The sequence below is a fragment of the Pseudomonas artemisiae genome (assembly GCF_057128685.1).
In genome coordinates, this window is record NZ_JBSKHS010000008.1 from 92,843 (window position 1) to 148,188 (window position 55,346).

Annotated in this window: 53 protein-coding genes and 7 tRNA genes (1 of these 60 cut by a window edge); 16 read left to right on the forward strand and 44 right to left on the reverse strand. The window is 60.5% G+C overall.

Translation table 11 applies throughout. The annotated features are described in order from the left end of the window. From nirB to leuC, 19 genes are all read right to left on the reverse strand, one after another. Positions 1-698, reverse strand: partial view of a nitrite reductase large subunit NirB gene (gene nirB / locus ACWKV4_RS11475; protein WP_483832203.1) — the beginning only. Its footprint begins 1,861 nt before the window's first position; 698 of the gene's 2,559 nt are visible here — the first part of the coding sequence; the start codon lies at positions 696-698; its stop codon lies off the left edge, out of view. A 293-nt stretch (positions 699-991) separates the two neighbouring features. Further along, the gene (locus ACWKV4_RS11480) at positions 992-4,741 is read right to left on the reverse strand and encodes a bifunctional nitrate reductase/sulfite reductase flavoprotein subunit alpha (protein ID WP_483832204.1); all 3,750 of its coding nucleotides are present in this window, start codon (positions 4,739-4,741) and stop codon (positions 992-994) included. A 327-nt stretch (positions 4,742-5,068) separates the two neighbouring features. Further along, a tRNA-Asp gene (locus tag ACWKV4_RS11485) sits at positions 5,069-5,145 on the reverse strand. Between the two features lie 93 nt (positions 5,146-5,238). Beyond that, positions 5,239-5,315: transfer RNA gene (locus ACWKV4_RS11490), tRNA-Asp, on the reverse strand. 55 nt (positions 5,316-5,370) lie between these two features. Then, positions 5,371-5,446: transfer RNA gene (locus ACWKV4_RS11495), tRNA-Val, on the reverse strand. Between the two features lie 323 nt (positions 5,447-5,769). Continuing rightward, a complete protein-coding gene (locus tag ACWKV4_RS11500) occupies positions 5,770-6,984 on the reverse strand; it encodes an O-succinylhomoserine sulfhydrylase (RefSeq protein ID WP_483832205.1) in 1,215 nt (404 codons plus the stop codon). A gap of 11 nt (positions 6,985-6,995) precedes the next feature. After that, the gene (gene purF / locus ACWKV4_RS11505; protein ID WP_483832206.1) at positions 6,996-8,501 is read right to left on the reverse strand and encodes an amidophosphoribosyltransferase; all 1,506 of its coding nucleotides are present in this window, start codon (positions 8,499-8,501) and stop codon (positions 6,996-6,998) included. 16 nt (positions 8,502-8,517) lie between these two features. Next, a complete protein-coding gene (locus ACWKV4_RS11510; protein ID WP_483832207.1) occupies positions 8,518-9,099 on the reverse strand; it encodes a CvpA family protein in 582 nt (193 codons plus the stop codon). Positions 9,100-9,225: 126 nt separating this feature from the next. Beyond that, a complete protein-coding gene (locus ACWKV4_RS11515) occupies positions 9,226-9,888 on the reverse strand; it encodes an SPOR domain-containing protein (RefSeq protein ID WP_483832208.1) in 663 nt (220 codons plus the stop codon). After that, on the reverse strand, positions 9,872-11,179 hold the full coding sequence (gene folC / locus ACWKV4_RS11520) for a bifunctional tetrahydrofolate synthase/dihydrofolate synthase (RefSeq protein WP_483832209.1): 1,308 nt from the start codon (positions 11,177-11,179) through the stop codon (positions 9,872-9,874). The genes ACWKV4_RS11515 and folC overlap by 17 nt, the downstream gene beginning before the upstream one ends. Next, positions 11,176-12,102 carry an acetyl-CoA carboxylase, carboxyltransferase subunit beta gene (accD, locus tag ACWKV4_RS11525; protein WP_483832210.1) on the reverse strand — a complete coding sequence of 309 codons (927 nt, stop codon included), beginning with the start codon at positions 12,100-12,102 and terminating at the stop codon, positions 11,176-11,178. Before accD ends, folC begins: the two co-directional genes overlap by 4 nt. 210 nt (positions 12,103-12,312) lie before the next feature. Then, positions 12,313-12,936: a phosphoribosylanthranilate isomerase gene (locus ACWKV4_RS11530; protein ID WP_483832211.1), complete on the reverse strand. Its 624-nt coding sequence runs from the start codon at positions 12,934-12,936 to the stop codon at positions 12,313-12,315. Between the two features lie 61 nt (positions 12,937-12,997). After that, entirely contained in the window at positions 12,998-13,852 is an 855-nt protein-coding gene (gene truA, locus ACWKV4_RS11535; RefSeq protein ID WP_483832212.1) for a tRNA pseudouridine(38-40) synthase TruA, read from the reverse strand. A gap of 72 nt (positions 13,853-13,924) precedes the next feature. Next, positions 13,925-16,531 carry a FimV/HubP family polar landmark protein gene (locus tag ACWKV4_RS11540; RefSeq protein WP_483832213.1) on the reverse strand — a complete coding sequence of 869 codons (2,607 nt, stop codon included), beginning with the start codon at positions 16,529-16,531 and terminating at the stop codon, positions 13,925-13,927. Positions 16,532-16,606: 75 nt separating this feature from the next. Beyond that, positions 16,607-17,608 carry an aspartate-semialdehyde dehydrogenase gene (locus ACWKV4_RS11545; protein ID WP_483832214.1) on the reverse strand — a complete coding sequence of 334 codons (1,002 nt, stop codon included), beginning with the start codon at positions 17,606-17,608 and terminating at the stop codon, positions 16,607-16,609. Positions 17,609-17,733: 125 nt separating this feature from the next. Continuing rightward, positions 17,734-18,846: an aspartate-semialdehyde dehydrogenase gene (gene asd / locus ACWKV4_RS11550; RefSeq protein WP_483832215.1), complete on the reverse strand. Its 1,113-nt coding sequence runs from the start codon at positions 18,844-18,846 to the stop codon at positions 17,734-17,736. A gap of 65 nt (positions 18,847-18,911) precedes the next feature. Further along, entirely contained in the window at positions 18,912-19,994 is a 1,083-nt protein-coding gene (gene leuB / locus ACWKV4_RS11555; protein WP_483832216.1) for a 3-isopropylmalate dehydrogenase, read from the reverse strand. A gap of 66 nt (positions 19,995-20,060) precedes the next feature. Next, positions 20,061-20,699 carry a 3-isopropylmalate dehydratase small subunit gene (gene leuD / locus ACWKV4_RS11560; protein WP_483832217.1) on the reverse strand — a complete coding sequence of 213 codons (639 nt, stop codon included), beginning with the start codon at positions 20,697-20,699 and terminating at the stop codon, positions 20,061-20,063. After that, positions 20,696-22,129, reverse strand: a complete 1,434-nt coding sequence (leuC, locus tag ACWKV4_RS11565) for a 3-isopropylmalate dehydratase large subunit (RefSeq protein WP_483832218.1) — start codon at positions 22,127-22,129, stop codon at positions 20,696-20,698. The genes leuD and leuC overlap by 4 nt, the downstream gene beginning before the upstream one ends. Before the next feature lie 162 nt (positions 22,130-22,291). On the opposite strand from leuC, the gene ACWKV4_RS11570 reads away from it, so the two are divergent. Both ACWKV4_RS11570 and ACWKV4_RS11575 read left to right on the forward strand, forming a co-directional pair. Continuing rightward, positions 22,292-23,170 (forward strand): LysR family transcriptional regulator, encoded by an 879-nt coding sequence (locus tag ACWKV4_RS11570; protein ID WP_483832219.1) that lies wholly within the window; start codon positions 22,292-22,294, stop codon positions 23,168-23,170. 39 nt (positions 23,171-23,209) lie between these two features. Beyond that, complete coding sequence (locus tag ACWKV4_RS11575; protein ID WP_483832220.1) at positions 23,210-25,729, forward strand: sensor domain-containing protein; 2,520 nt, start codon at positions 23,210-23,212, stop codon at positions 25,727-25,729. A 113-nt stretch (positions 25,730-25,842) separates the two neighbouring features. On the opposite strand, the gene ACWKV4_RS11580 is transcribed toward ACWKV4_RS11575, so the two are convergent. From ACWKV4_RS11580 to uvrB, 10 genes are all read right to left on the reverse strand, one after another. Next, positions 25,843-26,292, reverse strand: coding sequence for an Hsp20 family protein (locus ACWKV4_RS11580; RefSeq protein WP_483832221.1), 450 nt, complete (start codon positions 26,290-26,292; stop codon positions 25,843-25,845). Between the two features lie 113 nt (positions 26,293-26,405). Beyond that, positions 26,406-27,368, reverse strand: coding sequence for a tRNA dihydrouridine synthase (locus tag ACWKV4_RS11585; RefSeq protein WP_483832222.1), 963 nt, complete (start codon positions 27,366-27,368; stop codon positions 26,406-26,408). Between the two features lie 3 nt (positions 27,369-27,371). Continuing rightward, entirely contained in the window at positions 27,372-27,824 is a 453-nt protein-coding gene (locus ACWKV4_RS11590) for an acyl-CoA thioesterase (protein ID WP_483832223.1), read from the reverse strand. Between the two features lie 90 nt (positions 27,825-27,914). After that, positions 27,915-27,990: transfer RNA gene (locus tag ACWKV4_RS11595), tRNA-Glu, on the reverse strand. A gap of 42 nt (positions 27,991-28,032) precedes the next feature. Further along, positions 28,033-28,108, reverse strand: a tRNA-Ala gene (locus tag ACWKV4_RS11600). A gap of 50 nt (positions 28,109-28,158) precedes the next feature. Further along, positions 28,159-28,234, reverse strand: a tRNA-Glu gene (locus ACWKV4_RS11605). A gap of 69 nt (positions 28,235-28,303) precedes the next feature. Then, positions 28,304-28,379 (reverse strand) — tRNA-Ala (locus ACWKV4_RS11610). 234 nt (positions 28,380-28,613) lie between these two features. Further along, a complete protein-coding gene (gltX, locus tag ACWKV4_RS11615) occupies positions 28,614-30,095 on the reverse strand; it encodes a glutamate--tRNA ligase (protein ID WP_483832224.1) in 1,482 nt (493 codons plus the stop codon). A gap of 83 nt (positions 30,096-30,178) precedes the next feature. After that, on the reverse strand, positions 30,179-30,502 hold the full coding sequence (locus tag ACWKV4_RS11620) for a DUF2845 domain-containing protein (RefSeq protein ID WP_483832225.1): 324 nt from the start codon (positions 30,500-30,502) through the stop codon (positions 30,179-30,181). A 39-nt stretch (positions 30,503-30,541) separates the two neighbouring features. Then, positions 30,542-32,557 (reverse strand): excinuclease ABC subunit UvrB, encoded by a 2,016-nt coding sequence (uvrB, locus tag ACWKV4_RS11625; RefSeq protein ID WP_483832226.1) that lies wholly within the window; start codon positions 32,555-32,557, stop codon positions 30,542-30,544. Between the two features lie 228 nt (positions 32,558-32,785). Here uvrB and ACWKV4_RS11630 point away from each other — a divergent pair, with 228 nt between their 5' ends. Both ACWKV4_RS11630 and ACWKV4_RS11635 read left to right on the forward strand, forming a co-directional pair. Next, positions 32,786-33,982 (forward strand): amino acid aminotransferase, encoded by a 1,197-nt coding sequence (locus tag ACWKV4_RS11630; RefSeq protein ID WP_483832227.1) that lies wholly within the window; start codon positions 32,786-32,788, stop codon positions 33,980-33,982. Positions 33,983-34,127: 145 nt separating this feature from the next. Then, the gene (locus ACWKV4_RS11635; RefSeq protein ID WP_483832228.1) at positions 34,128-34,505 is read left to right on the forward strand and encodes a COG4315 family predicted lipoprotein; all 378 of its coding nucleotides are present in this window, start codon (positions 34,128-34,130) and stop codon (positions 34,503-34,505) included. A 31-nt stretch (positions 34,506-34,536) separates the two neighbouring features. Here ACWKV4_RS11635 and ACWKV4_RS11640 read toward each other — a convergent pair whose 3' ends face one another. The 3 genes from ACWKV4_RS11640 to ACWKV4_RS11650 all read right to left on the reverse strand — a co-directional run bounded on the left by ACWKV4_RS11640 (position 34,537) and on the right by ACWKV4_RS11650 (position 36,650). Then, positions 34,537-35,097: a DUF1285 domain-containing protein gene (locus ACWKV4_RS11640; RefSeq protein WP_483832229.1), complete on the reverse strand. Its 561-nt coding sequence runs from the start codon at positions 35,095-35,097 to the stop codon at positions 34,537-34,539. Between the two features lie 12 nt (positions 35,098-35,109). Beyond that, positions 35,110-35,712, reverse strand: coding sequence for a DUF4823 domain-containing protein (locus ACWKV4_RS11645; protein ID WP_483832230.1), 603 nt, complete (start codon positions 35,710-35,712; stop codon positions 35,110-35,112). Between the two features lie 203 nt (positions 35,713-35,915). Continuing rightward, positions 35,916-36,650 (reverse strand): PA1041 family peptidoglycan-binding anchor lipoprotein, encoded by a 735-nt coding sequence (locus ACWKV4_RS11650; RefSeq protein ID WP_483832231.1) that lies wholly within the window; start codon positions 36,648-36,650, stop codon positions 35,916-35,918. A 153-nt stretch (positions 36,651-36,803) separates the two neighbouring features. Between ACWKV4_RS11650 and ACWKV4_RS11655 the strand changes: the two genes are divergently transcribed. Together ACWKV4_RS11655 and ACWKV4_RS11660 are read left to right on the forward strand one after the other, a co-directional pair. Beyond that, a complete protein-coding gene (locus tag ACWKV4_RS11655) occupies positions 36,804-37,295 on the forward strand; it encodes a DUF6231 family protein (protein WP_483832232.1) in 492 nt (163 codons plus the stop codon). A 4-nt stretch (positions 37,296-37,299) separates the two neighbouring features. Then, positions 37,300-37,782: a YchJ family protein gene (locus tag ACWKV4_RS11660; RefSeq protein WP_483832233.1), complete on the forward strand. Its 483-nt coding sequence runs from the start codon at positions 37,300-37,302 to the stop codon at positions 37,780-37,782. On the opposite strand, the gene ACWKV4_RS11665 is transcribed toward ACWKV4_RS11660, so the two are convergent. Then, positions 37,779-38,288 carry a hypothetical protein gene (locus tag ACWKV4_RS11665; RefSeq protein WP_483832234.1) on the reverse strand — a complete coding sequence of 170 codons (510 nt, stop codon included), beginning with the start codon at positions 38,286-38,288 and terminating at the stop codon, positions 37,779-37,781. The genes ACWKV4_RS11660 and ACWKV4_RS11665 overlap by 4 nt on opposite strands. 124 nt (positions 38,289-38,412) lie before the next feature. Between ACWKV4_RS11665 and ACWKV4_RS11670 the strand changes: the two genes are divergently transcribed. Together ACWKV4_RS11670 and ACWKV4_RS11675 are read left to right on the forward strand one after the other, a co-directional pair. After that, a complete protein-coding gene (locus ACWKV4_RS11670) occupies positions 38,413-38,901 on the forward strand; it encodes an LEA/WHy family protein (protein WP_483832235.1) in 489 nt (162 codons plus the stop codon). A gap of 5 nt (positions 38,902-38,906) precedes the next feature. After that, positions 38,907-39,113: an SEC-C metal-binding domain-containing protein gene (locus ACWKV4_RS11675; protein WP_483832236.1), complete on the forward strand. Its 207-nt coding sequence runs from the start codon at positions 38,907-38,909 to the stop codon at positions 39,111-39,113. Between the two features lie 107 nt (positions 39,114-39,220). Here the strand turns inward: ACWKV4_RS11675 and ACWKV4_RS11680 are convergent, their stop codons facing one another. From ACWKV4_RS11680 to ACWKV4_RS11700, 5 genes are all read right to left on the reverse strand, one after another. Beyond that, on the reverse strand, positions 39,221-41,302 hold the full coding sequence (locus tag ACWKV4_RS11680) for an LTA synthase family protein (RefSeq protein WP_483832237.1): 2,082 nt from the start codon (positions 41,300-41,302) through the stop codon (positions 39,221-39,223). A gap of 129 nt (positions 41,303-41,431) precedes the next feature. Beyond that, the gene (speE, locus tag ACWKV4_RS11685) at positions 41,432-42,292 is read right to left on the reverse strand and encodes a polyamine aminopropyltransferase (protein WP_483832238.1); all 861 of its coding nucleotides are present in this window, start codon (positions 42,290-42,292) and stop codon (positions 41,432-41,434) included. A 156-nt stretch (positions 42,293-42,448) separates the two neighbouring features. Next, complete coding sequence (locus tag ACWKV4_RS11690; protein WP_483832239.1) at positions 42,449-42,637, reverse strand: PLDc N-terminal domain-containing protein; 189 nt, start codon at positions 42,635-42,637, stop codon at positions 42,449-42,451. Between the two features lie 57 nt (positions 42,638-42,694). Beyond that, positions 42,695-43,228: a hypothetical protein gene (locus ACWKV4_RS11695; protein WP_483832240.1), complete on the reverse strand. Its 534-nt coding sequence runs from the start codon at positions 43,226-43,228 to the stop codon at positions 42,695-42,697. Between the two features lie 93 nt (positions 43,229-43,321). Beyond that, positions 43,322-43,840 (reverse strand): ankyrin repeat domain-containing protein, encoded by a 519-nt coding sequence (locus ACWKV4_RS11700; protein WP_483832241.1) that lies wholly within the window; start codon positions 43,838-43,840, stop codon positions 43,322-43,324. Positions 43,841-44,157: 317 nt separating this feature from the next. Here ACWKV4_RS11700 and ACWKV4_RS11705 point away from each other — a divergent pair, with 317 nt between their 5' ends. Beyond that, the gene (locus ACWKV4_RS11705; protein WP_483832242.1) at positions 44,158-44,436 is read left to right on the forward strand and encodes a DUF3509 domain-containing protein; all 279 of its coding nucleotides are present in this window, start codon (positions 44,158-44,160) and stop codon (positions 44,434-44,436) included. 100 nt (positions 44,437-44,536) lie between these two features. Here the strand turns inward: ACWKV4_RS11705 and mtnC are convergent, their stop codons facing one another. The 5 genes from mtnC to aroC are packed head-to-tail and all read right to left on the reverse strand — an operon-like array spanning position 44,537 to position 48,701. Further along, entirely contained in the window at positions 44,537-45,220 is a 684-nt protein-coding gene (gene mtnC / locus ACWKV4_RS11710) for an acireductone synthase (RefSeq protein ID WP_483832243.1), read from the reverse strand. Between the two features lie 13 nt (positions 45,221-45,233). Then, positions 45,234-45,779 (reverse strand): 1,2-dihydroxy-3-keto-5-methylthiopentene dioxygenase, encoded by a 546-nt coding sequence (locus tag ACWKV4_RS11715; RefSeq protein WP_483832244.1) that lies wholly within the window; start codon positions 45,777-45,779, stop codon positions 45,234-45,236. 21 nt (positions 45,780-45,800) lie between these two features. Further along, positions 45,801-46,415, reverse strand: coding sequence for a methylthioribulose 1-phosphate dehydratase (locus ACWKV4_RS11720; protein WP_483832245.1), 615 nt, complete (start codon positions 46,413-46,415; stop codon positions 45,801-45,803). After that, complete coding sequence (locus ACWKV4_RS11725) at positions 46,412-47,572, reverse strand: MFS transporter (RefSeq protein WP_483832246.1); 1,161 nt, start codon at positions 47,570-47,572, stop codon at positions 46,412-46,414. Before ACWKV4_RS11725 ends, ACWKV4_RS11720 begins: the two co-directional genes overlap by 4 nt. A 34-nt stretch (positions 47,573-47,606) precedes the next feature. Beyond that, positions 47,607-48,701, reverse strand: a complete 1,095-nt coding sequence (gene aroC, locus ACWKV4_RS11730; RefSeq protein WP_483832247.1) for a chorismate synthase — start codon at positions 48,699-48,701, stop codon at positions 47,607-47,609. A 138-nt stretch (positions 48,702-48,839) separates the two neighbouring features. Between aroC and ACWKV4_RS11735 the strand changes: the two genes are divergently transcribed. Further along, complete coding sequence (locus ACWKV4_RS11735) at positions 48,840-49,796, forward strand: alpha/beta hydrolase (RefSeq protein ID WP_483832248.1); 957 nt, start codon at positions 48,840-48,842, stop codon at positions 49,794-49,796. 53 nt (positions 49,797-49,849) lie between these two features. Beyond that, positions 49,850-50,647 carry a hypothetical protein gene (locus tag ACWKV4_RS11740; RefSeq protein WP_483832249.1) on the forward strand — a complete coding sequence of 266 codons (798 nt, stop codon included), beginning with the start codon at positions 49,850-49,852 and terminating at the stop codon, positions 50,645-50,647. A gap of 27 nt (positions 50,648-50,674) precedes the next feature. Here ACWKV4_RS11740 and prmB read toward each other — a convergent pair whose 3' ends face one another. Next, complete coding sequence (prmB, locus tag ACWKV4_RS11745; protein ID WP_483832250.1) at positions 50,675-51,583, reverse strand: 50S ribosomal protein L3 N(5)-glutamine methyltransferase; 909 nt, start codon at positions 51,581-51,583, stop codon at positions 50,675-50,677. Positions 51,584-51,718: 135 nt separating this feature from the next. Between prmB and ACWKV4_RS11750 the strand changes: the two genes are divergently transcribed. From ACWKV4_RS11750 to ACWKV4_RS11770, 5 genes are all read left to right on the forward strand, one after another. Continuing rightward, complete coding sequence (locus ACWKV4_RS11750) at positions 51,719-52,333, forward strand: cysteine hydrolase family protein (RefSeq protein ID WP_483832251.1); 615 nt, start codon at positions 51,719-51,721, stop codon at positions 52,331-52,333. Positions 52,334-52,410: 77 nt separating this feature from the next. Next, positions 52,411-52,734, forward strand: coding sequence for a hypothetical protein (locus tag ACWKV4_RS11755; RefSeq protein WP_483832252.1), 324 nt, complete (start codon positions 52,411-52,413; stop codon positions 52,732-52,734). A gap of 34 nt (positions 52,735-52,768) precedes the next feature. Next, positions 52,769-53,326 carry a Smr/MutS family protein gene (locus ACWKV4_RS11760; RefSeq protein ID WP_483832253.1) on the forward strand — a complete coding sequence of 186 codons (558 nt, stop codon included), beginning with the start codon at positions 52,769-52,771 and terminating at the stop codon, positions 53,324-53,326. A 90-nt stretch (positions 53,327-53,416) separates the two neighbouring features. Further along, complete coding sequence (gene folE / locus ACWKV4_RS11765) at positions 53,417-53,962, forward strand: GTP cyclohydrolase I FolE (RefSeq protein ID WP_483832254.1); 546 nt, start codon at positions 53,417-53,419, stop codon at positions 53,960-53,962. A 177-nt stretch (positions 53,963-54,139) separates the two neighbouring features. Continuing rightward, the gene (locus ACWKV4_RS11770; protein ID WP_483832255.1) at positions 54,140-55,345 is read left to right on the forward strand and encodes a benzoate/H(+) symporter BenE family transporter; all 1,206 of its coding nucleotides are present in this window, start codon (positions 54,140-54,142) and stop codon (positions 55,343-55,345) included. Position 55,346: the final 1 nt, after the last annotated feature.

Below are 55,346 nucleotides of genomic sequence, written 5' to 3' on the forward strand. Positions count from 1 at the left end.
CCGTCAAAATTCATGCGGTAGCGGTAATGTTCGCCGGGTACCACCGCCTGAGTGGCCCGCCCCAGGTGAACCCCTACGCCCAAGGCCTCGATGCGCGCGCGCAGGGCCGCGCCGCCTTCTGGGTCTAGCTGTACAGGCATCAGGCGTGGCGCGAACTCCACCACATGGGCTTCCAGCCCCAAAGACTTGAGTGCGTTGGCCGCTTCCAAGCCCAGTAAACCCCCGCCCACCACCACACCCCGGCGAGCGCCCTGGGCAGCCTGGCGAATGCGGTCCAGGTCATCGAGCGTACGGTAAACCAGGCGGGCGTCGCCCTCGCAACCGGCAATGGGTGGCACAAAAGGATAGGAGCCGGTGGCCAATACCAGCCGGTCATACAGGTAACGGCCTTCAGAGGTGATCACGGCACGATTGGCGCGGTCGATTTCCAGCACCGCTTCACCATGGTGGGCCTGCACACTGCTTTGCTGGTAAAAGCCTGGGCCATTGAGGGCCAAGGTTTCAGCACACTTGCCGGTGAAGTATTCAGACAGATGAACGCGATCGTAGGCCCGCTGGCGCTCCTCGCCGAACACATGCACATCCAGACGCCCCGCGGCACCTCCTTGGGCCAGCTGCTCTACCAAATGGTGACCGACCATGCCGTTACCGATGATGATCACTTGCTCACGCGGCTTGGGGGTGAAGATCGAATTCATACGCTACCTCGCTTCAAGGCACAGCCCTGATAAAAACGAAAAAGGCGCCTGGAGCCGGTGAGAGCTCCAGGCGCCTTTGCCTGGTATTCAAGGAGTGATCTATAAGGGCGAGCCGCGTTGCTGCCCAAGTGCCTAAGGCTGATCAACGTTGATCGCCCCAGGCTGTGGAGTAGCTTTTGCAACCTCTGTGCCAGGCCAGAACCCCCGATTTTGTCGGGGTGGGCGCGCCAATCGAGCCTGCCAGCGAACCAATGCGGTGCAACGGCAGGGCTCAGTCCCGCTTATGGCGCGCTTCAGTAGACATCACGCAGGTAACGATGGGCGCGGCTCAAACCCGCCAGGTATGCGCCGGCCTGTTCTGCATCCATCCTGCCATGGCATTGAATGACCGTACGCAGGGCCGCGTCCACATCCTTAGCCATGCGGCGCGCATCGCCGCATACGTAGAAACACGCTCCCTCTTCCAACCATTGCCAGAGCCGCGCCCCCTGTTCCAGCAGCCGGTGCTGCACGTACACCTTGTTGGCCTGGTCCCGCGAAAAGGCAGTATCCAAGTGAGTAAGGTGCCCGCTGCGCAGCCAGGCGTGCAGCTCGGCCTGGTAGTAAAAGTCCGTGGCCTGGTATTGCTCACCGAACACTAGCCAGTTCTTGCCCCGAGCGCCCTGGGCCTGACGCTCCTGCAAAAAGCCGCGAAACGGCGCCACGCCGGTGCCCGGGCCGACCATGATCATGGCCGTATCTGGGGCGTCTGGCACATGAAACCGCGCAGAAGGCTGCACGAAAACCCGTGTGCCTGCCACTTGCGCGCGGTCCGCCAGGTAGCCAGAGCACAGCCCGTGACGCAGCTGGTCGCCCGCGTGATACCGCACGGTGGAGACTGTCAGGTGCACTTCATCCGGGTTAAGGCTTGAGCTTGAGCTGATCGAATACAGCCGGGGTTGCAATGGCTTTAGCAAGGGTATGAGCTCGGCCAGGGCTGGTCGCGGCCGGTAGGCCTGGAGCAGGTCGAGCAGTTGCCGCCCCCATAGCCAACCGGCTAGATCTGCCTTGCTCTGAGGGGCCAGCAATACACGCAGGTCGCTGGCGCCACTACGCTCGGCCACCCAGCTCAGCCAGGCCGGGGTGATCCGCGTGATATCCAGATGTACCCGCAAGGCCTCCGCCAGCGGCAGGGTGCCCTGGGCGGTTTCCCAAGGTGCGGAACCGTCGAGCCCCAAGGTCTGTAAAAAAGCATCTACCAGGCCGGGGCAGTTTTCCGGCCATATGCCCAAGGCATCGCCTGCCTGGTAGGTAAGGCCGCTCCCTCTGATATCGAACACCAATTGGCGGGTTTCTTTGCTCGCGCCTGGCCCGTTGAGCAGGCGGTTGTGCAGCAACCGGGCGGTGAGGGGGTGTTGGCGGTCGAACACCGGCTTATTGGCAGGCGTGGCCAATGGCAGCGCTGCCGGGCTGGCCAGGTTCAAACTTGTACACAAGGCCTGAAACCAGCTCCAAGGCCCCATGGGTTCCGCCGCCTGGCAATCGCGCCTGGGCAGTATCGCAGTGGCGCCCAGCGTACTCAGGCGCGCATCCAAGCGCTGGCCAAAGCCACAGAAGGCTTCGAAACTAGGGTCACCCAGGGCCAGCACCGCATAGCGCATAGGCTTTAGGGAATGCTCGGCTTGCAAGCCTGCCCACAGTTCGGCGGCGTTGTCCGGCGCATCGCCATCCCCGAAGGTACTGGTCACAAACAGCGCTAAGGGTGCCTGGCGCAATTGAGCGGGCGTTACGTCTTCCATGCCCTTGAGACGTACAGGCATACCCAGCGTGGTGAGCTGGTCGGCAAAGCGTGCGGCCAAAGCCTGAGCGGTACCGGTTTGCGACCCCCAAAGTATAAGCGGCAAGGCTTCGCCCTCCCCACTCGGGGCTTGATCGGTACTTAAAGCCTTAAGAGGCGGCCCAATCCGCTCAAGGCTGATAGCCGCAAACTTGTAGGCTGGTTGCAGGGACGCCGCATCCACAGCGTCATGGGTAACCGCATTGACCGCCAACTGCTCGCCGAACACATCATTCCAGTGAAAGGGCGCAAAGCAATTGCCTGGCCTTACTCGGTCAGACACGCGCGCAGGCAACACCACCTGCCCCCGGCGGCTGGTTAGGCGCACTTGGTCGCGTTGGGCAATACCCAGTTCTGCGGCGTCTTGTGGGTGGATTTCCACGAACGGCCCAGGGTTAAGGCGGTTAAGGGCAGGTACCTTGGCGGTTTTGGTCAGGGTATGCCACTGGTGCTGCAGGCGGCCGGTATTGAGCACCCAAGGGTAATCATCATTGGGTTGCTCGGCGGCAGGCAGATAAGGCCGAGGTAAGAACTGCGCTCGGCCATCGGAGGTAGGGAAACGTAGCGCCCCAGCCTCACGGTAGCGGATAGGGTTACGTGGGCCAGCGTCAGGCGCCAGGGGCCATTGCAAAGGCCCCTGGCGCAGCCGCGCATGGCTGGCGCCTCGCAGGTCGTAGCCAGTGGCAGGGTTGGCAAAGCATCGAATTTCGTCGAACACCGCTGCCGCACTGGCGTAACTGAAGTGTTCGGCAAAGCCTAGGGCGCAGGCCATACGGGCGATGATCTGCCAGTCCGCCAGGCTGTCGCCGGGGGGCGCCACCGCCGCGGGGGCCAAAGTGAGGTTACGCTCGGCATTTACCAGCACGCCGTCCGCTTCGGCCCAGAGCGCGGCGGGTAGTAACACGTCAGCATAAGCGTTGGTTTCCGTGGTCAAGAAGGCGTCTTGGCAGATTACCCACTCGGCCGCCATTAGCCCTTCGATAACCTGATCTCGGTTAGCCACGCTAGCTACTGGGTTAGTGCAGATAATCCAACAGGCTTTGATCTCCCCGCGCCCCATGGCCTGGAACATCGCCACGGTGCCGTCGCTGCTGCCCGCACGTAGGCTATCAGTAGGCAAGCGCCAAGCCTGTTCGGTGAAGGCGCGGTCCGACGCGATCAAGGCCGAACGCTGCCCCGGTAGCCCAGGGCCCATATAGCCCATTTCCCGGCCGCCCATGGCGTTGGGTTGGCCGGTGAGAGAGAACGGCCCTGCCCCAGGCCGGCAAATGGCGCCCGTGGCCAGGTGCAGGTTACACAATGCATTGGTGTTCCAGGTGCCTTGAGTGCTTTGGTTCAGGCCCATGGTCCAGCAGCTCATCCAGTTGGGGCTTTCAGCTATCCATTGGGCCGCTAAGCGAATGTCTGCTTGCGCAAGGCCTGTGATGGCCGCCACCCGGCTGGGGGTGTAATCCGCCAGAAACGCCGGCATTTGTGCCCAGCCCTGGGTGTGCTGGTCGATAAAGGCTTGGTCCACCCGACCGCTTTCCCACAGTAAAAACAGCAAGCCGTTTAGCAACGCCAGGTCGGTGCCAGGGCGTAGTTGCAGGAACAAGTCTGCCCTATCAGCGGTTGCGGTCCGCCGAGGGTCTACCACGATCAGGCGCGCGCCGGCCTTGCGGCGATCTAGCAAACGTAGAAAAAGCACCGGATGGCAGTCGGCCATGTTGGCCCCACTCACCAGAAACAGGCCTGCTTGATCAAAATCATCGTATGCGCCCGGTGGCCCGTCCGCACCTAACGACTGCTTATAGCCGGTACCCGCGCTGGCCATGCACAGGCGAGAGTTGGACTCGATGTGCCGAGTGCGGATAAACCCCTTGGCCAGTTTGTTGGCCAGGTACTGCGCCTCCAGCGACATTTGTCCGGACACATAGATGGCAACTGCGTCGGGGCCGTGAGCCTGGATTATGGCTTGTAACCGCTGGGCGCTTTGCTCGATGGCATGCTCCAACGTAACTGGCACTGCGGGCGCGCTTCGAGACGACCTGGCCCAGGCGTTGCGCAAGCGGCCGCTGTCGTGCAAGGGCATATGGGCGGTCATGCCCTTGGTGCACAGCCGGCCCCGGTTCGCCGGGTGGTCTTTGTCACCCGTAATGGCAATTACGCGGTTATCTTCGACGGTAAGCAGCATGCCGCACCCTACCCCGCAATAAGGGCATACGCTGCGTACTATGGCCTGGCCCATGGGCAATCCCCTTGCAACAAAAAAGGCGCCGGTTCCCTCGCTAGAAATCAGCGAAGCAACACGGCGCCTTTGTCGTGAAAAATGCAGCCGACATTGGCTGCGCAATGCACAGGGTAATGCAGCTTTTGCGCCAGCCTTGGCAAACCCTACCGCTATGGCACGCTGCCCCGTATCGACAGCAAGTGTGCAAGGACGTATGCACAGCCATGGCGCATCAGGCACTAACCCAGGGCAGAGGCTGCGGTATTTTAAGAAAAGTTAGGCATAAAAAAAGCGACCCTAAGGTCGCTCTTTCTGTGGTTCGACTGTTAAGGCTCGAACCGAATATGGCGCAGCGGACGGGACTCGAACCCGCGACCCCCGGCGTGACAGGCCGGTATTCTAACCGACTGAACTACCGCTGCGTATCGCTTAGGCTCTCGCCCATTTGAAACTGATTGAACGAAGCGGGGTAGGTGCTTCGATCTCAAGTGCCGTGCAACCACACTCGGTAAAAATGGCGCAGCGGACGGGACTCGAACCCGCGACCCCCGGCGTGACAGGCCGGTATTCTAACCGACTGAACTACCGCTGCGCGTCGGTGGACTTTCGTCCGCTCTAGAATCAGAGCTTGTATCGTTACTTCGAAGTGGTGGGTGATGACGGGATCGAACCGCCGACCCTCTGCTTGTAAGGCAGATGCTCTCCCAGCTGAGCTAATCACCCGTGTACTGCGTCGAAGTGGTGCGCATTTTGTACATCGACCGACTGTAAGTCAATACCCTGCTTGAAGTTTTTTTAAAAAGACCGTTTTAATTTTTTGGGCTTGGCCGTTTGGCTTGTTGGGTACGGCGCCACCTATCGCCTGTAGGAACCGTCCAGCCGCCAAGGCGCCGCGCTGTCGCGCAGCAAACAGGGGCTTACTACTTTGGCTCTGCAGCGCTTACGGGCAGGTGCGCTGTTCATCCTGTGGAAGCCAGCAAAGCTGGCGCCAGTCACCAGCGCCACGCGCGTCTCACGAAAGCCGGTGCTGGCGATTTCCATGGGGATTACAGCGCGGCCAGGCCTCGAGCCAGGTCTGCCTGTAAGTCAGCCAGGTCTTCAAGACCGACCGCCACACGGATCAAACTGTCGCTGATGCCGGCCGCTGCTCGCTCCTGAGGCGACAGCCGCCCATGGGAGGTGGTCGCCGGGTGGGTAATGGTGGTTTTGCTGTCACCCAGGTTGGCGGTGATGGACACCAGACGGGTAGCGTCGATAAAGGCCCAGGCGCCAGCCTGACCACCTTTGACCTCGAAGCTCACCACCCCACCGTAGCCGCCACGCATCTGGCGCTTGGCCAGTTCGTGTTGCGGGTGGCTCTCAAGCCCTGCGTAATGCACCTTCTCGATGCCTTGCTGGCCTTCAAGCCACTGCGCCAGCGCCTGGGCGTTGGCACAATGGGCACGCATGCGCAGGTTCAGGGTTTCCAGGCCTTTGAGGAACACCCAGGCATTGAAGGGGCTTAGCGAAGCACCCGCGGTGCGCACCACGCCGACCATTTCCTTCATGTGCTCGGCGCGGCCAGCAACGACGCCGCCCATGCAGCGCCCTTGGCCGTCGATGAACTTGGTCGCCGAGTGCATTACGATGTCAGCGCCCAGTTTTAGCGGCTGTTGCAACGCCGGGGTGCTGAAGCAGTTGTCCACCACCAGGAGCGTGCCCTTGGCGTGGGCAACCTCGGCCAAGGCGGCGATGTCCACCAATTCAGCCAAGGGGTTGGAGGGTGACTCCACGAACAACAACTTGGTATTGGCTTTGATTGCCCGTTCCCAGCCGGCGATGTCGGCCAGGGGCACGTAGCTCACGTCGATGCCGAAGCGCTTGAAGTACTTGTCGAACAGGCTGATGGTGGAGCCGAACACGCTTTGGGAAATCAGTACATGATCCCCCGCGCTGCATAGGCCCATGGCAATTCCGGTAATGGCCGCCATGCCGGTAGAAAACGCCACGGCCTGCTCGGCGCCTTCCAGGGCTGCGATGCGCTCTTCGAAAGAGCGCACCGTAGGGTTGGTGTAGCGTGAGTACACATTCCCCGGCACTTCCCCGGAAAAGCGCTTGGCCGCGTCCGCCGCGGTGCGGAACACATAACTGGAGGTGAAGAACAACGGATCGCTGTGTTCGCCCTCAGGTGTACGGTGTTGCCCCGCGCGCACAGCCAGGGTGTCGAAGCCTACGCCCTCTAGGTCGCTATCAAGGCGCCCCGCGTCCCATTCCTGGCTCATGGCCTACTCCTTCAGTTGTTGTAGAGGTCGATGATCGCGCTCACGCTATGGGTTTTGACCTTGGCCAAGTCGTTGCGGGCCGTGTCGATCTTGCTCAGGTAAGCCGCGTCCACATCACCGGTCACGTACTTGCCGTCAAACACCGCGCAATCGAACTGGTCGATCTTCACCTTGCCGCCACCCACCGCGTCTACCAGGTCTGGCAGATCTTGATACACCAGCCAGTCGGCGCCGATCAGGTCGGCCACTTCCTGGGTGCTGCGGTTGTGGGCGATAAGCTCGTGAGCGCTAGGCATGTCGATGCCATATACGTTCGGATAACGCACCGCAGGGGCCGCCGAGCAGAAATACACCTTCTTGGCACCGGCTTCCCGAGCCATCTGGATAATCTGCTTGCAGGTGGTGCCGCGCACGATGGAATCGTCTACCAGCATGACGTTCTTGCCACGGAACTCCAATTCGATGGCGTTGAGCTTCTGCCGTACGGACTTTTTGCGCGCAGCTTGGCCCGGCATGATGAAGGTGCGGCCGATATAACGATTCTTGACGAAGCCCTCGCGGAACTTCACACCCAAGTGGTTGGCCAGTTCCAGCGCCGAGGTGCGGCTGGTGTCCGGGATTGGAATTACCACGTCGATGTCGTGATTTGGCTGCTCGCGCAGGATCTTCTCCGCCAGTTTTTCACCCATGCGCAAACGTGCCTTGTATACCGAGATGCCGTCGATAATCGAATCCGGCCGGGCCAGGTATACATGCTCGAAAATACAGGGCGAATAGTGCGGGTTAGGGGCGCATTGACGGGTATGCAGGCGCCCGTCTTCGGTGATGTACACCGCCTCACCAGGGGCTAAGTCACGAATCAGGGTGAAGCCCAGCACGTCCAAGGCCACGCTTTCGGAGGCGATCATGTATTCCACGCCTTCATCGGTATGACGCTGGCCAAACACAATGGGGCGGATGGCGTTCGGATCACGGAAGCCGACGATGCCATAGCCGGTAATCATGGCCACCACCGCATAACCACCGCGGCAACGCTTGTGGGTATCCTTCACAGCCGCGAACACGTCTTCCTCGGTAGGCTGCAGCTTGCCGCGCACGGCCAGCTCATGGGCAAACACGTTGAGCAACACTTCGGAATCCGAATTGGTGTTGACGTGGCGAAGGTCAGATTCGTAAATCTCCTTGGCCAACTGCTCGACGTTGGTGAGGTTGCCATTGTGAGCCAGTGTGATCCCGTAGGGGGAGTTCACGTAGAACGGCTGCGCCTCGGCGGAGGTAGAACTACCCGCCGTGGGGTAGCGCACATGGCCAATACCCATATGGCCCACCAGCCCCTGCATATGACGTTGCTGGAATACATCACGCACAAGGCCATTGTCCTTGCGCAAAAACAACCTGCCATCGTGGCTGGTCACAATACCGGCAGCGTCCTGGCCGCGATGCTGCAAGACCGTTAACGAGTCATACAGCGCCTGATTGACGTTCGACTTACCGACGATACCGACGATGCCACACATGCGACGCAACCCCTACTTAGTGAACCTGAAAGGACCCTTGCTCCTGGCCTTTGGGCGCAGGCAAGAGATGCTCCTTGAACGGAATCTCGACCGGTGAGGTAACCCCGGCCGCCAACCACCGACTGCTCATCCCCAAAATAAGGTTCTTGGACCAGTCTGCGACAAGAAGGAAACGTGGTAAAAATTGTGACTGCTGCCACCATGGGTCTTGCTGGACAGGACCCAGGCTAAGCAACCCTGCGGCTATTACGACCAGTAGCCCACCACGGGCAGCGCCAAACACCATCCCTAGAAAACGATCGGTGCCCGACAAGCCTGTCACGCGAATAAGCTCGCCGATCAGAAAATTCACCATCGCGCCTACCAGCAGCGTGGCCACGAACAGGATGGCGCAGCTTGCAATCACTCGGGCCGACGGTGTTTGTATGTAGCTTTCCAGGTACTGGGCCAGGCCACCGCCAAACATCCAGGCCACGGCGCCAGCGACTATCCAGGTAAGCAGCGAGAGCGCTTCTTTGACGAAGCCGCGCTTCAAGCTGATCAACGCTGAGACAGCGACAATCGCCAAGATCGCCCAGTCAACCCAGGTAAATGCCACGTTTCGGCCTACAAGCGGATAAGGCCGCGCATTTTAGCAGACGCAAGGGGCAGGGTTAAGCAAGATTATCGGATCGTTGCGATGAGCCAGGGCTATGGAACCGCGGCGCCTAAAACCGCGCCCTTATCAGGCGCGCTCTGGCTCGAACCGCACTACGAACCCTTTCAGGTTTTGCTGGCGATTGATTACATCGCGTAGCCTTTCGGCCTCGGCACGGTCCACCAGCGGACCAACGAACACACGGTTTTTGCCTTCGGTAGAGCGTACGTAGGCGTTATAGCCCTGGCTGCGTAATGACTTTTGCAAGGTGTCGGCGCCTGCGCGGCTCGAAAGACTGGCCAATTGCACCGACCAGCTGACCGGCATGCCACCGGCATCAAGCTTGCTGGAGGCATCAGCCTTGGCTTGGGCTTGGGCTTGTGCCGTGGGGGCCGGGGCCGCGGTTTTAACCTGGTTAGCGGCTGGCGGCGCGGTAGGTGCGATCACCGTTGGAGCGGCCGAAATTGGCATGCTGGGAGCAGCGCCGTGGCTGGAAGCACGAGCGGTGATCGGCGGTGACGGCGGTGGCGCGTCTTGCACCACGGCAGGTGCTGGGGCTTCCGGTACGGCGGCAGGTTGTACCTTGACCTCTGGCACTACCGGGGCTGCGGGCGTGGCTGGGGCATTGACTCGTACTTCGCGAAGCTCATCGGGGCGGCTGAATAACATGGGTAGAAACACCACGGCCAACGCGATCAACACCAGGGCGCCGACCATGCGTTGTTTGAAAACATTATCCAGCAAAGCCATCCGCGGCTACCTCCAGGCCGTGCCGCTCAAGCCAGCACAGGGCCTCGGCGACACAAAAGAAAGATCCAAACACAAGTATCTCGTCGCCCTGCCCGGCCAGTTCGCACTGATGCTCCAGGGCAGCTTGGACACTGGCATGTGACGTTGCCACAGCGCCAAGGTTCGCCAAAGCTTCCTGCAATTGTTCACCACTTCGGCTACGGGGCGATGGCAGTGGAGTAACCGCCCATTCAGCGATGTTTGGCAGCATCGGCTCAAGCACCCCTGGGAGGTCTTTATCCGCCAGCAATCCAAATACGGCGCGCCGTTTGGCCGGGTGTGCCAACGCAGGCAACCGGCTGCTGAGGTACTCGGCCGCATGAGGATTATGGCCAACGTCCAGCAGCAACCGCACTGGCTTGCCACGCCATAACAGGTGCCGACGATCAAGCCTGCCAACAACCCGCGTATGCAGCAAAGCCTCGGCAATCACCCGTGGCTGCCAGGCCAGGCCCAGCAACGCGAAGGCTTGCACGGCCAAGGCGGCATTTTCCATGGGTAAGGCCAACAGCGGCAGACCTTCCAGCGCCAGGGGCTCGCCGCGAGCGCCCTGCCCGTGCCAGCTCCAGTGCGCCTGCCCCACATGCAGGCCAAAGGCCTGGCCGCGCACCAATAGCGGCGACCCTTTGCTTTTGGCAACATCAATCAGGGTGGCTGGCGGCTGCGTATCCCCACACAGCGCCATACGCCCAGGCCGCAGGATACCGGCCTTCTCGAAACCCACGGACTCCCTGGTGTCACCCAGCCAGTCGGCATGGTCGATGCCGATACTGGTGATCATCGCAAGGTCGGCATCGACCAGGTTAACGGTATCAAGACGCCCACCTAGCCCCACCTCCAGCACCAGGGCATCCAGCTGTGCGTTAGCGAACAACCAGAAGGCGGCCAGGGTGCCCATTTCGAAATAAGTGAGCGACACCTGCCCACGCGCCGCCTCTACCGCCTCGAAGGCTGCGCAAAGCTGCTCATCGCTGGCCTCCACGCCGTTAAGGGTAACGCGTTCGTTATAGCGCAGCAGGTGGGGCGAACTGTACACCCCGACCCGCAGCCCCTGTGCCGCCAGCAGGCCTGCCATGAAGGCGCAGGTAGAACCCTTGCCGTTGGTGCCTGTGACGGTAATCACCTTGGGCGCCAAGGTGCCCAACTGCAACCGCTCGAATACCTGGCGACAACGCTCCAAGCCCATATCAATGGCAACCGGATGCAGTTGCTCCAGGTACGCGAGCCATTCGCCCAGGTTGCGAGCTGTCATGGTGCTACGGGAGCTGGCGAAGGCACGGCCTCGGTAGCCGGCGCGGCAATGACTGCCTGCCCCGGAGTGGCCATGTTGGTCATTTGCGCCAACAACCGAGCGAGGCGGGGGCGCAGCTCCTGGCGGTGAACGATAAGGTCGATTGCACCGTGCTCCAGCAGGAACTCACTGCGCTGGAAGCCTTCGGGGAGTTTTTCGCGAACGGTTTGCTCGATAACCCGAGGACCGGCGAAGCCGATCAGTGCCTTGGGCTCGCCGACGATCACGTCACCGAGCATGGCCAGGCTGGCGGATACACCGCCATAGACCGGGTCTGTAAGCACGGAAATGAAAGGTATGCCTTCCTCGCGCAACCGAGCCAATACCGCGGAGGTTTTGGCCATTTGCATCAGCGAGATCAGCGCCTCTTGCATGCGCGCACCGCCGGACGCGGAGAAGCAGACCATGGGGCAACGATGTTCCAAGGCGTAATTGGCCGCCTGCACGAAGCGCTCGCCAACAATAGCGCCCATGGAGCCGCCCATGAAGCTGAATTCGAAGGCGCTGGCAACGATGGGCATACCCATCAAGGTGCCACTCATGGAAATGAGCGCGTCTTTCTCACCGGTCTGCTTCTGAGCAGCGGTCAAGCGATCCTTGTACTTCTTGCCGTCGCGAAACTTCAGCCGATCGACGGGCTCCAGGTCCACCCCGAGCTCTTCGCGCCCTTCTGGGTCGAGGAAGATATCCAGCCGGTTGCGCGCGCCGATGCGCATGTGGTGATTGCACTTGGGGCAAACGTCGAGGGTTTTTTCCAGTTCGGGGCGATACAGCACCGCCTCGCAATTCGGGCATTTGTGCCAAAGCCCCTCGGGCACCGAACTCTTCTTCACTTCGGAACGCATGATCGAAGGGATCAGTTTGTCTACCAACCAGTTGCTCATGCTTGTTTCTCCAGTAACTGGGCGAACCCTGCGGGGGCCATGCCGGGGGCCAAAGGGCCGCCGCGGTCGTTCAAACCTGGGGAGCGCGGGGCGCTTCACCCTCTTGAATACTGATGCGTGCCTGGGCGCGTTGTAAGCCGCCATTGCGCGCTGAAGACATTCGACGGTAACCAGTGGGCCGCCGTCACATTGCCAGGTGCTGGCGCATACTCAACGCCAGGAACGCACGGCCTTTACGAAACCCTCTACCCGACGGGCGTCCTTGCTGCCCTTGCTCAGTTCAACGCCACCGCTGACATCCACGCCATAGGGGCGTACCTGTTCGATGGCTTCGCTGACGTTCTCGGGGGTTAACCCACCGGCCAATATGATGGGCTTGCTCAACTGAGCCGGGATAAGATTCCAATCGAAAGCGACGCCGGTGCCGCCTGGCACGCCCTCGACGTAGGCGTCCAGCAACAAAGCCGCGGCGCCGGGGTACTGCTCACAAAGGGCGGTGATGTTATCCTCGGGCCGAACACGCAGCGCCTTGAGGTAGGGCCGGTTGTAGCCCTCGCACTGCTCGGGGGTTTCGTCCCCATGGAACTGGAGAACGTCCAGGCGCACGGCGTCCAGGGTTTCATTCACTTCACAGCGACTGGCGTTGACGAACAGCCCTACCACGGTAATGAACGGCGGGAGCGCCGTGATGATTTGCCGGGCTTGCTGAATGCTGACCGCCCGCGGACTCGGCTTGTAGAACACCAGGCCGATGGCGTCCGCGCCCGCGCGAGCAGCCGTCAGGGCATCATCAACTCGAGTAATACCGCAGATTTTGCTGCGAACAGCGGCCATAACGCGCCTACCTCATGGTATGGGGGAGTGGCGGGGATGGTACCAAATGCCCCGCGCCACGTCAGCCCGGAAGGCTGTCGAAGCCAGTAAGGAAATGTGGCCCTATGTAACGGCTGGGCAATTCGTAAGGCGCGGGGTACTCCACACTCACCAAGTACAGCCCGTAAGGGTGCGCCGTTACCCCGCCCTGACGCCGTTCCCGGCCAGCGAGCACCTGGGCTGCCCATTCCACGGGTTTGTCACCAGAACCGATCGCCATCAACACGCCCGCCAAGTTGCGCACCATATGGTGCAGGAAAGCGCTGGCGCGCACATCGATCACAATCATCTGGCCATGGCGGGTCACCCGCAAATGATGCAGCTGCTTGATCGGGGATTTGGCTTGGCACTGGCTGGCCCTGAAAGCGCTGAAGTCATGGGTGCCAACCAAGGGCGCCGCCGCCAGCGCCATGCGCTCCACAGCCAAAGGCCGATGATTCCAAGTGACCTCGTCAGCCAGGTGTGCCGGTCGAATCAGATCGTTATAGATCACATAGCGGTAGCGTCGGGCTACGGCTTTGAACCTGGCGTGAAAATCCGAGGGCATTGGCCGGGCCCAGGTGACGCTGATATCGCTGGGGAGTTCAGCATTGGTGCCCATGACCCAGGCCCGCTCCGGGCGTATGGCGCGGGTGTCGAAATGCACAACCTGGCCACAGGCATGTACCCCAGCATCGGTACGCCCGGCGCACAGCACCGACACAGGGCTGGCAGCCACCTTGCTCAGGGCTTTTTCCAAGGTTTCCTGAACGCTGCGCACGCCATCGATCTGGCGCTGCCAGCCTTTGTAACGCGAGCCTTTGTATTCAACCCCAAGGGCGATGCGCGTGTAGCCTTCGGCAGCCACTTCATCCGCTGCGCTTTGGTAAATGTCCACAGCCTAACAACCTACCTTCATGAAAACGACGACGGCAGCCTTGTGGCTGCCGTGCGGGAAAACCGAACAGATTCAGCTCAGGGCGGCCAGCATTTGCCGAGCCTCTTTTTGTTGATCAGTGCTGCCTTCTTTGATGACTTCATCGAGAATGTCGCGAGCGCCATCGGCGTCGGCCATCTCGATATAGGCCCGGGCCAGGTCCAGTTTGGTAGTGACTTCGTCGGAGTCAGCCAGGAAATCGAACTCGTCCAGACCTCCAGAGGCACCACTGTTCAGGCCGTTGGTCACCGACGACTCGCTCAAGCTGTGGGACAGTTGATCGAGCTGCAAATTGACGTCATTCACGTCGGCGGCAAAGCGTGCCTGATCTTCTTGCTGATCGTCGGATAGGGACAAGTCAAAGTCGTCCAAATGGTCATGGTCGCTGGGTACCACAACGTCATCTGGTGCATCGGCCGGGCCACTTTCAGGGTTCAAGGGCTCCAGATCGTCCAAGTCATCCATCGGCGAAGGCGTGGGTTCTACCGGGGCAAGTTCTGGCTCAGGCTCGGCCGCGGCCTGCTCGGCGGTACGTTCGCGCAGCAATGCATCAAAATCAAGCTCATCTCGCGGCGCCGCGGCTTCAGGCTCAGCGACCAAAGGGGCGGCCTCTTCCGGACTAGAAGGCGCGGTTTCGATGCCGTCCAGGCTCAAGTCGAAGTCCGTATCGAACACATCACCCACTGGCTCAGGCGCATCGGCGTCATCCTGAAGCAAGTCCTTCACGTACTGGGCATCCAGTTCGGCGGCTACGGCGGCGGCGCTAAGCCCAGCGGCCAGCCCAGCCATGGCGGGGAAGCGTGTTTTAAGTTCATTGATGCGTGATTGGTCAGTGCCTTCGGCCATCAGCTTGCGCTCCTGAACGATAAAGCCATCGCGGTCGCCTTGATGACCGTAAGCTTCCATTAATTTAAAACGCAGATCGCTGCGCGCTGGTTGGGCCTCAACGGCCTTTTCCAGAAGCGCCGCGGCGCGGTTATAGCGGCCACGTTCCAGGTGCTCCTGGGCCTCTACCAGAGGATCGTCCGCTGCCGGGGCAACCACCAGAGAGGCCACCGAGGGCAGCTCGTCTTTGGGTGCAACCCGGTTGGGGCGCTCATAGATCGGAGTAATGGCGGCAGCGGCCGCAGCGGCCGATGCCGCAACCATGGCCGGGGATAAGCGCACGGACGGCGCTGAAGTGGCGATATTGTCGAAGCTGGTAGGCGGCAGGTCAAAATCTTCTGAACGAAACTCCTGCGCCTCTGCAAGCTCCTTTGCCATTCGATGATGCCTCTCTGACTCCTGCTGAGCCTTGCGGCGACGGGCCAAGAGTAGGCCACCGAGCAATAGGGCTACCAAGGCAAGGCCCGCTGCGGTGCCAAGCACCCATGGGTTGCTATCGCTTGCCTGGGCATCCGTATTTTGCGTAGCGTCAGGTGTAGCAGGTACTGCCGTAGGGTTGGCGGCAGTGGCCGGGGCGGCAGGGTCGGTACCGGGCACCGGCTCCGCTGAAGGCATTAGCTGGGCATTGATCGCCGCCTGGCCATCGACAGGGGCAGCACCATCAGCCGCCGAGGGTTGCGCCTGGCTCTGGTCATTTACACTCGGGGCAGCCGCGGCGCCTTCCAGCCGTGCGAGCTGGTCGCTCTTGAGTTGCAGCAGGCGCTGGGCTTTGTCCAATTGGCTTTGTAGGTCAGCGAGGCGGCTTTTCAGTTCGTCGTTTTCACGCCGTGCGCTGTCCAGGCCTTCCTGGGTCACTGCCAGCTTGTTGGTCAAGGCCTTGTTGTCACCAGCCAGGCCCCGCGCTTGCTCAGTGGCGGCGTCGCCTGATACCAGCTTGAGCTGGTCACCTTGCTGGGGCGCTGGTGCGTTACCGTTACGGCCACGCGCGGTAGCATCCAACTGCTGGGCCCTGGGGCCCAAACGTCGACCTTCACGCCAAGCTGCGTTCTGCCGTGCGACCTCCGCTATGGCCTGGCCCTGGGGCAGCGCAGCGGCCTCGTTCGGGTCGGGTATTCGTAATACCTGTCCGGCCCGAAGACGGTTGATGTTGCTGTCCTGGAAGGCATCAGGGTTCATCGCCTGAATGGCCAGCATGGTCTGCTGCACCGAGGCTTGCTCGCGCACCCGGGCGGCAATCTCCCATAGGGTATCGCGCGGCGTGGTGGTGTATTGCTTGGCGCTCTCAGCACTGGGGGCAGTGACCGCCGGTGTCGCGGCAGACGCGGCGGCTGCGGCATCAGCGGCTTGCGGCGAGAAACGCGAGGCGTCGACCAGCACGCTGTAATCACGCATCAAACGGCCGCTGGGGTAAATCACCTGCACCAGGAACTTGACCAAGGGCTCAGGCAAGGGCGCGGTGGAAGTCACCTGAATCACGCTGCGACCGCCGGGGTTGATCACCGGCGTGAAGCTCAACTGATTGAGGAACGCCTGGCGATCCAGGCCGGCGCGGGCGAACTCCTCAGGCGAGGCCAAGCCGGGGACAACCTCAGGGGCCGTGAGGGCAGCCACGTCACGCAGCTCGATCTCGGCTACAAGGGGCTGGTTGGCGGCGGATTTGAGGGTCAGCTCTCCCAGTTCCAAGGCTTGCGCCAGTCCGGATGACAGCGCCGTCGCAGCGGCTATCGCCAATGCCAGTTTGCGAACTTGAACCATGGCCAGATCCTTTTGTGCGTGCCGGACTTACATCGTAATCCGAAGAACTTTATACAAAGTATTCCCAAGTATCTTTTAGGAAAGGCGTTTTATCAACAATTCCGCTATTTGCACGGCATTGAGCGCTGCGCCTTTGCGTACATTGTCCAAGGTCAACCACAGATTGAGCTCGCAAGGATCGCTTACGCCCGCGCGCACCCGCCCAACATACAGCTCATCCTGACCTACCGCGTCCCCCACAGCCGTGGGATAGTCTTCCTTGCCGGTCCACTCTACGCCTGGAGCCTGCTCCAGCGCAGCGCCCACGGCGTGCAGGTCGACCGGGTGAGTACAGCGCAGGCTTACACTCAAGCTGTCGCCAAAGAACACAGGCGCCTGGATGCAGCTTACAGCCACGTTTAGTAAAGGCAGTTCAAGCAATTCGCGCAATTCGTTATGGGCACGTTTTTCCAGGCTCAAGTGGCCATCGTCATCCGGCGCGCCCACTTGGGCGAGCATATTGAACGCCACTTGGCGATCGAACACACGGGGCTCCAAAGGGCGTGCATTGAGTAGCTCAGTGGTTTGCCTGGCCAATTCGCGCACGGCTTCACGCCCGGCGGCCGACATGGACAAGCAGGCGGTAACGGTTACCTGTTGCAGGTCCAGAACGGGTTGCAAGGGCGCCAACACCAAGGCCAGGGCCGTGGCGATGCTTCCTGGATTGCCCACCGTGAACGGGGCTTTCAAGGGATTGAGGCGGCCAGCGTTCACCTCTGGTACCACTACCGGCGCACCCTGCCCTTGCGCCAGATCGATCACTGAGCAACCCGCCGCCTTGGCCTGGGCCACATAAACCTGGCTAACGGCTTCCCCGGCACAGAAGAACGCCAGCTTGACCTGGGCGAAGTCGAAACCGTCCACAGCCTTGACCCGCAGGTTCCGGCCTTTGAAGGGCACCGACTGGGCTACGGACGCCTGACTGGCCAGCACATGCAATTGGCCCAGCGGAAAACTGCGCTCCTCCAGGATTTGCACCAGGGTTTCGCCAACGGTACCGGTGGCGCCGATCACGGCGATGTCAAAGGTCACAGACATGGAGGTTCCTTAAGCGGTGTGGGCGGCGCCCGGGTGAAGGGCCAACCTTTGAAACGAAAACGCGGCTGGCCACGCCATCCCCGTTATTGGGGCAGCGCAACCAGCCGCGAAGGGCCGTGGCGGTATCAGCGCTCCAGCAGAATCCGCAGCATGCGCCGCAATGGCTCGGCCGCGCCCCAGAGTAGTTGATCGCCTACGGTGAACGCCCCCAGGTATTGAGAGCCCATGTTCAACTTGCGCAGGCGCCCTACGGGTACGTTAAGGGTGCCGGTGACCTGAGTGGGTGTGAGCTCGGCGATGCTGGCTTCACGGTGGTTAGGCACCAGCTTCACCCAAGGGTTGTGCTGGCTGATCATGCCCTCGATATCAGCGATGGGCACGTCTTTATTAAGCTTGATGGTCAGGGCCTGGCTATGGCAGCGCATGGCGCCCACTCGCACACAAATGCCATCTACTGGTACCGGGCTTTTGAAACGGCCGAGGATTTTGTTGGTTTCGGCCTGAGCTTTCCACTCTTCGCGGCTTTGACCATTAGGGAGCTCTTTGTCGATCCAGGGAATCAGGCTACCCGCGAGAGGTACGCCGAACTGCTCGGTCGGGAAGGCTTCGCCACGCATGGCGTCGGCAAGCTTGCGGTCGATATTTAGGATGGCGCTGGCCGGGTTGGCCAGGTCATCGGCCACGGCGGCATGGCTGGCGCCCATCTGACGGATCAGCTCACGCATGTTCTGCGCACCGGCGCCAGAGGCGGCCTGATAGGTCATGGCGCTCATCCACTCCACCAGGCCGGCTTCGAACAGGCCGCCCAGGCCCATAAGCATCAGGCTGACGGTGCAGTTGCCACCGATGAAGTTCTGGGTACCGGCATCGAGCTGCTGGTCGATCACCTTGCGGTTGACCGGGTCCAGTACAATGACCGCGTCATCTTGCATGCGCAGCGTGGAGGCAGCGTCGATCCAATAACCGCGCCAGCCGGCCTCACGCAGCTTTGGAAATACTTCGCCGGTGTAGTCGCCCCCCTGGCAGGTGAGGATGACGTCCAGGGTTTTCAGTTCCTCGATGCTGTAGGCATCCTTGAGCGTGGCAATGTCCTTGCCCACGGCTGGGCCTTGCCCGCCTACGTTCGAGGTTGTGAAAAACACCGGTTCGATCAGGTCGAAGTCCTGCTCTTCCAGCATCCGCTGCATGAGCACGGAACCGACCATACCGCGCCAACCGATCAGACCTACACGTTTCATCGCAACTACACCCTTGGGAAAAAGTGGGCCGCCGCCCTTGCAGATTGGGCGGCGGGCCCGAGAGATTACAGATTTCGCAGGGCCGCGACTACTGCGCTACCCATTTCCTGCGTGCTGACCTTGGTGCAGCCTGACGACCAGATATCACCGGTGCGCAGACCTTGATCAAGCACCTTGCCCACGGCCGTTTCAATGGCGCTGGCCGCTTCGGTTTGATTGAAGCTGTAACGCAACATCATGGACACCGACAAAATGGTCGCCAGTGGGTTGGCGATGCCCTGGCCAGCGATATCTGGCGCCGAACCATGGCAGGGTTCGTACATGCCTTTGTTGTTGGCGTCCAGCGAGGCCGATGGCAGCATGCCGATGGAGCCAGTAAGCATCGAAGCTTCGTCCGAGAGGATATCCCCGAACAGGTTATCGGTGACCACCACGTCGAACTGCTTGGGCGCCCGTACCAGCTGCATGGCGGCGTTGTCCACGTACATGTGGCTGAGTTCGACCTCAGGATAATCCTTCGCCACTTCCTCGACTACCTCCCGCCACAATTGGCTGGAAGCCAACACGTTGGCTTTATCCACTGAACACAGTTTTTTACCCCGCACCTGGGCCATTTCGAAGCCTACCCGGGCGATACGGCGGATCTCGCTTTCGCTGTAGGGCAAGGTGTCGTAGGCCTGGCGCTCGCCGTTATCGAGGGTACGGGTGCCACGGGGCGCGCCGAAGTAGATGCCCCCGGTCAATTCGCGAACGATCAGGATATCCAGCCCGGCGACGATCTCCGGCTTTAGCGACGAGGCCTCTGCCAGTTGTGGATACAGGATGGCCGGGCGCAGATTGGCGAACAGTCCCAACTGCGCTCGGATCTTCAGCAGGCCGCGCTCAGGGCGGATGTCGCGCTCGATCTTGTCCCACTTCGACCCGCCCACGGCGCCCAAAAGCACCGCATCAGCGGCCCGTGCCCGCGCCAGGGTTTCATCGGCCAGCGGCACGCCATGCCGATCGATCGCCGCCCCCCCAATCACATCCTCGGCCATGGTAAGGCCCAGTGCGAACTTCTCGTTGGCCAGGTTCAGGACCTTCACCGCCTCGGCCATGATTTCCGGGCCAATGCCGTCACCAGGGAGAATCAGGATCTGCTTGCTCATGCGTTCCTCTTTCGAATCGAAACGGCACCCTTATGCCTTGGGTGCCGATGAAGGTGGGGCAGTGGGTCAGCGAAACAGCCAGGGCTGCGCCGATTGATGGCGAGCCTCGAACGTACGAATGGCCTCGGCGTCTTGCAGGGTCAGGCCGATGTCGTCCAGCCCGTGCAACAGGCAGTGTTTGCGAAATTCATCGATCTCAAAGCGGTAAGCCTGGCCATCGGGGCGGGTAACGGTTTGGGCCTGCAGATCGACAGCCAACTGGTAACCCGGCTCGGCTTCGATCTGCTGAAACAACGCGTCTACATCGCTGGCGCTGAGGATGATCGGCAGCAGGCCATTCTTGAAGCTGTTGTTAAAAAAGATATCGGCAAAACTGGGTGCTATCACACAGCGGAAGCCGTATTCGTCCAGTGCCCAGGGCGCGTGCTCGCGGCTAGAGCCGCAGCCGAAGTTTTCCCGGGCCAGCAGTACACTGGCGCCTTGGTATCGCGGCTGGTTCAACACGAAGTCCATGTTCAAGGGTCGCTTGGAGTTGTCCTGGTAAGGTTGGCCTACATCCAGGTAACGCCATTCATCGAACAGGTTGGGCCCAAAGCCGGTGCGCTTGATGGACTTCAAGAATTGCTTGGGGATGATTTGGTCGGTATCGACGTTGGCGCGGTCCAATGGCACGGCCAGCCCGGTATGTTGAGTGAAGGCTTTCATGCTGCGCGCTCCTGGGACAATTCACGAACGTCTACGAAATGACCCACCACCGCCGCCGCCGCTGCCATGGCGGGGCTGACCAAGTGGGTACGCCCCCCTGCCCCTTGCCGGCCCTCGAAGTTGCGGTTGGAAGTCGACGCGCAATGTTCGCCAGATTCAAGGCGGTCCGGGTTCATCGCCAGGCACATGGAACAGCCTGGCTCACGCCACTCGAACCCTGCTTCGATAAAAATCTGGTCCAGGCCTTCCTGCTCGGCCTGGGCTTTGACCAGCCCCGAACCGGGCACCACGATGGCCTGCTTGACCGAAGCCGCTACCTTCCGGCCCTTGGCTACCACCGCGGCGGCACGCAGGTCTTCGATCCGCGAGTTGGTACATGAACCAATGAAAATGCGGTCCAGGCGGATGTCCGTAATAGGCTGGTTGGCCCGCAGCCCCATGTACTTGAGCGCACGCTCGATGGAACCGCGCTTGACCAGGTCGGCTTCGGCGGCCGGGTCTGGCACGGTTTGGTCCACGGCCAGGACCATCTCCGGAGATGTACCCCAGCTCACCTGCGGCTTGATTTGGGCGGCATCCAGGCGAACCACGGTATCGAAGTGAGCGTCATCGTCGGACTTGAGCCCGTTCCAGGCTTCAACGGCCTGGTCCCACTGCTCGACAGTGGGCGCGAAAGGACGGCCTTTCACGTACTCGATGGTTTTTTCATCGCAAGCCACCAGCCCGACACGCGCGCCAGCCTCGATGGACATGTTGCAAATGGTCATGCGGCCTTCCACGGACAGCTCACGGATGGCGCTGCCAGCGAACTCGATGGCGTGGCCGTTCCCGCCAGCGGTGCCGATCTTGCCGATCACAGCCAGCACGATGTCCTTTGCAGTTACGCCAAAAGGCAAGGCGCCTTCGACCAGTACCTGCATGTTTTTCATTTTCTTGGCCACCAGGCATTGCGTCGCCAGCACATGTTCCACCTCGGAGGTGCCTATGCCATGGGCCAACGCGCCAAACGCGCCATGGGTGGACGTATGTGAATCTCCGCACACCACGGTCATTCCTGGCAGGGTAGCGCCCTGCTCCGGGCCGATCACATGCACGATGCCTTGGCGAGGGTCGTTCATCTTGAATTCAGTGATGCCGTATTCATCGCAATTGTCGTCCAGGGTCTGCACCTGCAAACGCGACACCTGATCTTCGATGGCGCCAATCCCGCCCTTGCGCTCCGCGGTGGTGGGCACGTTGTGATCCGGGGTAGCGACAATGCTGTCTACTCGCCAAGGCGTGCGCCCGGCCAGGCGTAGCCCTTCGAAAGCCTGGGGCGAGGTCACTTCGTGAACGATATGGCGATCAATATAGATCAACGCCGAGCCGTCGTCCCGTTGCTTGACCAAATGTGAATCCCAGAGCTTGTCATACAGGGTTTTGCCGGCCATTGGTTACATCCTCGTCAGGCGTGACTGTGGCGAAGGCCAGGCAGTGTTGCGTCACCGCTCGAATAAAAAGCCTACGCTTGTTAGGGAAATGCTAAAAGGTTAGAGTGAATAACTCAAATTCATAATTTTCATATTCTGGATAACCATAGGGAATACAGCGCCATGGACTTGGCAAACCTTAGCGCTTTCATCAACGTTGCTGAAACTGGAAGCTTTTCCAACGCTGGGGAGCGGCTTCATCTGACTCAGCCCGCTATCAGCAAGCGCATTGCCGGCCTGGAGGCCCAACTCGATACCCGCTTGTTCGATCGCTTGGGCCGAGAGGTTAGCTTGACCGAGGCCGGCCGTGCACTCTTGCCGCGGGCTTATCAGATACTAAATGTGTTGGACGACACCCGGCGTGCGTTGAACAACCTCAATGGGGAGGTTTCAGGCAGGTTGACCTTGGCCACCAGCCACCATATTGGCCTACACCGCCTGCCTCCCGTGCTGCGCGAGTTCACCCGCCGCTACCCGCAGGTAGCATTGGACATTCAGTTTCTAGACTCGGAAGTCGCCTACGACGAGATTCTGCACGGCCGAGCGGAACTGGCGGTCATCACCCTGGCCCCGGAACCCTATGGCCCGACCAAAGCAGTGCGGATCTGGGATGACCCACTGGACTTGGTGGTCGCGCCCGAGCATGCCCTGGCTCAGCAGGCGCGAATTTCGCTGGAAGACATCGCCGATCGCCCGGCGGTTTTCCCTGGTGGAAATACTTTTACGCATCATATCGTCCGTCAACTGTTCCAGGCACGGGGGCTTACGCCTAATATCGCCATGAGTACCAATTACCTGGAGACCATCAAAATGATGGTTTCCATTGGGCTGGCGTGGAGCGTGCTCCCGCGGACCATGCTGGACGACCAGGTCACGCGTTTGTCGCTGCCGGGCGTACAATTAAGCCGCCAGCTAGGCTACATCGTGCATACCGACAGGACGCTATCCAACGCCGCTCGGGCCTTCATGGCCCTGCTCGAAACCCACGCCGTTGGTGCTTGACTCACAGGGGCGATTGCCCGAACAAGGAAGCCCGGCCCTATGCCCAAGAGCCTCAACCTACATGCCCGCCTGCCGCGTATTCAAGCAGTGGACCCCAGAGACGCGGAGGCCTCCTGGGAAAGCGCTTCACAACTGCTCGCGGCACTCAATGGCGCCCGCCTTGGCGCATGGTTCTGGGATATCGAACGCGGGCTGATCAACTGGTCTCGCGGTACCCAGGCCTTGTTCGGTTTCGACCCGCAGGTCAGGCTCCCCAGGGATATCGACTACCTGGACCTGCTTCCCGAAGAAGACCGTGCGCGTACCCTGCAGGCGTTCGAACTGGTATTGCGGGGCGAGCCGCTCGACCAAGCCATGCGCCATCGCATTCGCTGGCCAGACGGCAGCCTGCACTGGATTGAAATCAGCGGCAGCCTGATCCGCGGCAGGGACGGGCGCCCGCATATGGTAGGCGTGGCCCGAGACATCTCCAAGCTCAGGGAACGCGAAGCGGCGCTGATCGCCTCGGAAAAGCGCTTCGCTACGCTTTTTCACCTAAGCCCTAACGTAGTCATGCTCACCCGCCGCCTCGATGGGCAAATTTTCGAGGTGAACCAACACTTCGAGCGCTTGTTGGGCTGGCCTGTAGAGCAGGTTGCCGGCAAAACCACTGAAGAGTTGGGCCTGTGGGCGGATCCGTCCCAGCGCATTGCACTGATGCAGGCTACCTCGTCGAGCAATGAGCCGATTATTACCGAGGCGAGATTGCGCTCGGCCACAGGGGAGCTGCGCGAAGGCATTCTGTGTAGCCAGAACCTTGAACTCGACGGCCGGGCGTTGCTGCTAAGTACCTTTGTAGACACCAGCGAGCAGGCTCTACGTCAACAGCAGTTGCAAAACTCCGAAGAAAAGTTCGCCAAGCTGTTTCAGGCCAGCCCCTACCCCGTATGCGTGAGCGAACAGGCCAGCGGCCGCTTCATAGAGGTCAACCCTTCATTTTGTGACACCTTCGGCTGGAGGGCCGAAGAGCTCATTGGGCAAACCGCCAAGGCCTTGAATATCTGGCCAGATGATTATCAACGCGCAATGCTGGAGAGCGAACTTCAGCGTTACGGCCGGGTACGCCAGCGTGAACTAATGGGCCGGCGCAAAACCGGCGAAGCCCTGACGCTGGAAATTACCATTGAGCCTATTACCCTGGAACACAGCCCCTGCCTGCTGATGACCGCGCGCGACATCAGCCAGCTCAAGTTGGCCCAGGCGCAGGTACAGCACCTGGCGTATCACGACCCCCTGACCAACCTGCCCAACCGTGCGCTGCTGATGGACCGCATCAGCCAACAGGTGGCTTTGCTCAAGCGCAACAACCAGCGGGGGGCGCTGTTATTTCTGGATCTGGACCATTTCAAGCACATCAACGACTCGCTCGGCCATCCCGTGGGCGACACCGTGCTCAAGATCATCACGGCTCGCCTGGAGGCCAGCGTCAGCCTGGAGGACACGGTGGCACGCTTGGGCGGGGACGAATTCGTGATTCTCATAGGCGGCCTGGACGGCAGTCGCGCCGAAGTGACAGAGCGGGTACGACGGTTGGCCGATACCCTGCGCGACCTGCTCGCCGAGCCTATGTCTCTGGATGGTCACCGCCTGCGGGTGACGCCTAGCATTGGCATGGCATTGATTCCCGACCATGGCACTACACCGGCTGACCTGCTCAAGCGTGCGGACATCGCCCTGTACCGGGCCAAGGATTCGGGGCGCAATACCGCGCAGATGTTCCACCGAGCCATGCAAAAGGCAGCCAGCGAGCGCCTACGCCTGGAGAACGACCTGCGCCTGGCCTTTAGCCGAGGCGAGCTGCACCTGCATTTCCAGCCGCAAGTGGACGCACGGGACGATCGGATCGTCGGTGCCGAGGTGCTGTTACGCTGGTTGCATCCGGAGCTGGGGCAGCAGTCCCCTTCTCAGTTCATTCAGGTGCTTGAGGAAAGCGGGATGATTCTGGACGTGGGCAACTGGATTCTCGATGAAGCCTGCGGCGCCTGTGCGCGGCTGCTTCATGCCGGGCTGATCAACGCCAGTGAGTTCAGCCTATGCGTGAATATAAGCCCACGTCAGTTTCGGCAGACCGACTTCGTCGAGCGCATCGAACGCAGCCTGAGCGTCAACCAACTGCCGTGCAGCCTGCTGAAGCTTGAAATCACTGAAGGCATCGTCATCCAGAACCTTGAAGACACCATCAGTAAGATGCGCGCCTTGAAAAAAATGGGGGTGAGCTTCGCCATGGATGACTTCGGCACGGGTTACTCGTCGCTCACCTACCTTAAACGGCTGCCGGTGGACACTCTGAAAATCGACCAGTCCTTCGTACGCGACTGCACTTCGGACCCTAACGACGCTGAAATCATTCGCGCAATCGTGGCCATGGCGCGCAGCCTTGAGCTGACCGTGATCGCCGAAGGCGTGGAGCTGAGCGAACAACTGGAATTTCTCGACCGCCTGGGTTGCCACCTGTACCAGGGCTACTTATATAGCCGGCCAGTACCGCTGGATCAGTTCAAGGCGCTGCTGGTGGGATAGACCCGGTTCGCGAGCTTTGCTCGCTCCTATAAGGTAAGGCGGGCGCAGCTGCAAGCGCCCAATAAAAAAGGGCGCCCCACCAGGCGCCCTTTTTCACTTCTCGCGTTGAGCGATCATTGTTCCAGCACGGGCTGGGTGCCGCCGATCGGGATGCGTTTTGGCTTGGCCTCTTCCGGTACCAGGCGCAGCAGGTCAATGTTCAGCAGGCCGTTCTCAAGTTTCGCCGCCTTGACCTCGATATGGTCAGCCAGGCGGAACGACAGCTTGAAGGCACGCTGGGCAATGCCCTGGTGCAGGTAGGTCACGCTGGTAGTGTCAGCCTCGCGGTTTTTGCCGCCGGTGACAGTCAGCACGCCCTTCTCGACTTGCAGGTCGAGGTCCTGTTCTTGGAAGCCTGCGGCGGCTACGACGATACGGTAGTCGTTCTCGCCATGCTTTTCGACGTTGTAGGGTGGGTAGGAACTACCCGACTCATTACGTAACGCCGACTCGAACAGATCGTTGAAACGATCGAAGCCAACGGAGTGACGGAACAGTGGAGCCAAGGAAAATGCAGTGCTCATGACGATCTCCTGAGATTTCAGCGAGTAGTTGATTCCGCGACCCGACTTCGGCATCGCGTATCTAACAGATAGGGCCTCACCGCTACCTTTCAAGACCGTTCGTCGGCTTTTTTTTACGCTACCACGGCTTCGTTCAGGCCCAACAGTTCACTGATACGCCCGCAGTCGGTCTCCTGCCGCAGTGCCTGGAACAGCACCACCGCGCCAGGGTAGGTACGGGTCAGCATGGCGACCCATTGCTTGAGCCGGCCAGGGGCGTAACGTGGCGATAGCTTGGCCGTGGCTTGGCGCCAGAAATCTTGTAACAGCGGTAGCAGGGCGGCGTCCCAGGGCATAGGTGCCAGCGCCTCTCCTCGCGCGGCCGCGGCGATACGCAAGGCGAGGTCCGGGCACGACACCAGCCCCCTGCCCAGCATAAAGTGCTGCGCCCCGCTGACTTCCCGGCAGCGCTGCCAGTCCTCGACGGTCCAGATTTCTCCATTGGCATACACCGGGACCTTGACCACCTCCTGCACCCGCGCCACCCACTCCCAATGGGCCGGCGGCTTGTAGCCTTCGAATTTGGTGCGCGCATGCACCACGATGCGCTCCGCGCCGCCGTCAGCCAACGCGCGGGCGCAATCCAGCGCACCCATTGGGCTGGCGTAGCCCAAACGCATCTTGGCCGTCACCGGCACGTTCGCAGGCGTATCCCGCCGTACCTGGCTGACGATGGCGTGCAACAGCTCGGGCTCGTTAAGCAATACCGCGCCGCCCTTGGAGCGGTTAACCGTTTTTGCAGGGCAACCGAAGTTCAAGTCGATCACTGGCGCGCCCAAGCCACAGGCTACGGCGGCGCTTTCGCCCAACAGGAGAGGGTCTGACCCTAGCAACTGCACATGCAAGGGGGTGCCTGCGCGGGTTTGGCTGCCATGGGCTAACTCTGGCGCCAACTTGAGGAAAGACGACGGCAGCAAGGCCCGGTCCGATACCCGAATGAATTCAGTCACACACCAGTCGATGCCGCCCACTCGAGTAAGCACATCCCGAAGGATGTTATCGACCAGCCCCTCCATGGGGGCCAAAGCTAGCTGCATGGCTCAGCGCTCCAACATGGGGGCTGTTGGCTCGATAGCCTGGGCATATCCTTCGATAAACGCGATGGGCATACGCTTAGGCCGACCACTGGACAACTCGATGCATACGAAGGTGGTTTGCGCCCTCAGCACCGTGACGCCATCCCGAGGGCGAATCAACTGGAAGCGACGGTTCATTTTTAACCGTTGATCCCAATCGATGATCCAAGTGCCCATTAACAATTCATCGCCTTCGTAGGCCGCGGCCAGATAATCGACTTCATGGCGCAGCACCGCCATGGCACGGTCGAGGCGACGGTATTCGGTCAGACCCAGGCCCAGCGCGCCAGAATGGCGCCAGGCGCACCGCTCCAGCCAGGTGACGTAAACCGCGTTATTGGCATGGCCCAGGCCGTCGATGTCTTCGGGGCCTACGCGCAAGTTCAGGGTAAAGGGTGATGGTAGATCCCAATTCATATGCTCTCCTGCGCTCACCGCATGCCGGAAAAAACAAAAGGCCCATTCAATAATCGAATGAGCCTTGATTCCCGGAGATCGGGGTAAACGTGGCGTCCCCTAGGGGACTCGAACCCCTGTTACCGCCGTGAAAGGGCGGTGTCCTAGGCCACTAGACGAAGGGGACGCAAACCTTCGAGCAGGCCTGCCGCAGCAGGCCCTGGCAAATTGGTGGAGCTAGACGGGATCGAACCGTCGACCTCTTGCATGCCATGCAAGCGCTCTCCCAGCTGAGCTATAGCCCCAGATTTAACGCCTGGCGGCGTGTACCGCCAACTGACGATACAGGTAAAACTGGCGTCCCCTAGGGGACTCGAACCCCTGTTACCGCCGTGAAAGGGCGGTGTCCTAGGCCACTAGACGAAGGGGACAGACCTTCTTTCCGATCGGCCTGATGACCGACCTACCCAAGATTAAAACAGCACCTCGGGCGAGGAATTTGGTGGAGCTAGACGGGATCGAACCGTCGACCTCTTGCATGCCATGCAAGCGCTCTCCCAGCTGAGCTATAGCCCCATTACGCAGTGCCTTGTTTCAGCACCATGTCGTGGACGGGGCGCATATTAAGACGCCGCCCCTACCCTGTCAAACTAATTTTGAGAAATTTTTAAAAATTTTCTCACCGCATTCAAAGGCTTAGCTTTAACCGGTAGCCGTGCCCAATAGGCGCAGCGGCTGGCATTGCCCAAGAGCGGGCCCCACCAGCCTGTTAAGGCAGATGACCGGTAAGCCCGGCAGGCGCTGGCACTGTTAGCCAATGTCAGCCGACAGCTTTTCCCACTCTTTGTTTTCTTTCTTCGACACACCGCCTAGCAGGTCCAAGGCTTGGCGCAAGCGGTAGCGAGTCAGGTCCGGGCCCAGGATTTCCATGGCGTCCAGCACCGAGACCGAACTGGCTTGGCCAGTGATGGCCGCGAACATCAGGGGCATGGCATCGCGCAGCTTCAGGCCAAGGGCATCGACTACCGCTTGAATACAGCCGGTGATCCGCTCTTTTTCCCATTGACGCAGCCCTTCGAGCTTCCAGAGGATCAGCTGTATGGCTTGGCGTACTTGCTCTGGGGTTAGCTTCTTATGGGCGAACAGCTCTGGGGCTGGGCGCACCCCGCCTTCGAAGAAGAACCCCCCCAGTGGCGCCACCTGGCTGAAGGTCTCTACCCTGCCCTGAACCAGCGGCGCGATCTTCATCAGGTAGTCCTGATTGAACGCCCATTGGCGCACCCGGGCAGCGAACTCCTCCACCGGCAGCTCACGCAGCCACTGGCCGTTAAGCCAGGACAGCTTCTCGATATCGAAAATAGGGCCGCCCAGGGATACCCGGGACAGGTCAAAATGCTCGACCATCTCAGCCAGGGAGAACTTCTCGCGCTCATCCGGCATGGACCAACCCATGCGCCCCAGGTAGTTGAGCATGGCTTCGGGCATGAAGCCCATGCGCTCGTAGAAGGTGACCGAGGTCGGGTTCTTGCGCTTGGAAAGCTTGGATTTGTCCGGGTTGCGCAGTAGCGGCATGTAGCACAACTGCGGTTGCTCCCAGCCGAAATACTCGTAGAGCTTCATCAGCTTGGGCGCCGATGGCAGCCACTCTTCGCCCCGCAGCACGTGGGTGATACCCATCAGGTGGTCATCCACCACGTTAGCCAGGAAGTACGTAGGCAAGCCGTCAGTTTTGATCAGAACCTGCATGTCCATGCGGTCCCACGGGATTTCCACATCGCCACGGAGCATGTCCGGCACGATGCACACACCTTCGCTGGGTACCTTCATGCGAATCACATGAGGTTCACCGGCGGCCAGGCGACGCTGCACCTCATCGGCGGGCAACTTCAGCGCGCGGCCGTCATAGCGAGGGGTTTCACCACGAGCTTGTTGCTCGGCGCGCATCTGGTCCAGCTCTTCGGCGGTGCAGAAGCAGGGGAATGCGTGGCCCGCGTCTACCAACTGCTGGGCATAGCCACGGTAAATATCACCACGCTCGCTCTGCCGGTAGGGCCCATGGGGGCCGCCGACGTCTGGCCCCTCGCTCCATTCGATGCCCAACCAGCGCAAGGCGTCATAAATTTGCTGCTCGGACTCACGGGTGGAGCGCACCTGATCGGTGTCCTCAATGCGCAGGATGAACTCGCCGCCATGCTTTTTGGCGAAGCAGTAGTTGAACAAGGCAATGTAAGCCGTGCCAACGTGGGGGTCGCCGGTGGGCGAAGGCGCGATTCGGGTGCGAACGGTGCTCATGAAGGAGTCTCGGGCTAGAAGGTACACAGCAGGCGATGGTAGCAGGGCCAAGGTTCAGGCCCAAGTAGCCGTGCTCGGCAGCCCTACCATTTCAATACATCACCCGTCGGGGCCTTCCTGCGCATCTCTACGCGAACAAGCTCTTCATTCTGGAAAAGGACGTACTGCCATGCCCCTCCATTAGGCCCATAGACCAGAATGTCGGTCTGGGTGCCGCCTTTTTTGGGGACACCATTGGCACGCAAAGGCAGTGCCTGGGTCGCTCGAGCGGCAGGCGCCCCGCATATACTTTTTACCGCCTTGAGCGGGGTACCGATGTTCACAAGCTGCCTGCCGCAGCGGGCCGCGGCATTTGCTTGGCTCGTGCAAATGGAAATGGCTATAAGTGTCATAACTAGCAGCTTCATCAAACCACTTTCTACTTTCAAGCCTGCACACACATCGGGTTAAACGGCCAACAACCGCTCCCGCAGCTTGCCGATCTCGTCTCGGGTTTGGGCAGCGGCCTCGAATTCCAGGTCGCGTGCGTACTGGAGCATTTTCTCTTCCAACTGGCGAATACGCTTGGTGATCTCGTTGGGGCTGCGCAGTTCGGCGTCCACACGGGCGCTCTCTTCCGCTGCCTTGGCCATACCCTTGCGCTTCTTGCTGCGCGCACCAGGGATATGGGCCCCTTCGAGGATATCGGCGATATCGCGCACCACGCCCTTGGGTACGATGCCGTTGGCCTCGTTGAAAGCAATCTGCTTCTCGCGCCGGCGTTCTGTTTCATTGATGGCCCGCTCCATGGAGCCGGTCATGTTGTCCGCGTAGAGAATCGCGCGGCCGTTAAGGTTACGGGCGGCTCGACCGATGGTCTGGATCAGCGAGCGCTCGGAGCGCAGAAAACCTTCCTTGTCGGCGTCCAGTATCGCTACCAGGGCGACCTCGGGCATGTCCAGGCCCTCGCGCAGCAGGTTGATCCCCACCAATACGTCGAACGTGCCCAGGCGCAAGTCGCGAATGATCTCCACCCGCTCCACGGTGTCAATATCCGAGTGCAGGTAGCGAATACGCACGTCGTGGTCGGCGAGGTAGTCGGTGAGGTCCTCGGCCATGCGCTTGGTCAAGGTAGTCACCAATACGCGCTGGTCTAGCGCAACGCGCTTGCGGATTTCCGAAAGCAGGTCGTCTACCTGGGTACTGGCTGGCCGGATTTCGATCTGCGGATCCACCAGGCCGGTGGGCCGTACCACCTGCTCCACCACCCGGCCAGCGTGCTCTTGCTCATAAGGGCCAGGGGTGGCGGACACGAAGATCGTCTGGGGCGTGATCGCTTCCCACTCATCGAAGCGCATGGGCCGGTTGTCCAGCGCCGACGGCAGGCGGAAGCCATATTCCACCAAGGTTTCTTTACGGGAACGGTCCCCCTTGTACATCGCCCCTACCTGGGGAACGCTGACGTGGGATTCGTCGATCACCAGCAAAGCCTCGGGGGGCAGGTAATCGTACAGGGTGGGCGGTGCTGCGCCCGCGGGGCGGCCAGACAGGTAGCGGGAGTAGTTCTCGATGCCGTTGCAGTAGCCAAGCTCCAGCATCATCTCCAGGTCGAACCGGGTGCGCTGCTCAAGCCGCTGAGCCTCCACCAGCTTGTTGGCGCCGCGCAGGTAGTCTAGCCGCTCTTGCAGCTCTACTTTGATCTTTTCGATGGCGCCTACCAGGGTTTCCCGTGGCGTCACATAGTGGGTTTTTGGATAGAAGGTGTAACGCGGCAGCCGGTGAATAACCTCCCCGGTCAGGGGGTCAAAGGAGGAAATGTTTTCGATCTCGTCGTCGAACAGTTCGATCCGAATGGCCTCAAGGTCCGATTCGGCGGGGAACACATCGATCACATCACCCCGCACCCTGAAGGTTGCCCGAGCAAAGTCGATCTCGTTGCGGGTGTACTGCAGCTCAGTCAGCCGACGCAGCAGTTCGCGCTGATCGAAGCGATCCCCGCGGTCCAGGTGCAGGACCATGCGCAAGTAGGTTTCAGGGCTACCCAAACCGTAGATGCAGGACACGGTGGTCACGATGATCGCATCCTTGCGCTCGATCAGCGCTTTGGTGGCGGACAGCCGCATCTGCTCGATATGGTCGTTGATGGACGCATCCTTCTCGATGAAGGTGTCCGACGACGGCACGTAGGCTTCCGGCTGGTAGTAGTCGTAGTAGGAAACGAAATACTCCACGGCGTTATCCGGGAAGAACGCCTTGAACTCCCCATACAGCTGCGCCGCCAGGGTTTTGTTGGGCGCCAATACCAGCGTTGGGCGTTTTATCTGGGCGATTACGTTGGCGATGCTGAAGGTTTTGCCCGAACCGGTAACCCCCAGAAGCGTCTGGTGCGCCAGCCCGGCGTCGATCCCCTCTACCAACTGGCGGATGGCCTCGGGCTGGTCGCCCGCGGGCCGGTATTGAGTGACAAGCTGGAATTCAGACATGAGTAACCTCTGACGCCACAAAAGGGCTGTATCCATGAACAGTACTTGCCGAACGCGGGGGCCGTCAAACCCGGCGTTGGGCCAATTGTTCAAGGGTGTTAAAAAATTCGCCGCTAACAAGGCGCTACGCGGTCGCGCGGGCGCTTTCGGCTCTCTATACTCATCGACCGTTGGCGCGCCGTATTGGTGCGGACTTTCATTCCCTTCTTCATAGAGCCACGGTCCCTCATGAGCCTGTTTTCCGCTGTAGAGTTGGCGCCCCGCGATCCCATCCTTGGTGTTAACGAAGCCTTCAACGCAGACCCCCGCCCCGATCGGGTCAACCTAGGGGTAGGTGTGTACTACAACGCAGAGGGTAAAATCCCGTTGATGCGTGCCGTGATCGAAGCCGAACAGGCACGGGTGGCACAACACGCGGCCCGCGGCTATTTGCCTATCGATGGCATCGCGGCTTACGACAAAGCGGTGCAAACCCTACTGTTCGGTGCTGATTCCCCGCTGCTGGCGGAAGGTCGGGTAGTGACCGTACAGGCCGTAGGCGGTACTGGCGCGCTCAAGCTGGGCGCGGACTTCATCAAGCGCCTGCGGCCCGATGCCGTGGTAGCCATCAGTGACCCAAGCTGGGAAAACCACCGCGCGCTGTTCGAAACGGCGGGGTTCCCGGTACGTGACTACCGCTACTATGATGCGACCAGCCATGGGGTGAACCGTTCCGGTTTGTTCGAAGACCTCAATGCCCTGCCCAGCGGCGCTGTGGTGGTGCTTCATGCCTGCTGCCATAACCCCACAGGCGTGGACCTCACCCTTGAGGACTGGAAGCAAGTGCTGGCTGTGATTCAGGCCAAGGGCCATATCCCCTTCCTGGACATCGCCTACCAAGGCTTCGGTGATGGCATCGAAGAGGATGCTCAAGCCGTGCGCCTGTTCGCAGACGCCGGGCTTACGTTCTTTGTGTCCAGCTCGTTCTCCAAGTCGTTTTCGCTCTATGGCGAGCGCGTGGGGGCGTTGTCCATCGTCACCGGCTCCAAGGAAGAAAGCGCCCGGGTGCTATCCCAGATCAAACGGGTTATCCGCACCAACTACTCCAATCCGCCAACCCATGGCGCGATGATCGCCGCCACGGTACTGAATAGCCCTGAACTGCGCACGCTGTGGGAGGACGAACTGGCCCAGATGCGCGGCCGCATCCGCGAGATGCGTGAGAGCATGGTGGACCGTCTGGCGGCCCTCGGCGCCAAGCAGGATTTCAGCTTTATCAAACAACAGCGCGGAATGTTCTCGTACTCAGGGCTAAGTGCCGCACAGGTGCATCGCCTGCGTGACGAGTTCGGTATTTATGCATTGGATACCGGGCGGATCTGCGCCGCGGCGCTTAACCCAAGCAACTTGGGGCCGGTGACCGAAGCGATTATCAAGGTGCTGTAATCGACCTCGACCGCGCTCGCCAACCTGATGCCTTTGTACAGGTTGGCGATGCGGGCGCGGAGCCAACTTCCTCTCGCATCCCATCGCTTCTTCTCCTACTGTAGTGGTACCGGCCTGGCCGGACCCGCCCCCCTCAGGAGCTCTCATGAAGCGCATCGGTTTACCCTTATTGCTGGCCCTCGCCTCTGTCGCCGGTACCGCTTGCGCGGCCGCGCCAGGCACGCAGGGCAACACGGACAACGGTACCGTACTGATGGATGCCGACGGTAAAGCCTTGTACACCTACGACGAGGACATGACCGGCATGTCGATGTGTACGGCTCAATGCGAAAAGAATTGGCCGGCCTTCGTGGCGGCCCCTGACGCGAAGGCCGAGGGGGCATGGTCGATCATCAAACGCGAGGACGGTCGCCAACAGTGGGCCTATAAGGGCAACCCGCTATACACCTGGAAGAACGACACCAAACCCGGTGATGCCACCGGCGACGGTAAGGGGGGTGTTTGGCATTTGGCCAAGCCCTAAGTATACGTTGCATACGGGCAGGCCCCTGGCTTCAGGGTGCCTCCCCCAGTGAAAAAAACATACCGCCGCTCATCACACCCAATAGCCTCTGGCCGCGCACGTCTCGAACCTCGGCCAAATCTACCAGTTGATAGAAGACGTTGCGGTGAATCAGGGCTTCCAGATCACCCCGCACCGTCACATAAGGCGAAGGCTCGCCAGTCACTTCATCGGTTTCGACCCGCAAGGGGTGTTGAGGGCTTGCGGTGAAGCAGTTGCCCACGTTATCGGTAAAATTCAGTAACTGCTGGTCACCCTGCCCTTCGACACTCAGCAATACCGCCACGAAGGGAGCGTCTTCCACCCGTATGCCCACTTTCTCAACGGGTGTGACGAGAAACCAGTCAGGGCCCTCACGTTTTAATACCGTTGAGAACAGCCGCACCATGGCTTGCCGGGCGATAGGCGTGCCTTGGTAATACCAAGTGCCGTCCCGGGCGATGCGCATGTCAAGGTCACCGCAAAATGGTGGGTTCCACAAATGCACCGGCGGCAGGCCCTGGGTTTCTGGTACCTGGCTTAACAGGTTGTTGGCCGTGACCGAGCCGCTCATGACTACCTTCCCTTAATAGCTCATTCCCAATAGGCGTTGAGCGTAGTCCTCCAAGGGCGGGCCAAGCAAATCTTCCGGCTTGTTATCGTGCAGGGTAAGCAGGCCACCGCGGCTGCGAATGGTGGCGGTATCGATCAGGTAGCGGGTATTGGTTTCGATCAGCATTAACTGCACAACACCGCTGTCGATGCCCAGCCGATCCACCGCCTCTTGATCAGACCACTCATCCAGGTTGCCAATACGGTCATCAGCCCGGGCGAAGCGCGTGTAAAGCACGTAATGTGCCCCTACGCCCCTTGCCTCGTTAAGGGCCTGCTCAAGGCCTTCAGGCTGCGCGGCGCGCCGAACCATGGGGAAGTACTCTATAAAGCCTTTGAACGCTTCCTCGGCGACCACGTTAGGCCGTGGATAAGCACTGCCTGGCGGCATAAAGGCGCCTTGGGCGATATAAATAAAGGAGTCAGGCTGCAGTCGGAAATTGGTAGACCTGCGAGTCTGGCTATGATCGAGCACGCCTGCATCGCTCAGTTGGTCCCGGGCTACTTCGCCCATGTCACTGATACTCATGCAGCCATGCAGCATCACCACAGCCACTATTGCAAACAACCTGCGCATCGTTCTCTCCGAAAGCCGCGACGGAAACCCGGCGAATAGGCGGGGCAATGCAGCTTTTGCGCCAAGCTTGAGCTGAAGGTACTCGAAGAGGTTAAAGCAGGCTCAGGATCGGCTGCCATGGGGGCACCGAAAAGGGGGCGGTGCAAACAACGATCACGGCTTTGGGCGCTTGGACACGCCGCCCAAAGCCGCGAAGGGTGTTATCAGCGATTCAAGTGCAACTCCACCCGGCGGTTTTGCGCACGGCCTTCGGCACTGTCGTTATCCGCAACCGGCCGGCTTTCGCCAAAGCCTTCGCTGCTAAGCTTGGCTTGGGAAACACCATGCTGGGTGAGGAAACTCACCACGCTGGCAGCACGCCGCTCAGACAGGGCCTGGTTGTATGCGTTGCTGCCCATGCTGTCGGTGTGGCCGTCAACTTTCACGCTGACCACATCTGCTGCAGTCAAACGCGGCAACAAGGTAGTCAACTGGCTTTGCGCTTCGGCAGTCAGGTCGGATTTGTCGAACTCGAACAGCACGTCGCCCGCGTCGCTCAAGGTAATCACTTCTTCCTTGGGCGCCGGTGGCGGCGCAGGCGGCTCTACAGCGGCCGGTGCCGGAATAGCTGGCAATGGGCAGCCGTTATGAGAAACCGGCGTACGCGCTGGGGTATCTGGGCAACGGTCGCGGCGATCGAATACGCCATCACCGTCTTGGTCGCCGTCCTGAGCAAAGCAGATCAAACTGCCCGCCACGGCGCCTGCCAAGCCGCCACCGGCTGCCCAGGCACTGTTTTCCAGCGCACCTAGCCCTGCGCCTGCCACGCCGCCGAGGGCACCGCAAATGGGCCAGTTCCCCTGGTTAAGCGGCGCGGTACCATCACTGCGCGATGCACAACCGGACAGAACACTACTGACCAGAAGAACGGGCAAAAGGGCCCGCACGATCATTCTCATCGTTGAAACTCCTGTGTCGCCGGCCATTCATTGCCGGTGTGAGGATTAAAGCCCATGGCAGGTCACTCTGCCGCAGTACAGGCCAATTGATTGCGCACTAGGCGCGAAGTTTCCATAACGCTAGGCTTTGTTTTCAAACACAGGAGCTAAATCATGACCGTTGCCACCCAAACGCCGCAGCAAGCGCTGGCCGCGCTGCTCGACGAACAGCGGCCCGAGCGCCTGCTGGTGGTCAGTGCAAGCCGGTTTCCGGCGTTGGATGCGTATCTCGCCGAGCACCCTCTCACCCGCCTGGGCCTTGCCTCGCCAGGCCCACTGCCTCCGCCCCTGGCAGGGGAGCGGTTCGACCTGGCGATCGTGGTGGACTGCCTGGAGCACCTGACCCGCCGCCAGGGCCTGGAACTGCTGGGCGGCATTCGCAACCTCAATGCCAGTCGCCTGGCGGTATTGGCGGATTTGGCCGCCACGCCCTGGGAACGCACCGACTTCTATGCACTAGCCCTGCAAAAAGCCGCGACGTTCCAACGTGACGAACAAACCCTGGGACTGTTCACGTACGATCTGCGAGCGTACAAACACGTACCGGATTGGCTCAACGCCCGCTTCTGGGCCAACCCGCAACATTTCGGTCAATACTGGTGGTAACTCGATGTTAGCGATATGCCCTTGCGGTAGCGGCAGCCTGCTGGATACCTGCTGCGGCCGGTACCACCGCTCGCACTGTGCGCCTGATGCACAACAGCTGATGCGCTCGCGCTATAGCGCCTATGTGTTGGGCCTGGTGGATTACCTGGTCGCGACTACCTTGCCCGCCCAACAAGCCAGGCTCGACCGGGCGGCCATGGCTGCCTGGAGCGCCGAAGCGACCTGGCTCGGCCTGGAAGTAGAACAGGGGGAGGTCATCGGCGGCACGCCTGAGCACGCCTTCGTGACCTTCACTGCCCGCTGGCATGACCAACAAGGCGAACATAGTCACCGTGAGCGCTCGGCCTTCGTTCAGGTCGACGGCCACTGGTACTTTATCGACGCCACGCTGCCGTTGACCGCTGGCCGAAACGACCCCTGCCCCTGCCAAAGCGGGCAGAAATTCAAGAAGTGTTGCGCGGGTTACTTGGCCAAGGCTATCGCTTAAGGCGTCAGCTTCAAGTGCGAGGTGTCGGGCGCAGGCGGTGCCGCTGGGCGAACCGCGCTACCCATGTCCGCCCCGGCAGGGGCCAGGCTGAGCTGGCTCAGGTCCAGTTGAGGTGGCGGTGCAGCCTCGGTGTGTTCTTGTAGCGCCGCGCCTGGTTCAGCAATGCCATAAGCCGGGGCGTCCACGTTTACAAAGGCGGCCATGTACACGTCCCTGGGCGCTACTTGGGCGCGGGGCTGCGGCGCGGGCGGAGGGGCCAACTCTATGCGTTGCACAGCCTCCATGGGCACGATGTCGGCCATGGCACCCGCCCGTTCCAGGGCAAGACGGAAACGTTCGGCGGCGGGAGCATCCAGGTGGCTTTTAAGAATCAGCCGGCGGCCGGAAAACAACAGCTCGACCCGCTGGGCATCGGCCTTAAACAACTGCCTTACGCTGGCTTTAACCACATCACGCCGCGTTCCTGGTAAGCATTGCCCGCTAAAGACGATTTCGTACAGCGCCATGTTATGTTCTCCGTCAAGGTTACCGGGTATTTCAGCCTAAGGGTTGGACCAACCCGTGGAGATGTAGGTACCCTGGCGATGGCCGCCGTTCCCAAGGGCCACATTCATTCACGGGAGGCGGTAGATGCGACTCGCGCCACACCCTGTTCGGTTGCTGCTGTTGGCCCTGGTGCTATCGGCCCTAGGCGGCTGCTCCACTTGGCTGACCGGGCGTTACGACGACCCGGAAATCCACCTGCAACGCATAGAAGTCGTCAAAGCCAGGTTACTTGAACAGCGCTTCAAGCTGTATTTTCTGATTATCAACCCCAATGATGCCGCGCTGCCCATCCGCGGGCTTAGCTATAAAGTTAGCCTGGAAGACCTGCCGTTGGCACACGGCGAAGACGACAGCTGGTTCAGTGTGGTCGCCAACGGTCAAGCTGTCCATGTGGTAGAGGTGCGTACCAACCTCTGGGCGCAGCTCAAACCTCTGGCAAAGTTATTTCGTCATCCGGAGCAAGCGTTGCACTATCGGCTGGAGGGGGAACTGCGCACCGGGGTATTATTCGGCCACAACCTTTTTCTGCGGCGAACGGGTGAGATCACCCCCGCAGGTTTGCTTCCGGAGTAACACAGATGTCTGAACAACCTCATGTACATGGTCCTGATTGCAATCATAACCATGACCACGGGCATGATCATGGCCACCATGGGCATGTGCACGGCCCGCACTGCAACCACGAACCTCAAGAGCCGGTGCGCAATGCCCTGAAAGACGTAGGCCGCAACGACCCATGCCCTTGCGGTAGCGGGAAGAAATTCAAGAAATGCCACGCGGCCTGATACGGGCCAATCAACTTTAGGCACAGGCATAGGCCATGCCCGGTTGGGTTACAAGCAGCCATAAAAAGGGCCAATCAGTGATTGGCCCTTTTCATTTACTGCACGCTTTACTCGGTTTTGCTTTGTACCGCGCCTGCGGTGTTGTCCATCAGGCTCTTGGTGGCCGTTTGGATAAAGGCATCGAGCTTATTACGCAGCGCCGGCACGTCTGCGGTCTCCGGGATCACTTCTGCCTTGGGCTCACGGCCCAGGGTATAGCGATAGAGTTTAGGTTCCATGTCCCGGGACTCGATCAGGATACGATCACCGGTGATGATCGCCACGTTCTGCTCGCTGCCAGAGGGCTTGATCACACCAAAGCCTTGATCACCCTGTTGCAGGTTGAGCAGGTCACGCCCCCAGCACTGATGCTGATTTTCACCACCCAGGCGCCCCATCACGGTGGGCACGATGTCGATCTGCGTACCTACCGTATGGTTGACCGCTCCGAATTTTTCTTGGATGCCTGGTGCGATCAACAGCAAGGGCACGTTGAACCGGCTCAGGTCCATCTCGGTCAGCTGCCGTTCGTTACCAAAGCCATGGTCACCCACGATCACAAACAGGGTTTGGTTGTAGTACGGCGACTGCTTGGCCTTCTCGAAGAACTGCCCCAGGGCCCAGTCCGAGTACCGCATGGCGGTCAGGTGCTGGTCCAGGCTGCCACGGCCGGTGACCGGTTCCACGGGCAGGTCTTTGGGCAGCGCGTAAGGGGTGTGGTTGGACAGGGACTGAAGCAGTGCATAAAACGGCTTGCCGGTGCCGGCGAGTTTATCCAACTCTTCGTTACCACGGCTGAACATGTCCTGGTCGGAAACGCCCCAGGTTGGGTCTGAGAACACCGGGTTAACGAAGTCGTCGCGGCCGATGAAGGTGGTCATGCCTTGGTTGCTGAAGAACCCGGACTGGTTATCCCAGGCAAAGTCCCCGTTGTAGACGTAAACGTCGTTGTAGTCCCGAGCGCTGAGCAATGCAGGCAAACCCGACAGCTTGTGGCTGCCCTCTGGCGTTTGCATCAGGTACTCGAACCCAGGCAGGTTGGGGAAGCAGCCCATGGTGGCGAACATACCCTGGTGGGTGTGGGTACCGTTGGAGAAGAAGTGGTCGAACAACAACCCTTCCTTGGCCAGCTTGTCGAAAGACGGCGTGATATTGGCATCGCTGCCCAGCGCGCCTACCGAATGCCCGGCGAAGCTTTCCAGCAGTATCACCACCACGTTGCGGATAGGGAGGGTGTTGCCCGCCGGTGGCGTGGACACTCGGCGAACGGCCGCGCTATCGGTGTCAATCAAGGTTTCGTGGGGGCTGACCAGCATATCCTGGACGGTACGGGTGGCCTGGGCCTGAGGCAGGGTGGCCTGCCAAATGTTGTCCCGGTCTTCGGACATCCGGCTCTTGGCCGCGCTGATCAGCGTCAGCACCCCATTGAGCCCCAGCTGGTTGGCGAAGTTTGAATCAGTGGTGTAGGCATCGCCCCAGCGCAGCGGCGGGCCCTGGCGCAGGGTGCCGCGGGCTGCGATCACCGCCATCACGAGCACTACCAAAAATACCCCCGCTCGCGCATACCAGGGTGCAACCCGGCGGCTAGCGGCACTGGGCGTAGCCACGCCCCCACGGGTAGCGCGGTCGATCCATTTGAACAACCCCCACATCAGCAGTGTGACCAGCACCCAGGCAATCAGGTACCGCACTACCGGGTAGCCGTACCAGATCATGCTCATCACGGTTTTGGGGTCTTCTTTCACGTATTGGAACACCAGGCCATTCAGGCGCTGGTGGAACTCACGGTAGAAGTCCATTTCCAGCAAGCCTGCGAAGAACGCCAGGCTGGCAGTAACGGTCAGCCATGCACGGAAGACCCCCCGCGCCGCGATCAACCGTGCGCTGGGAATTGCCAGCAGCAAAGGCAGCAGCAGGTATACAACGAAACGCAAGTCGAAACGCAGGCCATTGAACATGGCTTCCATCAGCGAGGCGCTGGACGTATCGCCGGCGGCCTCCAGGTTATACGCTAACAGCAAGGTACGCTGACCGGTGAACAGCACCATCAGGGCGAGGCCACACAACAGCGTAAAGACGATATGGGATTTCAGGGAAGGCTGTGGTCTGCGCAGCGTGGCGCGTTCCAGGCTCGGGTCCGGGGTAGCCATGTGTCGTTGGGTATCCGTACAGGTTGGCGATTGGAGAAGCGAAACGGGCGGGGATTGTGCAACGGCACCGGTGAAAATTCCGTGCGGCACCCCCGGCTAAGGGGGCGCCACCCTGCCCGTTTTGCGGGCTTAGGCGTTGCTTGGCTTATTCACGGCTTGCAGCACGTACTGCGGAAGCGCGAAGGCCCCCACATGGATCTCCGGGTTGTAATAACGGGTTACGATGCCACTTCCAGCGAAACGCGCGCGCAAGGTGTCCAGCGGCAGCTTACGGTACTCAGGGCGAGTGGCCCCCCACGCGAAGGTCATGGCCCCTCCGATGTAGGTAGGAACCGCCGCATGGTAGAAATGCCAATCGGTGAACAACCCACGCAAGCGCCCGGCGGTCGTGCGTACACCATCGAGCTGCATGAAGGGGGTACCGTTCTGAGTCACGAGGATGCCGCCCTCGTTGAGGCAACGATGGCACGCTTGATAGAAGTTTTCGGTGAACAAAACTTCACCCGGCCCGATAGGGTCGGTGGAGTCCGAGATGATCACATCAAAGCGCTCTTCGGTGGTGGACACGAAGCGCATGCCGTCATCGATCACCAGGTTCAGGCGGGGGTCGTCGAAGGCGCCACTGGAATGGTTGGGCAGGAACGTCTTGCACATGTCTACCACGGTGCGGTCGATCTCCACCATGGTGATGTGCTCAACCCCATGGTGCTTGGCCACTTCGCGCAGCATGCCGCCATCCCCGCCGCCGATGATCAGTACCCGGCGCGCGGCGCCATGGGCGAAGATCGGCACATGGGTGAGCATCTCGTGGTAGATGAATTCGTCTTTTTCGGTGGTTTGAATCACCCCATCCAGCGCCATTACTCGGCCCATGACCGGGTTCTGGAAGATCACCAGGTGCTGATGCTCGGTGCGTACTTCATGCAGCAGTTTTTCCATACGGAACCGCTGCCCGTAGCCTTCGTAGAGGGTTTCTTGATAGTCGCTCATGCTGTGCCCCTGAAATCGACGGCAGCGCAAGGCGGCCGGGGTGATAAAGGGGCGCATTCTACGACGTACCCGGGCCCATGGCGAACCCGAGAGCCGGCGTTGCTGTAGCAAATGTTGTCGTGTGTGCTCAGGTGGAACGGATTCCATCAAGCCCCGTTAGCGCAGTTGGCCCCGAGGCCCTAGGATCGCCCAGATGATCAAGCCCAGCACTGGCACGATTGCTATAAGCAAAATCCACAGTACCTTAATGCCTACTTCCTCACCGCTTTTGAGCACGTGAAGAATCGCCCAGATGTCCAAGGCCAGCACAATGAGACCAAACAGGCCGTTGAAGGTAGCTCCCATGTCATGCTCCGAAGGGTAGGTACGCGAATTAGGTTGTGCCAACCGCTGGCGGTTCCGTTACGGAGCGGGCATTTGCGCCTTGGCTGCTTCTAGCGCCGGGGCTGCGTAGATACAGGCCTGCTCGCACAGGGCAAGCACGCGCGCCAGGTCGTTACCGTACACCAGGGCCGTTTGCAACTCGGTATCCAACACCCGGCTGAAGTTCAGCAACACATAGCCGCCGGCCTCGCGGTTCATGCTCGACAGCTGGATCTGCAGGCGGTTGAGGGCCTTGAGCGGTTCTACCTTATGCAGTTGCTTGGGCTTGAGGTTGAAAGGCACCTCGGGACCGAAAGAGGCAATGATGTGTTCGAGCAGTTCGGCATAGGTATCGGCCTGGAACAACACGGTATCCGGCAGGCTGCCAACCACCACCCATTCTCCCAGGGGTATAGGGAAGCTGTCGTCATAGTTCACGTCGGGGTTAGCGGCCAGGAAGGCCTCGGGATCGGCATAGGCCGCTGCGGCCTCGGCGGCGACGCGGGCAATCTCGTCTTGCGCCATGCAACCGGAGCTGACGCAAGTGATAAGTTCGGTGAGCAGGCTCTGCATAGGTAAACGTCGTTCAACTGGGCAGCAAATCATATCAGACCAGCGCCTAGCCGCCAGGGCTGCCAGCACGGGCTTATCCAGGCCGACCGCCAGTTACAGGCCGGCAAGCAAGGCGGCCGTGTCACCCGCGCCCATGGCATGGGCGGCCCCTAGCGCGTTCATGCCGGCAGCGTCCTGAGCATCAGGGTTAGCACCCTGCGCCAAGAGATAGGTGACGAAATCGACACGGTTGAACATGGCCGCCATCATAAGGGCGGTTCTGCCATCAGCCGCGCAGCCATCTATGGCCGCGCCTCGACTCACCAAAATGCGAGCGATGTCCAAGTTGCCTTTAAACGCCGCGCCGGCCAGGGGCAGCTGGTTTTTATCATTGGGGATATTGGCGTCGGCCCCCGCGGCCAGTAAGGCTTCAACCGCGTCGATATGCCCATGGTAGCTGGCCAACATCAGAAGCGTATCGCCGTTCTGGTTGCGTACATTCGGCGGCAAGCCCTTATCCAAGAGCCTTTGCAAGGCAGGCGCATCGCCATGGCGCGCCAGATCGAACAACTGACTGGCCAGTTCGGCGAATTCGTCATCGGTCATTTCGCGGGGTGTATTCGAATCAGCCATCTCTGCCTCCAGTTCCAGATTGGCATCCAGTGTTCCGCAGCCCCTGCCGTTGGTCAACAGGCCCAATGAATCAGGGGGTTTGAAGGAATTAATGGGCAAAATGATGTCAAAGGCTGTAACAAGGCTCGAAGTGTGATGGCGATCACGCAAAATGCATACTCTTGGCAGCCTTACCATGCAGTTTGCACGAAAGTGAAAAATTGTTTGCCTTGCTAAGATACTGATTTATAAGGTTTTTTAAGTTTTGTAAAACTTGGCACACTCACTGCAACCTCTTTGGTACAGCCTGCCCATTGGAACTGCCAAGGAGTCGCCAGATGGAATTCCTCCAAGAAAAATTCGCCAGCCTTTTTTCCGAGTATGACGTTGTCACCCAGCCTCGCCCAGACGGTGCCGTTCTGCTCACCCTGCGTGGCGCCGATGGCCGTCAGACCCGCCGTTCGATTTCGTATTCACAGCTCAACACCCCTGAGCAGCTCTCCTGGGTAATCAATGCGATCCGTCGTGATCTGGCCGGCGAAGTAAGCCAGCTTCCAGACATTCACCTGCTTCAAAGTCAGAACCGCTTTGCACTGCCGACTTACCACTCGGCCTGAAACCGCTTTCGCCGCTGACGGTCCCACAGCCATGTTTTCGTGGGGCAGCTAGCGGCGGTTTTAACGCCCCTTCTGCTCTTCCGTTGCTCCCAATTGTTTATTAAAACCCTTCGAGCTTAATCTCACTGAAGTTGCTTACCACGGTATGGTCGGTATTCAGTGCGTTGTCGCGCGCAACGCCGCAGGTGCGCATACCTGCAATGCGGGCAGCATCCAATTCCTGTGCAACATCAGATAAAAACAGTACTTGAGGCGCTGGAAGGCCTATGGCTGCGGCGATATGCTTATAGGAAGCCGCTTCGCGCTTCGGTCCGCTGGTGGTGTCGAAATACCCAGCAAACAAACCTGTCAGGTCTCCGGCCTCTGAGCATCCGAATATCAGCTTTTGCGCCTGAATGCTGCCGGACGAGTAGACGTACAGTGAGTAACCTTGCAGGTGCCAGCGCTGGAGCGCGGCTACCGCGTCAGGGTAGACATGCCCCCTAAGCTCGCCCGCTTCATATCCCTGTTGCCACACCATGCCCTGCAAGGCTTTGAGGGCAGTGGCCTTGCGATCCTGGGCAATCCAGCCCAACAAAATTTCCCCTACCCGGCTTGCGCTGGCCGAGGGTTCACCTGCCTGCGCGCCCACGGCAGCCAGTTGTTCGGCAACTTCGGGGCGGGCCTGATGCGCCTCGATAAACCCAGGCAAGGCTTTGGCAGCATAAGGGAACAATACGTCATAAACGAAGCTCACCGCACTGGTAGTGCCTTCGATATCGGTGAGTACAGCCTTGATTGGCATGGGGTGTCCTTTATCAGTCATCCAGGCGTGGGAAGCGCTTGGCGATGGATTCACCGGTGAAGTTGGCAATCCAACCTTCGGCGTTGTTGAACAGGCGAATGGCTACGAAATTCGGGTGTTCGCCCATATCGAACCAATGCGGCGTGCCCGCAGGCACTGAGATCAGGTCGTTTTTTTCGCACAGTACCGCGTATACATATTCACCCAGGTGCAAGGTGAACAAGCCACGGCCGGCCACGAAAAACCTGACCTCGTCTTCACCATGGCGGTGTTCATCGAGGAACTTGGCCCTGAGCGCGGTTTTATCCGGGTGGTCACTGGCCAGGCTGATCACGTCTACCGTAACGTAGCCGCATTCGGTCATCAGCTGATCGATCTGCGCACGGTAGGCCTTGATGACATCCTCCTGGCTTGCACCGGGCTGGATAGGCGCATTGGCTTGCCAACGCTCAAAGCGTACGCTGTGTTCGGCAAGGGTAGCGGCAATGTCTTCGGCATGGGTCAGCACCTTGTTGGGCAGCTCAGGGGTGCTTTCGTGATAAACGGTGAGGCGGCTCATGGGGCGGTTCCTTAGGCGCGATTAACGAAGGGTGCGTAGCCTTAGTTCACACTCGAACAAGAATTCGAACGCCTCTATCTGACGCAGGGCGTCTTGCACGCTGGCGCCCCAGGTGTACAGGCCATGGCCGCGGATCAAATAGCCCACGCAGCCTGGGTTGGTGTTTAGCCAGGGTTGAACTTGGCTTGCAAGCCGGGCGATGTCTTGGTCGTTCTCGAAAATAGGCACCATCACTTGGCTTTCATGGGTAGAAATGCCGCTAAAAGCCTTTTGCAACTCGTAGTCTTCAAATACCAAGTGATCGCCTTCGGTCACCCGGGACAGCACGGTAGCGTTGACCGAATGGGTGTGCAGCACGGCATTGATTCGTGCATCGGTGGTGTACAACTGCGTGTGCAAAAGGGTTTCGGCCGACGGCCGCTTGCCAGGCTCCAGGCTATTGCCCGCCATGTCGGTAATCAGCAGGTCATCGGCGGTCAACCCGCCTTTGTGTTTGCCAGAGACAGTAAGCAATGCCTGGGTCGCGGACAGACGCGCCGAATAATTGCTGCTGGTAGCCGGGGACCAGCCGCGGGCATATAGAAAGCGCCCGGCCTCGATGATTTGCCGGGTAAGCGACTCACGTTCCGGGATCATACCGGCTCCTTGTGTTGGAAAACCGCCATCATAACCGCTGCCGCCAAGGCGGCGACGCTGGCCAGCGCGAAGGTGCCGAACGGCCCTAGCGCCAGCCAGGTATAGCCTGAATACAAGGCACCTAAGGCGCCGCCCACCCCTGCCAGCGCTGCGTACAATGCCTGGCCCTGGCCTTGGTAGCGTAGGCCGAAGGTCAGGCGGATCTTCTGTATGGCCGCGGCATGAAAACTGCCGAAGGTAGCAGCATGCAGCACCTGAGCCAGCACTAGCACCCAAGGCTCGTTGGCAAAACCACCCAGCAGCAGCCAACGCAGCGCGGCCAGTGCAAAGCTTGCAATCAACAGGCGGTTGACCGACCAACGCGCCAACAGCCGCGCCATGGCTAGAAACATCAGCACTTCGGCCACCACGCCCAGGGACCAGCACAACCCAATGGCCACCGGGCTGTAGCCTAACTGCCCCAAGTGAATGCTGAAGAAGGTGTAGTAGGGCCCGTGACTGAGCTGCATCAACCCCACGCACAGGTAAAACACCGGCACACCGGGGCCACGGAGCCGAGCCAAAAAGCCATCCCCACTGGGCGCCTGGCTGGTTTCATCGGCGCCACGAGCCGGTGCGGGCACCCAGGCGCTAGCCAAGAGAATGCCCGCCATGATCACTACCACGGTGTAGGGGTAACTGCCCAGCCCGCCCAACTCGAACCAGCGCCCCAACGCGACCACCGCGGCGATAAAGCCAATGGAGCCCCACAACCGCACCTGCCCATAACGCGCTGGCTGCTCGCGCAGATGCGCCAGGGTAATAACCTCGAATTGCGGCAACACCGCATGCCAGAAAAACGCATGCAAGGCCATGACCAATGCCAGCCAGGCGTAACTTTTACCCACAAAAATCAGTGAGAAGCTGGCCAGGGTCGCGGCCGCGCCCAGGCGTACGATACGCAGCCGCTGGCCGCTGCGGTCCCCCAGCCAGCCCCATAGGTGCGGCGCCAGGCAGCGCATGACCATGGGAATGGCTACCAGCTCCCCGATACGTGCCGGGGTAAAGCCCAGGTAGGCAAAGTACGGCGCCAGAAAAGGCGCGGTGGCCCCAAGCAGGGCAAAGTAGAAAAAGTAAAACCCTGATAGGCGCCAGTAAGGTACCACCACCCCCGTCATGGCTGGGCAGCGAGCAGGTGGGCGGCGCCCTGGCTCACACCTGCTGCCCCAGTACAGGGGTGCTGACCCGCACGTCTGCGTTCTGGCCACGATTACGCAGCAGGTGGTCCAGCAGCACGATGGCCATCATCGCCTCGGCAATGGGCGTGGCGCGTATGCCTACGCAGGGGTCGTGCCGGCCTTTGGTGATCATGTCCACCGCCCCGCCCTGAGCGTCGATGGACTGGCCCGGCGTAGTGATGCTGGACGTAGGCTTGAGCGCCAGGTGAGCAACGATAGGCTGCCCCGAGGAGATCCCACCCAGAATGCCCCCGGCGTTATTGCCCACGAAACCGGTGGGCGTAAGGGCGTCGCGGTGTTCACTGCCACGCTGGGCAACGCTGGCGAAGCCGGCGCCGATCTCGACCCCCTTGACCGCGTTGATGCTCATCAAGGCATGGGCCAGGTCTGCGTCCAAGCGGTCGAAGATGGGCTCGCCCAAGCCGGGCATTACCCCATCGGCCACTACAGTGATCTTCGCGCCAATCGAATCCTGATCCCGGCGTAGTTGATCCATGTAGGCCTCAAGCTGCGGCACCATGGCAGCGTTGGGGCTGAAGAAGGCATTTTGCTCGACCGCCTCCCAGCTCACGAAAGGGATCTCGATCGGGCCAAGCTGGCTCATGTAGCCCCGCACCTGAATGCCCAAGGTGGCCAGGTACTTTTTCGCGATCGCGCCGGCCGCCACGCGCATGGCGGTTTCCCTCGCCGAGCTGCGGCCGCCCCCACGGTAGTCGCGCACGCCATATTTATGGTGATAGGTATAGTCGGCGTGGGCTGGGCGGAAGAGGTCTTTGATCGCCGAATAGTCCTTGGATTTCTGGTCCGTGTTGCGGATCAGCAACCCAATGGGGGTACCGGTGGTGGCACCTTCAAAAACCCCGGAAAGAATTTCCACCTCATCGGCCTCTTGGCGCTGGGTAGTATGGCGGCTGGTGCCTGGCTTGCGGCGGTCAAGGTCACGCTGCAGGTCCGTGATAGCCAGCGGCAAGCCCGGCGGGCAGCCGTCGACGATGGCAAGCAACCCTGGCCCATGGCTTTCGCCAGCAGTGGTAACGGTAAACAGCTTGCCAAAGGTATTGCCAGACATGCGAGAGGCTCCGCGAGGTGAATCTGGAGAAACATGGGGGCGCCAAGTATACGCAGGCTCGAGGGGCAGTTCACCCCTCGCAGAACCTTGCCTGGCCGCTTCGGTCCAACCTATCCCCTCCTGTAATGGCTTACGAAGTTGCGTGCCCTAATCCTCTTTGCCCTGCTTTTCACCTCCCTGGCCCAGGCCGCGCCCTCCTCCATTCTTCAGCGGCCCGTGGATCTGGACACGGGCACAGGCACCCTGCATGGCAGCCTGTTGTTACCCCGCTCTTCCAACCCGGTACCGGTAGCGCTGATCATTTCTGGCTCGGGTGCCACGGACCGGGATGGCAACAACAACGATGCCGGGCGCACCGATAGCCTGAAGAAACTAGCCTGGGCCTTGGCCCGGCAAGGTATTGCCAGCGTGCGCTACGACAAGCGCGGCGTGGCCAGTGGCCTACCCTTGGCGCCAGATGAGCGCACGTTGAGCGTGGAAGGCTATGTAGAGGATGCCACCGCCTGGGCGCGCAAACTTTCGGCGGATCCACGGTTTGGCCCATTGACCCTGATAGGCCATAGCGAAGGCGCGCTGATCGCCACCCTGGCCGCCCCCCATACCGATGCAGTGGCCGTGGTGACCCTGGCGGGTAGTGGCCGGCCTATCGATAAGGTGTTGCGCGAGCAATTGCAGGAACGCTTACCCACTGACCTCTATGCCCGTAGCCAACAGTTGCTCGATTCACTCAAGGCCGGCCAGGTGGATGAGCAGGTACCCACCGCCTTGCGCGTGGTGTTTCGGCCGAGCGTGCAGCCTTACCTGATTTCTCTGTTCCGCCAGGACCCAGCCAAGGCCTTCGGGGCACTGCAGGTACCGGCCCTGATCGTGCAGGGGGAGCACGACATTCAGGTAGGCGTGGAAGACGCCGACGCGCTGGCAGCGGTCAATCCCAAGGCACGCAAGGTGGTCATTCCCGGCATGAACCATGTGCTGCGCATCGTGCCGAGGGATATGCAGCAGCAGGTGGCCTCCTATAACAACCCAGGCCTACCCTTGGCGGCCGGCCTGGCCGAGGCAGTGGCTGGGTTCATCAAGACCAACGCCCGCTCGTAACTTCAGCTTTCAGGTCGGCGGCCGATACCTCGGGTAGGAAGAGGATCGCCGACATGTATGAAAGCCCTATGCAAGCGTCGCCAGCCGAGGAGGCCCCGGCCGAACCCGTCAACGATTTAACCGCCCTGCCCTGGGGCGACGTTGCTTCGGAACATTTCGAATTGCTGCGCCTGGCTGGCCTGCCCAATGACCGCGTAACCGGTGCGCGGCCACTACGCTTCGTGCAATTTGGCTGGGCCGAGCGCCACAGCGAACGCTATAGCTTGCTGCGCCTGAGTATCGGCCTGCCGGGGCAGCGGGTGCGTAAGGAACAGAACTGCCTGGATGTATGGGCCGACCATCAGGAGCAGCGGGTATGGACAATGCCGCAAACCCTGAGCATAGAGCCGCCCAACCGGGGTATCGGGCGCTTCCTGGTAGCCCAGGCGGTAAGCTGGGCCAAGCCACGATGGCCGGCTTATCGGCTCGACAGCCTGGAACTGCCTAACCGTGACGCCTTGGTGGAATCCACGCGCTTGCGCCGCGACCACGTACTGCGCACCCACGGTTTTGACGTGGTGTACGCTGATGCCCAACACCTCAAGGGGAGCGTGAAGGAGACCCGTGTGAGCGGGCTGTTACCCAACTTCAATACCGAAAAGCTTCAGCGGGTCGACACCCTGGAAAGCGCCAGCCTGCTGCTATTGGCCGATAAAAGCCTGCAGGAGCTGGAAGCAAAGCTGCGCAAGCAGGATGAACGGCTGAACACCTATCGCCGCGAAGACGGCAGCCTGCGCTTTACCATCGCGTGCCTGATCGCCTTTGCGGTGTTCCAGGCCGGGTTGCTGATCTGGATTGCCACACACCGTTGATGGGGTAGCCGGCAACGGTGAGCTGGCTCACACCTTCGACGCAAACAACCCCTGGTGCTGCCTGCACTGGGCGGCGGTCAGGCCAAATACGCCGTGCCCGCCGTTCTGGAACTCGAACCAAGTGAAGTCCACGTCCGGATACAGCGCCTCTACATGCACTTGGCTGTTACCCACTTCCACCACCAGCAAGCCCTGCTCGGTAAGGTGATCCGCCGCCTCGGCCAGCATGCGCCGGACTAGATCCAGGCCATCGTTTCCGCACGCAAGGCCCAGGGCCGGCTCGTGGTGATACTCAGCCGGCATGTCGGCAAAATCCTCGGCATCCACATAAGGCGGATTGGAAACAATCAGGTCGAACCGCTGCCCTGGCAGGCCTTCGAAACCATCGCCTTGCACGGTAAACACCCGCGCCTCCAGCTCATGGCGCTCGATGTTCTGATTGGCGACCTCAAGGGCATCGAAGGACAGGTCTGCCAATACCACCTCGGCGTTGGGAAAGGCGTCGGCGCAGGCGATGCCGATGCAGCCAGAGCCCGTGCACAGGTCCAGGATGCGCGCCGGAGCAGCGGCCAGCCAGGGCTCGAAGCGCTCGCCAATCAGCTCGGCGATGGGCGAGCGCGGGATCAGCACCCGCTGATCGACGATAAAAGGCAAACCACAGAACCACGCCTCGCCCAACAGATAGGCGGCAGGAATGCGCTCCTTGATACGGCGGCGCAGCAGGTGCTGCACATGGCTGAGCTCGTCGTCTTCGAGGTTGCAATCGAGGTAGGCGTCGCTTATGGCCCAAGGCAGATGCAAGGCGCCTACTACCAACTGCCGTGCCTCGTCCCAGGCGTTGTCGGTGCCGTGGCCAAAATACAGGCCTTCGGCATGAAAGCGGCTGACCGCCCAACGGATATGGTCGCGCAGGGTGCGCAGGCGGGTAGTGATCACGGCAAACTCCTTGAAAAAACTGGCCATGATTCTATCAGCCTCGGGCGATCACCTGCGTGACTTCGCATCAGAGTGATTCCCTTAACGGGCTGGGCAGTAGAGAATATGCAAAAGCCCTCTCTAAAGGAGCCCCTGATGCCCGATGTCAAGACGATGTTTCAACTCAGCGGTCGTGGCTATCCGCCATTTACCCTGAGCAATGCCACCCTGATCATTATCGACGCGCAACGGGAGTACCTGAGCGGCCCCTTGGCGCTGTCGGGCATTGACGAAGCCGTCGATCACATCGCCCAGCTCCTGGAGGCCGCACGCAAGGCCAGGCGCCCCGTGGTTCACGTCAAGCATTTGGGCATTCCCGGTGGCTTGTTCGACCCCCAAGGCGAGCGCGGCCGCTTCATCGACAAGGCCGCGCCTCAAGAGGGTGAGCACATCATCGAAAAGCGCATGCCCAATGCCTTCAACAACACCGGTTTGCATGACCTGCTGCAAAGCCTGGGTCACCTGGACCTGATCGTGTGTGGGTTCATGACCCATTCGAGCATCAGCACCACCATTCGCGCCGCCAAGGATTACGGCTATCGCTGTACCCTGGTGGAAGACGCCTGCGCCACCCGCGACCTGCCCTACAAGGAGGGTGTGCTCAGCGCCGAACAGGTCAAGCAGGTAGGCATGGCCACCATGGCGGACAACTTCGCCGCGGTTACGCTGGCCCAGCACGTGATACCGCCCGTCGGTGAAGCTTCCCACTGACCTTTGATTGTCATGCTTGTCGGAACCCAACACCGGCTTGCAAGTCGAAGGGCCGATATTCACCTGAGGAACTCCTGATGAAGCTATCCGACGACGGTTTCGACGCTCGCCGGTTACGCCCGCGCGGTCCACGGCGCTGGCGAGCAAGGCTGGGCGCAACCTTCGCGGCATTGCTAGCAGTGCTTGGCATCCTGCTGAGCATGGCCGGCGCGGCTAGCCTATTGGGCCATCCTCCTGCCTTGGAAGGGCTCGACACCAGCACCACCGGCGCGATCATTCAAGTGGTGTTCGGGTTGCTGTTCCTCTACCTGGGCATCCTTGTGTGGCGGCGCTCACGGCGCCGCATGCGCCGCACCCAGGACTTGAACCTGGCGCCGCATTTGATGAAAAAGCACGACTGACTGGCGTAGACTGGCTTCCTGTTAGGAGGCAACGATGCAAGACGACGATATTTCCCTGTTCCAGTCGCAGATGCAGGGCGTAAAGCCCATTCGCCATGATCGTGCCGACACGGGCAAGCCACGGGCCGACCGCCAGCGCCTGCAGGCGCTGCGCCAGGCGGCCACCGTGCGCCACGACGTAACCATCGTCGACGGCCTGTCAGATCAATTCGTCATTGATGTAGGCCCGGAGGATGACCTGCACTGGGCCCGGGACGGCGTGCAGGAAACCCAGATGCGCAAGCTCAAGCTGGGGCAGATTTCCTTCGAAGGCACCCTGGACCTGCACGGCATGGCGGTAGAAAAAGCCCGTGAGCTGCTGTGGGAATTCCTCGCCGAAGCCACCCGTCTTGAAGTGCGTTGCGTACGGGTCACCCATGGCAAAGCGTCGCGCCTCGATGGCAAACGGCCGATGATCAAAAGCCATGTAAACACTTGGCTGCGCCAGCACCCCCAAGTACTGGGGTTCACCTCTTGCCAGGCGCGCCACGGAGGCACGGGCGCGGTGTATGTGATGTTACGGCGGACCATGCTCGAGGGGCGCGACGAGTAACCGCAGCGCTTGAGGCAGCCTCACACTTGCGGCGCCCCCGTGGGGGCCTTAACCTACGCGCCGGCTTAAATTCCCCCTACAGGTAAACCCATGTCCCTGGAACAGCAATACAGCGCCATTCTTGGCCAGATCGGCGAGGACATTTCCCGCGAAGGCCTGCTCGACACGCCTAAGCGCGCTGCCAAAGCCATGCAGTACCTTTGCAAAGGCTACGGCCAAACCCTCGAAGAAGTCACCAATGGCGCCTTGTTCAGCTCGGACAACAGCGAAATGGTGCTGGTAAAGGACATCGAGCTGTATTCGCTGTGCGAACACCATATGCTGCCGTTCATTGGCAAGGCCCACGTGGCCTACTTGCCCAGCGGCAAGGTGCTGGGCCTATCGAAGGTGGCGCGCATCGTGGACATGTACGCCCGTCGCCTGCAAATCCAGGAAAACCTTTGCCAGCAGATCGCCGAGGCCATTCTTCAGGTTACCGGTGCCGCGGGCGTGGGCGTGGTGGTCGAAGCCAAGCATATGTGCATGATGATGCGCGGCGTGGAGAAACAAAACTCCAGCATGGTCACTTCGGTGATGCTCGGTGAGTTTCGCACCAACCCTGCTACCCGTAGCGAGTTCTTGAGTTTTATCAAGTAAGGTGTTGCCTTAGGTAAAATGTAGGAGCTAGTGCCAGCTAGCGCTTGTTCGCCAGTTTTGCTGGCGCCTACACAAGGTCAACAGCGCGACTGTATCGCCCATTGCGGCGTTGGCTGTATCGTCCAAGCCAGAACGGGTGGCGTTACCCTGCATGCACCCCATGCAAGGACCGCTCTTATGCTCAGCGCAGCCCCTCCTCGCCTTCGCCCCTTGGCTGACAGCAACCCTTCCGCGGTAGCAGCCGGCTTTATCGCCATGCTGACCGGGTACACCAGCTCGCTGATCCTGATGTACCAGGCCGGCCAGGCCGCTGGGCTCACCGCTGGGCAAATTGCTTCGTGGATCTGGGCGCTGTCCATCGGCATGGCTATCTGCAATATCGGTTTGTCTTTACGTTACCGCACACCTATCACCTTGGCCTGGTCCACACCGGGTGCGGCGCTTTTGGTTACCAGTCTAAGCGGTGTGAGCTACCCTGAGGCGATTGGAGCCTACCTCACCTGTGCGGTGTTGGTCATCGTCTGCGGAGTGACTGGCAGTTTCGAGCGCTTGGTACGCCGCTTGCCCTCGTCGCTGGCCGCAGCGCTTCTGGCAGGCATCCTGTTTCGTATCGGCAGTGAAATCTTTGTCGCGGCGCAGCACCAAACGGCTTTGGTATTAGCCATGTTTTTCACTTATTTGATTTGTAAGCGTGCCACCCCGCGCTACGCCGTGCTGCTCGCATTGTTGGTGGGAGTGACCATGGCCGCTTTATTAGGCCTGCTGGACTTTTCCAATGTTCGGCTGCAGGTGGCGGTACCGGTGTGGACTACCCCGGCCTTCTCCCTAGAAGCGACCATCAGCATTGCGCTTCCGCTGTTCGTGGTGTGCATGACGTCCCAGAACATGCCTGGCATGGCGGTGCTGCGCGCCGATGGGTATCAAGTACCCGCCTCGCCACTGATTACCGTTACCGGGATAGCGTCCCTGCTACTGGCGCCCTTCGGTTCCCACGGCATTAACCTGGCCGCCATCAGCGCGGCTATCTGCACCGGCTCACAGGCCCATGAGGACCCAACCAAGCGTTATACCGCAGCGCTTTGGTGCGGGCTGTTCTATGGGATTGCGGGCACTTTCGGCGCGACCTTGGCCGCGCTTTTCGCTGCGTTCCCCAAGGCACTGGTACTGTCCATTGCCGCGCTGGCGCTGTTCGGTTCCATCGTTAACGGCCTTACCCAGGCCATGGCCGAGCCTAAGGAGCGCGAAGCGGCCTTGATCACCTTTATGGTCACAGCCTCAGGTATGAGCCTGTGGTCCATCGGCTCGGCGTTCTGGGGCATCCTCGCGGGGGTAGCCACCTTGCTTATCCTCAACGCCAAACCCTCGAACGCTTTGGGCGGATAGA

What these genes read in the sequence shown, in the direction of transcription:
- ACWKV4_RS11480 (WP_483832204.1), bottom strand. Translation starts at nt 4,741, where the DNA reads ATGGGCCAGGCCATAGTACGCAGCGTATGCCCTTATTGCGGGGTAGGG.
- ACWKV4_RS11500 (WP_483832205.1), bottom strand. Translation starts at nt 6,984, where the DNA reads ATGAGCCAGGAATGGGACGCGGGGCGCCTTGATAGCGACCTAGAGGGC.
- purF (WP_483832206.1), bottom strand. Translation starts at nt 8,501, where the DNA reads ATGTGTGGCATCGTCGGTATCGTCGGTAAGTCGAACGTCAATCAGGCG.
- ACWKV4_RS11515 (WP_483832208.1), bottom strand. Translation starts at nt 9,888, where the DNA reads ATGGCTTTGCTGGATAATGTTTTCAAACAACGCATGGTCGGCGCCCTG.
- folC (WP_483832209.1), bottom strand. Translation starts at nt 11,179, where the DNA reads ATGACAGCTCGCAACCTGGGCGAATGGCTCGCGTACCTGGAGCAACTG.
- accD (WP_483832210.1), bottom strand. Translation starts at nt 12,102, where the DNA reads ATGAGCAACTGGTTGGTAGACAAACTGATCCCTTCGATCATGCGTTCC.
- ACWKV4_RS11530 (WP_483832211.1), bottom strand. Translation starts at nt 12,936, where the DNA reads ATGGCCGCTGTTCGCAGCAAAATCTGCGGTATTACTCGAGTTGATGAT.
- ACWKV4_RS11540 (WP_483832213.1), bottom strand. Translation starts at nt 16,531, where the DNA reads ATGGTTCAAGTTCGCAAACTGGCATTGGCGATAGCCGCTGCGACGGCG.
- ACWKV4_RS11545 (WP_483832214.1), bottom strand. Translation starts at nt 17,608, where the DNA reads ATGTCTGTGACCTTTGACATCGCCGTGATCGGCGCCACCGGTACCGTT.
- asd (WP_483832215.1), bottom strand. Translation starts at nt 18,846, where the DNA reads ATGAAACGTGTAGGTCTGATCGGTTGGCGCGGTATGGTCGGTTCCGTG.
- leuB (WP_483832216.1), bottom strand. Translation starts at nt 19,994, where the DNA reads ATGAGCAAGCAGATCCTGATTCTCCCTGGTGACGGCATTGGCCCGGAA.
- leuD (WP_483832217.1), bottom strand. Translation starts at nt 20,699, where the DNA reads ATGAAAGCCTTCACTCAACATACCGGGCTGGCCGTGCCATTGGACCGC.
- leuC (WP_483832218.1), bottom strand. Translation starts at nt 22,129, where the DNA reads ATGGCCGGCAAAACCCTGTATGACAAGCTCTGGGATTCACATTTGGTC.
- ACWKV4_RS11570 (WP_483832219.1), top strand. Translation starts at nt 22,292, where the DNA reads ATGGACTTGGCAAACCTTAGCGCTTTCATCAACGTTGCTGAAACTGGA.
- ACWKV4_RS11575 (WP_483832220.1), top strand. Translation starts at nt 23,210, where the DNA reads ATGCCCAAGAGCCTCAACCTACATGCCCGCCTGCCGCGTATTCAAGCA.
- ACWKV4_RS11580 (WP_483832221.1), bottom strand. Translation starts at nt 26,292, where the DNA reads ATGAGCACTGCATTTTCCTTGGCTCCACTGTTCCGTCACTCCGTTGGC.
- ACWKV4_RS11585 (WP_483832222.1), bottom strand. Translation starts at nt 27,368, where the DNA reads ATGCAGCTAGCTTTGGCCCCCATGGAGGGGCTGGTCGATAACATCCTT.
- ACWKV4_RS11590 (WP_483832223.1), bottom strand. Translation starts at nt 27,824, where the DNA reads ATGAATTGGGATCTACCATCACCCTTTACCCTGAACTTGCGCGTAGGC.
- gltX (WP_483832224.1), bottom strand. Translation starts at nt 30,095, where the DNA reads ATGAGCACCGTTCGCACCCGAATCGCGCCTTCGCCCACCGGCGACCCC.
- ACWKV4_RS11620 (WP_483832225.1), bottom strand. Translation starts at nt 30,502, where the DNA reads ATGAAGCTGCTAGTTATGACACTTATAGCCATTTCCATTTGCACGAGC.
- uvrB (WP_483832226.1), bottom strand. Translation starts at nt 32,557, where the DNA reads ATGTCTGAATTCCAGCTTGTCACTCAATACCGGCCCGCGGGCGACCAG.
- ACWKV4_RS11630 (WP_483832227.1), top strand. Translation starts at nt 32,786, where the DNA reads ATGAGCCTGTTTTCCGCTGTAGAGTTGGCGCCCCGCGATCCCATCCTT.
- ACWKV4_RS11635 (WP_483832228.1), top strand. Translation starts at nt 34,128, where the DNA reads ATGAAGCGCATCGGTTTACCCTTATTGCTGGCCCTCGCCTCTGTCGCC.
- ACWKV4_RS11640 (WP_483832229.1), bottom strand. Translation starts at nt 35,097, where the DNA reads ATGAGCGGCTCGGTCACGGCCAACAACCTGTTAAGCCAGGTACCAGAA.
- ACWKV4_RS11645 (WP_483832230.1), bottom strand. Translation starts at nt 35,712, where the DNA reads ATGCGCAGGTTGTTTGCAATAGTGGCTGTGGTGATGCTGCATGGCTGC.
- ACWKV4_RS11650 (WP_483832231.1), bottom strand. Translation starts at nt 36,650, where the DNA reads ATGAGAATGATCGTGCGGGCCCTTTTGCCCGTTCTTCTGGTCAGTAGT.
- ACWKV4_RS11655 (WP_483832232.1), top strand. Translation starts at nt 36,804, where the DNA reads ATGACCGTTGCCACCCAAACGCCGCAGCAAGCGCTGGCCGCGCTGCTC.
- ACWKV4_RS11660 (WP_483832233.1), top strand. Translation starts at nt 37,300, where the DNA reads ATGTTAGCGATATGCCCTTGCGGTAGCGGCAGCCTGCTGGATACCTGC.
- ACWKV4_RS11665 (WP_483832234.1), bottom strand. Translation starts at nt 38,288, where the DNA reads ATGGCGCTGTACGAAATCGTCTTTAGCGGGCAATGCTTACCAGGAACG.
- ACWKV4_RS11670 (WP_483832235.1), top strand. Translation starts at nt 38,413, where the DNA reads ATGCGACTCGCGCCACACCCTGTTCGGTTGCTGCTGTTGGCCCTGGTG.
- ACWKV4_RS11675 (WP_483832236.1), top strand. Translation starts at nt 38,907, where the DNA reads ATGTCTGAACAACCTCATGTACATGGTCCTGATTGCAATCATAACCAT.
- ACWKV4_RS11680 (WP_483832237.1), bottom strand. Translation starts at nt 41,302, where the DNA reads ATGGCTACCCCGGACCCGAGCCTGGAACGCGCCACGCTGCGCAGACCA.
- speE (WP_483832238.1), bottom strand. Translation starts at nt 42,292, where the DNA reads ATGAGCGACTATCAAGAAACCCTCTACGAAGGCTACGGGCAGCGGTTC.
- ACWKV4_RS11690 (WP_483832239.1), bottom strand. Translation starts at nt 42,637, where the DNA reads ATGGGAGCTACCTTCAACGGCCTGTTTGGTCTCATTGTGCTGGCCTTG.
- ACWKV4_RS11695 (WP_483832240.1), bottom strand. Translation starts at nt 43,228, where the DNA reads ATGCAGAGCCTGCTCACCGAACTTATCACTTGCGTCAGCTCCGGTTGC.
- ACWKV4_RS11700 (WP_483832241.1), bottom strand. Translation starts at nt 43,840, where the DNA reads ATGGCTGATTCGAATACACCCCGCGAAATGACCGATGACGAATTCGCC.
- ACWKV4_RS11705 (WP_483832242.1), top strand. Translation starts at nt 44,158, where the DNA reads ATGGAATTCCTCCAAGAAAAATTCGCCAGCCTTTTTTCCGAGTATGAC.
- mtnC (WP_483832243.1), bottom strand. Translation starts at nt 45,220, where the DNA reads ATGCCAATCAAGGCTGTACTCACCGATATCGAAGGCACTACCAGTGCG.
- ACWKV4_RS11715 (WP_483832244.1), bottom strand. Translation starts at nt 45,779, where the DNA reads ATGAGCCGCCTCACCGTTTATCACGAAAGCACCCCTGAGCTGCCCAAC.
- ACWKV4_RS11720 (WP_483832245.1), bottom strand. Translation starts at nt 46,415, where the DNA reads ATGATCCCGGAACGTGAGTCGCTTACCCGGCAAATCATCGAGGCCGGG.
- ACWKV4_RS11725 (WP_483832246.1), bottom strand. Translation starts at nt 47,572, where the DNA reads ATGACGGGGGTGGTGGTACCTTACTGGCGCCTATCAGGGTTTTACTTT.
- aroC (WP_483832247.1), bottom strand. Translation starts at nt 48,701, where the DNA reads ATGTCTGGCAATACCTTTGGCAAGCTGTTTACCGTTACCACTGCTGGC.
- ACWKV4_RS11740 (WP_483832249.1), top strand. Translation starts at nt 49,850, where the DNA reads ATGTATGAAAGCCCTATGCAAGCGTCGCCAGCCGAGGAGGCCCCGGCC.
- ACWKV4_RS11750 (WP_483832251.1), top strand. Translation starts at nt 51,719, where the DNA reads ATGCCCGATGTCAAGACGATGTTTCAACTCAGCGGTCGTGGCTATCCG.
- ACWKV4_RS11755 (WP_483832252.1), top strand. Translation starts at nt 52,411, where the DNA reads ATGAAGCTATCCGACGACGGTTTCGACGCTCGCCGGTTACGCCCGCGC.
- ACWKV4_RS11760 (WP_483832253.1), top strand. Translation starts at nt 52,769, where the DNA reads ATGCAAGACGACGATATTTCCCTGTTCCAGTCGCAGATGCAGGGCGTA.
- folE (WP_483832254.1), top strand. Translation starts at nt 53,417, where the DNA reads ATGTCCCTGGAACAGCAATACAGCGCCATTCTTGGCCAGATCGGCGAG.
- ACWKV4_RS11770 (WP_483832255.1), top strand. Translation starts at nt 54,140, where the DNA reads ATGCTCAGCGCAGCCCCTCCTCGCCTTCGCCCCTTGGCTGACAGCAAC.